The sequence below is a fragment of the Synechococcus sp. R5-13 genome (assembly GCF_047462015.1).
GTDB lineage: Bacteria > Cyanobacteriota > Cyanobacteriia > Thermostichales > Thermostichaceae > Thermostichus.
Genome location: NZ_JANSIL010000079.1, coordinates 1 through 42,728 on the forward strand (window position 1 = coordinate 1; position 42,728 = coordinate 42,728).

General features: G+C 59.6%; 39 protein-coding genes and 2 pseudogenes. 21 read left to right on the plus strand and 20 right to left on the minus strand.

What is annotated here, in order from left to right; all coding sequences use genetic code 11:
- From NW840_RS06465 to NW840_RS06475, 3 genes and pseudogenes are all read right to left on the minus strand, one after another.
- Positions 1-219, minus strand: a pseudogene (locus tag NW840_RS06465) ((2Fe-2S) ferredoxin domain-containing protein); the annotation flags it as partial.
- A complete protein-coding gene (locus NW840_RS06470) occupies positions 203-481 on the minus strand; it encodes an Asr1405/Asl0597 family protein (RefSeq protein ID WP_414343199.1) in 279 nt (92 codons plus the stop codon). The pseudogene NW840_RS06465 and the gene NW840_RS06470, both read right to left, overlap by 17 nt.
- A 123-nt stretch (positions 482-604) precedes the next feature.
- Positions 605-1,156 carry a Dps family protein gene (locus tag NW840_RS06475; RefSeq protein WP_414343201.1) on the minus strand — a complete coding sequence of 184 codons (552 nt, stop codon included), beginning with the start codon at positions 1,154-1,156 and terminating at the stop codon, positions 605-607.
- A gap of 422 nt (positions 1,157-1,578) precedes the next feature.
- Here NW840_RS06475 and NW840_RS06480 point away from each other — a divergent pair, with 422 nt between their 5' ends.
- Positions 1,579-2,706, plus strand: coding sequence for a YcjF family protein (locus NW840_RS06480; protein WP_414343203.1), 1,128 nt, complete (start codon positions 1,579-1,581; stop codon positions 2,704-2,706).
- Here NW840_RS06480 and NW840_RS06485 read toward each other — a convergent pair.
- Both NW840_RS06485 and hslO read right to left on the minus strand, forming a co-directional pair.
- Positions 2,698-3,702, minus strand: coding sequence for a glycosyltransferase family 2 protein (locus NW840_RS06485; protein WP_414343206.1), 1,005 nt, complete (start codon positions 3,700-3,702; stop codon positions 2,698-2,700). The two genes, NW840_RS06480 and NW840_RS06485, sit on opposite strands and share 9 nt — an antisense overlap.
- 47 nt (positions 3,703-3,749) lie before the next feature.
- Positions 3,750-4,640 carry an Hsp33 family molecular chaperone HslO gene (gene hslO / locus NW840_RS06490; protein ID WP_414328989.1) on the minus strand — a complete coding sequence of 297 codons (891 nt, stop codon included), beginning with the start codon at positions 4,638-4,640 and terminating at the stop codon, positions 3,750-3,752.
- A 342-nt stretch (positions 4,641-4,982) separates the two neighbouring features.
- Here hslO and NW840_RS06495 point away from each other — a divergent pair, with 342 nt between their 5' ends.
- From NW840_RS06495 to NW840_RS06510, 4 genes are all read left to right on the plus strand, one after another.
- Positions 4,983-5,468 carry an allophycocyanin gene (locus NW840_RS06495; protein WP_414331342.1) on the plus strand — a complete coding sequence of 162 codons (486 nt, stop codon included), beginning with the start codon at positions 4,983-4,985 and terminating at the stop codon, positions 5,466-5,468.
- Positions 5,469-5,531: 63 nt separating this feature from the next.
- Positions 5,532-6,017 carry an allophycocyanin subunit beta gene (gene apcB / locus NW840_RS06500; protein WP_011433054.1) on the plus strand — a complete coding sequence of 162 codons (486 nt, stop codon included), beginning with the start codon at positions 5,532-5,534 and terminating at the stop codon, positions 6,015-6,017.
- A 166-nt stretch (positions 6,018-6,183) separates the two neighbouring features.
- Complete coding sequence (locus NW840_RS06505) at positions 6,184-6,387, plus strand: phycobilisome linker polypeptide (protein ID WP_011433055.1); 204 nt, start codon at positions 6,184-6,186, stop codon at positions 6,385-6,387.
- A gap of 133 nt (positions 6,388-6,520) precedes the next feature.
- Complete coding sequence (locus NW840_RS06510) at positions 6,521-7,549, plus strand: ATP-binding cassette domain-containing protein (RefSeq protein WP_011433056.1); 1,029 nt, start codon at positions 6,521-6,523, stop codon at positions 7,547-7,549.
- A gap of 130 nt (positions 7,550-7,679) precedes the next feature.
- On the opposite strand, the gene NW840_RS06515 is transcribed toward NW840_RS06510, so the two are convergent.
- Positions 7,680-9,320, minus strand: a complete 1,641-nt coding sequence (locus NW840_RS06515; RefSeq protein ID WP_414343208.1) for a 2-isopropylmalate synthase — start codon at positions 9,318-9,320, stop codon at positions 7,680-7,682.
- A 59-nt stretch (positions 9,321-9,379) separates the two neighbouring features.
- Positions 9,380-10,300 carry an arylamine N-acetyltransferase family protein gene (locus NW840_RS06520; protein ID WP_414343211.1) on the minus strand — a complete coding sequence of 307 codons (921 nt, stop codon included), beginning with the start codon at positions 10,298-10,300 and terminating at the stop codon, positions 9,380-9,382.
- Positions 10,301-10,558: 258 nt separating this feature from the next.
- On the opposite strand from NW840_RS06520, the gene NW840_RS06525 reads away from it, so the two are divergent.
- From NW840_RS06525 to NW840_RS06535, 3 genes are all read left to right on the plus strand, one after another.
- Positions 10,559-10,840, plus strand: a complete 282-nt coding sequence (locus tag NW840_RS06525; protein WP_414343214.1) for a MoaD/ThiS family protein — start codon at positions 10,559-10,561, stop codon at positions 10,838-10,840.
- Between the two features lie 59 nt (positions 10,841-10,899).
- Positions 10,900-13,038 carry a polyribonucleotide nucleotidyltransferase gene (locus NW840_RS06530; protein ID WP_011433060.1) on the plus strand — a complete coding sequence of 713 codons (2,139 nt, stop codon included), beginning with the start codon at positions 10,900-10,902 and terminating at the stop codon, positions 13,036-13,038.
- Positions 13,039-13,144: 106 nt separating this feature from the next.
- Positions 13,145-15,328, plus strand: coding sequence for a CHASE2 domain-containing protein (locus tag NW840_RS06535; RefSeq protein ID WP_414343215.1), 2,184 nt, complete (start codon positions 13,145-13,147; stop codon positions 15,326-15,328).
- 340 nt (positions 15,329-15,668) lie between these two features.
- On the opposite strand, the gene NW840_RS06540 is transcribed toward NW840_RS06535, so the two are convergent.
- A complete protein-coding gene (locus NW840_RS06540; protein WP_414328818.1) occupies positions 15,669-15,890 on the minus strand; it encodes a high light inducible protein in 222 nt (73 codons plus the stop codon).
- Between the two features lie 199 nt (positions 15,891-16,089).
- Between NW840_RS06540 and NW840_RS06545 the strand changes: the two genes are divergently transcribed.
- The gene (locus NW840_RS06545) at positions 16,090-16,572 is read left to right on the plus strand and encodes a pyridoxamine 5'-phosphate oxidase family protein (RefSeq protein ID WP_414343216.1); all 483 of its coding nucleotides are present in this window, start codon (positions 16,090-16,092) and stop codon (positions 16,570-16,572) included.
- A 67-nt stretch (positions 16,573-16,639) separates the two neighbouring features.
- Here NW840_RS06545 and NW840_RS06550 read toward each other — a convergent pair whose 3' ends face one another.
- Positions 16,640-17,578: an alpha/beta fold hydrolase gene (locus NW840_RS06550; RefSeq protein WP_414328821.1), complete on the minus strand. Its 939-nt coding sequence runs from the start codon at positions 17,576-17,578 to the stop codon at positions 16,640-16,642.
- Positions 17,579-17,846: 268 nt separating this feature from the next.
- On the opposite strand from NW840_RS06550, the gene NW840_RS06555 reads away from it, so the two are divergent.
- The 3 genes from NW840_RS06555 (at position 17,847) to NW840_RS06565 (ending at position 24,248) form a co-directional block, all read left to right on the plus strand.
- Positions 17,847-20,168: a spermidine synthase gene (locus tag NW840_RS06555; RefSeq protein ID WP_414343218.1), complete on the plus strand. Its 2,322-nt coding sequence runs from the start codon at positions 17,847-17,849 to the stop codon at positions 20,166-20,168.
- Positions 20,169-20,313: 145 nt separating this feature from the next.
- Positions 20,314-20,931, plus strand: coding sequence for an NADPH-dependent FMN reductase (locus NW840_RS06560; protein ID WP_414329765.1), 618 nt, complete (start codon positions 20,314-20,316; stop codon positions 20,929-20,931).
- Between the two features lie 356 nt (positions 20,932-21,287).
- A complete protein-coding gene (locus NW840_RS06565; RefSeq protein ID WP_414343219.1) occupies positions 21,288-24,248 on the plus strand; it encodes a GAF domain-containing protein in 2,961 nt (986 codons plus the stop codon).
- A 32-nt stretch (positions 24,249-24,280) separates the two neighbouring features.
- Here NW840_RS06565 and NW840_RS06570 read toward each other — a convergent pair whose 3' ends face one another.
- The 4 genes from NW840_RS06570 to NW840_RS06585 all read right to left on the minus strand — a co-directional run bounded on the left by NW840_RS06570 (position 24,281) and on the right by NW840_RS06585 (position 28,838).
- Positions 24,281-25,273, minus strand: coding sequence for an energy-coupling factor transporter transmembrane component T family protein (locus tag NW840_RS06570; protein WP_414343221.1), 993 nt, complete (start codon positions 25,271-25,273; stop codon positions 24,281-24,283).
- 115 nt (positions 25,274-25,388) lie between these two features.
- Positions 25,389-27,467: an SH3 domain-containing protein gene (locus tag NW840_RS06575; protein ID WP_414343222.1), complete on the minus strand. Its 2,079-nt coding sequence runs from the start codon at positions 27,465-27,467 to the stop codon at positions 25,389-25,391.
- A gap of 128 nt (positions 27,468-27,595) precedes the next feature.
- The gene (locus tag NW840_RS06580) at positions 27,596-28,090 is read right to left on the minus strand and encodes a DUF427 domain-containing protein (RefSeq protein ID WP_011433071.1); all 495 of its coding nucleotides are present in this window, start codon (positions 28,088-28,090) and stop codon (positions 27,596-27,598) included.
- 19 nt (positions 28,091-28,109) lie between these two features.
- Complete coding sequence (locus NW840_RS06585; protein ID WP_414343223.1) at positions 28,110-28,838, minus strand: Crp/Fnr family transcriptional regulator; 729 nt, start codon at positions 28,836-28,838, stop codon at positions 28,110-28,112.
- Between the two features lie 254 nt (positions 28,839-29,092).
- Between NW840_RS06585 and NW840_RS06590 the strand changes: the two genes are divergently transcribed.
- The 6 genes from NW840_RS06590 (at position 29,093) to NW840_RS06615 (ending at position 33,380) form a co-directional block, all read left to right on the plus strand.
- The gene (locus NW840_RS06590; protein ID WP_414343224.1) at positions 29,093-29,755 is read left to right on the plus strand and encodes a sigma-70 family RNA polymerase sigma factor; all 663 of its coding nucleotides are present in this window, start codon (positions 29,093-29,095) and stop codon (positions 29,753-29,755) included.
- Between the two features lie 2 nt (positions 29,756-29,757).
- The gene (locus tag NW840_RS06595) at positions 29,758-30,342 is read left to right on the plus strand and encodes an anti-sigma factor family protein (protein WP_414343226.1); all 585 of its coding nucleotides are present in this window, start codon (positions 29,758-29,760) and stop codon (positions 30,340-30,342) included.
- A gap of 35 nt (positions 30,343-30,377) precedes the next feature.
- A complete protein-coding gene (locus tag NW840_RS06600; protein ID WP_414343227.1) occupies positions 30,378-31,010 on the plus strand; it encodes a hypothetical protein in 633 nt (210 codons plus the stop codon).
- Positions 31,011-31,073: 63 nt separating this feature from the next.
- Positions 31,074-31,388 carry a DUF3181 family protein gene (locus NW840_RS06605; protein WP_011433076.1) on the plus strand — a complete coding sequence of 105 codons (315 nt, stop codon included), beginning with the start codon at positions 31,074-31,076 and terminating at the stop codon, positions 31,386-31,388.
- 45 nt (positions 31,389-31,433) lie between these two features.
- Entirely contained in the window at positions 31,434-32,507 is a 1,074-nt protein-coding gene (locus tag NW840_RS06610; RefSeq protein ID WP_414343229.1) for an S-layer homology domain-containing protein, read from the plus strand.
- A 303-nt stretch (positions 32,508-32,810) separates the two neighbouring features.
- Positions 32,811-33,380 carry a photosystem I assembly protein Ycf4 gene (locus NW840_RS06615; protein WP_011433078.1) on the plus strand — a complete coding sequence of 190 codons (570 nt, stop codon included), beginning with the start codon at positions 32,811-32,813 and terminating at the stop codon, positions 33,378-33,380.
- A 338-nt stretch (positions 33,381-33,718) separates the two neighbouring features.
- Here the strand turns inward: NW840_RS06615 and NW840_RS06620 are convergent, their stop codons facing one another.
- The 5 genes from NW840_RS06620 to NW840_RS06640 form a co-directional block, all read right to left on the minus strand.
- Entirely contained in the window at positions 33,719-35,302 is a 1,584-nt protein-coding gene (locus NW840_RS06620) for an NAD(P)H-quinone oxidoreductase subunit N (protein ID WP_414343238.1), read from the minus strand.
- 123 nt (positions 35,303-35,425) lie between these two features.
- Complete coding sequence (gene gvpJ / locus NW840_RS06625) at positions 35,426-36,700, minus strand: gas vesicle protein GvpJ (protein WP_414343231.1); 1,275 nt, start codon at positions 36,698-36,700, stop codon at positions 35,426-35,428.
- A gap of 110 nt (positions 36,701-36,810) precedes the next feature.
- Positions 36,811-37,290, minus strand: coding sequence for a peptidylprolyl isomerase (locus NW840_RS06630; RefSeq protein ID WP_414343240.1), 480 nt, complete (start codon positions 37,288-37,290; stop codon positions 36,811-36,813).
- 221 nt (positions 37,291-37,511) lie between these two features.
- Positions 37,512-37,988, minus strand: a complete 477-nt coding sequence (locus NW840_RS06635) for a phosphate-starvation-inducible PsiE family protein (RefSeq protein ID WP_414343232.1) — start codon at positions 37,986-37,988, stop codon at positions 37,512-37,514.
- Between the two features lie 50 nt (positions 37,989-38,038).
- Complete coding sequence (locus NW840_RS06640) at positions 38,039-38,224, minus strand: DUF2256 domain-containing protein (RefSeq protein ID WP_041437321.1); 186 nt, start codon at positions 38,222-38,224, stop codon at positions 38,039-38,041.
- A 415-nt stretch (positions 38,225-38,639) separates the two neighbouring features.
- Between NW840_RS06640 and NW840_RS06645 the strand changes: the two are divergent.
- Positions 38,640-39,089, plus strand: a pseudogene (locus NW840_RS06645) (RNA polymerase sigma factor RpoD/SigA); the annotation flags it as partial.
- A gap of 70 nt (positions 39,090-39,159) precedes the next feature.
- On the plus strand, positions 39,160-39,447 hold the full coding sequence (locus NW840_RS06650; protein ID WP_414343233.1) for a sigma-70 family RNA polymerase sigma factor: 288 nt from the start codon (positions 39,160-39,162) through the stop codon (positions 39,445-39,447).
- 121 nt (positions 39,448-39,568) lie between these two features.
- On the opposite strand, the gene NW840_RS06655 is transcribed toward NW840_RS06650, so the two are convergent.
- Together NW840_RS06655 and NW840_RS06660 are read right to left on the minus strand one after the other, a co-directional pair.
- Positions 39,569-41,203 carry a CTP synthase gene (locus tag NW840_RS06655; RefSeq protein WP_414343234.1) on the minus strand — a complete coding sequence of 545 codons (1,635 nt, stop codon included), beginning with the start codon at positions 41,201-41,203 and terminating at the stop codon, positions 39,569-39,571.
- Between the two features lie 60 nt (positions 41,204-41,263).
- Complete coding sequence (locus tag NW840_RS06660) at positions 41,264-41,791, minus strand: hypothetical protein (RefSeq protein ID WP_414343236.1); 528 nt, start codon at positions 41,789-41,791, stop codon at positions 41,264-41,266.
- A 231-nt stretch (positions 41,792-42,022) separates the two neighbouring features.
- Between NW840_RS06660 and NW840_RS06665 the strand changes: the two genes are divergently transcribed.
- Positions 42,023-42,625 (plus strand): aldo/keto reductase, encoded by a 603-nt coding sequence (locus tag NW840_RS06665; protein ID WP_414329186.1) that lies wholly within the window; start codon positions 42,023-42,025, stop codon positions 42,623-42,625.
- Positions 42,626-42,728 lie beyond the last annotated feature (103 nt).

The following is a 42,728-nucleotide window of genomic DNA, read 5'->3' on the forward strand; positions in this document are numbered from 1 at the left end:
GTGCAGATCCACTTCTCGCTCCCCCGAGATCTGCACCGCATCGCCAGGTTTGAGGGTGCGGTAAAGGGCAGAACGCAGGGGCTTGGGGATCTTGCCGGAAAAAACGTCCGCTCCGGCTTGCCAACGCAGGTACTTGAGCTTGCCGTCTTTATCGGGAAGAAATCCCAAAAACTGGCCCTCCGACTCAAACGGGATTCCTTGCTTAGGGAACTTGCTCATCTTGACCCCCAGCCTCCGTGTTGAGCTGCCAACAAACCTCTAGGCCATCCAATAACTCCTGTCGCCGCGCTGTGTGCTGACGGATCACACTGCGCACCTGTAGAACAGCCAATGGAGTACTCACCTCCACCCGCAGACGACCATCTCCTGTACAAATCGCCGGGATCCCCAATTCCACTAACCGCCGACCGATGCGCCAGCGCTCGCCCAGAGGAATATCCAAAAGATAACCGCGCTCAGAGTCCAGAAAGGCGGGGTTCATGGCCGGGATCAGCACCTCAGAGTAAAGAATAGTGAAGAGATGAAACAAATTCTCAATAGCCTTTCAAAAAAAAGCCAGAGGCCGGAAGCTAGGCAGGCTCAAGCCCACCTGTGGACCTTCTGGCTAGGCTCTGCCGTTCATCAAGCCGAACACCAGGCTGTCGTTGGCCAGGAAGTGATGGAGATGGAAAGCGCGATCCTCTGTCTTCAACAGGATTTGCTCGTAGAGGTAGCGGGTGGCCCGATCCCCAAGGCTCTCCGCCTGGGCTGCCTGCCGCCGCAGCAGATCGATGATGGCCTGCTCTGCCGCCAGGTCGTTCATTAACATTTGCCGCGCCCCAAAAGCTCCATCCGGCTCAGGGGTAAAGCAGCAAAGCTGGGCCAAGGTGGCAAAGCTGGCTACCGGCACACCTCCCAGCCCTTCTAGGCGTTCTCCCAGGTCGTGGACATGCTCCCTCGCCTGCTCGTAATGATCTTTGAAAAGCTGGTGCAGCGGATAAAACTCGGTGCCCTCCACCACGAAGTGATGCTTCTGGTACTGCAAGTACAGCCCCTGGAAGCTGGCCAGCAGGGCGTTCATCCCCTCGCAAACCGGCTGGGTTATCTCAGTGCCAAGCAAGACAGGATTGTCGCGCACGCTGTTGAAAGACTGGCGCAGGGTTGAAGTTTCGGACATAAAATTCTCCAGCACAAGTTAAGAGGAGCTGCGAATCCTAAACTGCCCGCCATAGCGGGCCTGGGATCCTTGGGTGTTTATCTCCAAATCTAGCATAGTGCAGAAAATGGCTCTTGTGAATAACTCTCAATAAGCCCGTTGTTGCAGATCCCTTTGGAGTGGGATCAGGGCGCAGACAGATTGGCTCTTGGCTAGGTCAGTCTCCGGTATCGGAAGAAACTTGGCAGTAGGATCCGCCCTGAACTACCTTTGTGGGGCTATCGGCCTTAGGGGAAGAAGCAAGAAGCATGTCTCAGAAAAGCCCATCCTTCTTAGAGAAACTGACTGACCTAACCCGCCAAATTGTTGACCGTGCCCGAGGCATCCCAGAAGCTTCTGAATCTCTCGAGAAGCCAGAAGCCTTTAAGTCTTTCTGGAATTCGGTGTCTCAGATACTACAGAAGGACCTCCTAGAGGCGCAGACAGAGTTGGGCCACTGCAACATCCTGGTCATTGGCAAAAGCGGGGTGGGCAAGAGCACCTTGGTCAATGCAGTGTTTAGAGATGAGCTGGCCCGTACCGGTGTTGGCAGCCCCGTCACCCGCCACATTCGTCAGTATTCCAAGCCAGGTTGCCCAATCACCATCTACGATACACCTGGCATGGAACTAGACGGTGAACAGAATCAGCAAGTTCGCCTGGAGGTTTCCCAGCTTATCGAGGAGCTGCGCTTTAAGGATCCTGAACATCACATCCATGTTGTTTGGTACTGCCTCCACCACGAACTGAAGCGGTTGGAGGAAGTTGAACGCAAATGGCTAAAGGAGTTGGAACTCAAAGACGTTCCCGTCATCTTGGTCTTAACCCAATGCTTGGAATATCCCAATCCTGAAGAGAGCGAGTTTTTCCGGTATTTGCAGCATCAAAATTTGCCTGTCCGCTACATTGTTCCCGTTTTGGCCCGCAACAAGGCGATTAACCGGCAAATTACCATTCCTGCCCACGGGCTGGAGCACCTAATTGGCTGCACGCTAGAGCTTTTGCCGGAAGTGGCTCGCCTTGCCTTTATCCGCCAGCAATTGCTGCGGGTGGATCTCAAAGCCGAGGCTGCCTTTAAGTACGTATCAGGCTATGTGGCCAGTGCAGCGTTTATCGGGGCAGTGCCCCTTCCCTTTGCAGATGCCCCTCTGTTGGTTACAGCCCAAGCAGGCATGATTGCCAATATCAGCTTTATTTTTGGCTTCGAGGCTTCCCCTTCTTTTTACTACTCTTTGATAGCCGCTTTGGCAGGCACTACAATTACAACAGCAATCGGGCGAACGATTGTGTCCAACTTGCTGAAGATGATTCCCGGCCCGGGGATTGTAGGCAGCGCTATCCAATCCACTACGGCAGCCACCCTCACTCTCTCTCTGGGCCTGGCCTATATCGAGCTGATGAAGGCCATCGCCCGCGCCAAAATCCAAGGGATCCAGCTATCTCCAGAAGAGATGAAAGATATCTTTATACGCGAGTACCAAAGTTATGTTGCCTCGGGATCCAAAACTCTGAAAGATGACTTTTCATCCTAGCTTTTGCGTAGGTACTGAATCTAGGGCAGGGGAAGGTCGTGGGGTCTCAAACCCAAAGGTGCCATCGACCAGGTAGAGGGGGCGGCCTTTCACTTCTTCAAAAACGCGGCCTAAATACTCGCCAATCACGCCCAAGCTGATCAGCTGGATCCCGCCCAAAAACAAGATCATCACCGCTAAAGAGGCATAGCCAGGTACATCGGAGCCAAAGAGCAAGGTGCGGATGATGAGAAAAAGGCCATACAAAAAGGCTGGAACCGAGATCGCCAACCCTATGTAGCTCCACACCCGCAACGGCCAAGAGCTAAAAGAGGTGATGCCTTCTATGGCTAGGTTCCACAGCCGCCAGTAGTTCCACTGGGTTTTGCCGCGAAAGCGGGGGGCGCGATCGTAAAAAATGGCCGTTTGCCGGTAGCCCACCCAGGCAAAGATCCCTTTCATAAAGCGGGTGCGCTCTCGCAGCTGTTTAACTGCCTCCACCACCTGCCGATCCAGCAGTCGAAAATCCCCCGTATTGCGCGGGATCCGCACCTGGCTGAGTTGATCAATCAACCAATAGAAGCCGTTGGCTGTAAAGCGTTTTAGCCAGCTCTCCCCGCGGCGGCTGCGGCGCACCGCATAAACCACCTGATAGCCCTGCCGCCACTGCTGCAGCATCTCCGGGATCAGCTCCGGCGGATCTTGCAAGTCGGCATCGATGGGAACAACAGCTCGACCAGAGGCGTGATCGAGGCCGGCAGTAAGGGCGATCTCCTTGCCAAAACACCGGGAAAGGTTCACCACTTTGATACGGGGATCCTGATGGTGAAAGGCGATCAGCTTTTCCAGTGTGTCGTCTTGGCTGCCATCGTTGACACAAATGATCTCGTAGGGAATCCCTAAAGGATCCAAGGTCTGCCGCAGACGCTCAAACAGGTGTTCCAGGTTGTCCGCCTCATTTTTGCAGGGGACAACAACCGATAATTCAACCAACTCAACCGGGGGCTCAGACAACATCGAGAGGTGTCAGAATCGGGATCCCGTAGTTGGCCATCATTGTGCCATCAGGGGGTGGCCGACATCTCCGCCACAATCGAGCGCAGCTCGTCTTCCGAGATGCGGTAGACCTCGTTGCAGAATTGGCAAACCGCTTCTGCCCCCTTGTCGGTGTGGATCATATCGAGCAACTCGTCCCGCCCCAGCATGCGCAGAGCCCCCTTCACCCGGTCGGAATTGCACTTGCAGTAGAAGCGGATGGTGCGCATTTCCGGCGCAATTTTCAGATCCAAGTCGCCCAGGCAGATTTGCAACAGCTCCCGCAAGCCGCCGCCACCAGCCAACATCGGGCTAAATTCTTCCACTTTGGCCAAACGGGCTTCCATCTCTGGGATCAGACTGGCCGGCGCCCCTGGCATCAGTTGCAACAACACCCCACCGGCGGCACGTACCCGCTGCGAGTCAAGGTTTACCCCCAGAAGGACTGCCGAGGGAATCTGCTCTGAGGAGGAGAGGTAGTAGGTGATATCGTCTCCCACCTCTCCCGAAACCAGCTCCACCGCGCTGGTGTAGGGCTGGCCGTACCCCAGATCCCGCAGCACATGGAGGTAGCCATAGCGCCCAACGGCTTGGCCCACATCCAACTTGCTCTCGGCAGTGAGAGGAAGCTCAATGGCGGGGTTGCTCACATACCCGCGTACCGTGCCATCCAAGCCGGCATCCACCCAGATGTTGCCCAAGGGGCCATTCCCTTTCAGTTGCAGGTTAATCCGCGCCTGGCGTCGCTTCAAGTTGGCCGCCAGCAACAGGGCTGCGCTCATGGCCCGCCCCAAGGCCACTGTCGCCACATAGGAGAGCTTGTGCCGCTCCCTTGCCTCTTGTACCGCCTGGGTGGCCACCAAGCCCACCACTCGGATTTTGCCTTCTGCCGCCGTGGCCCGGATGAGGTGATCCGGCAGAGATGAGGGCGTACCCTCAGAAATACCTTTCGCTCGCTTCAATCGTTCTGACCCAGAGGCATCCGTCATCGCAACCTCAACGCATGTCTTAAACCAAGCCTGCAGGGATCCCCTGGCGACTCAGCCTTCATTCTAAGTGAGTCTAAGTGAGATTGTAGCCCCTCTCTTGCCGGACTTTGGGGAGGGAACTGCCCTGTCGGGGCGGGAATGGGACTGTCCCTTTTCTGGGAGAGATTTTAAGAAGTGTGAAGATCTGAGATGGCAGACGGCAAGCATATCGGAAAATAACTTGCGGGTATGCTCGTCATACTCTTTAAAAAATCGACTTGAGGATGGATATCCATGAGTGTTGTTACGAAATCGATTGTGAACGCGGACGCGGAGGCCCGCTACCTCAGCCCGGGGGAACTGGATCGGATCAAGTCCTTTGTTGCCTCGGGTGAGAAGCGGTTGCGCATTGCTCAAGTCTTAACCGAGTCTCGTGAGCGCATCGTCAAACAAGCTGCCGACCAGCTCTTCCAGAAGCGCCCTGACATTGTCTCTCCGGGGGGCAATGCCTACGGGGAAGAGATGACGGCGACTTGCCTGCGGGATATGGACTACTACCTGCGCCTGATCACCTATGGTGTCATTGCCGGCGATGTCACCCCAATCGAAGAGATCGGCCTGGTGGGTGTTCGCGAGATGTACAACTCTTTGGGCACACCCATTCCGGCGGTGGCCGAGAGCATTCGTCAAATGAAGCAGGTGGCCATGGGTCTGCTCTCTCCTGACGATGCGGCTGAAGCCGGCTACTACTTCGACTTTGTGGTGGGGGCAATGAGCTAATCCCTCATTGTTTTTGCCGCACAACCCTTTGCTGTTCGTCGATTTGGATTTAGGAAGCTCATCATGCAAGACGCAATTACTGCTGTAATCAACAGCTACGATGTTCAAGGCAAGTATCTGGACAGCTCGGCCATGGAGAAGTTGAAAGCCTTCTTCGCCACGGGCGAGCTGCGGGTGCGGGCGGCTGCCACCATCGCGGCCAATGCCTCCACCATCGTCAAGGATGCTGCTGCCAAGGCGTTGCTGTACTCTGATCTCACCCGTCCTGGCGGCAACATGTACACCACCCGTCGCTATGCTGCCTGCATCCGCGACATGGACTACTACCTGCGCTACGCCACCTACGCCATGCTGGCCGGGGATCCCTCCATTCTGGACGAGCGGGTGCTGAACGGGCTCAAGGAGACCTACAATTCCCTGGGAGTGCCCATTGGGGCAACCATCCAGGCCATCCAAGCCATGAAAGAGGTAACTGCCGCTCTGGTGGGTGCTGAGGCCGGCAAGGAAATGGGGGTGTACTTCGATTACATCTGCTCTGGCCTGAGCTAACTCCCGGCGTCATTGCCTCAGGGGAGGTGCATTCTTCAACGAGCACGGCGGGCGATTTGCCACAGGGATCTGGTGTGCTAGCTGAAGTACGCGAGCTTTCTGGGGTGAGTCGCCTGTTTTGCTGGTCAAGATAGCCCATTTTGTTGTTGAGCGGGGATCCCATATCATGCGCATGTTCAAGATCACGGCCTGTGTGCCCAGCCAAACCCGAATTCGCACCCAGCGGGAGCTGCAAAATACCTACTTCACCAAGCTGGTGCCCTATGAGAACTGGTTTCGGGAACAGCAGCGCATCCAGAAATCGGGTGGCCGCATCCTGAAGGTGGAGCTGGCCACGGGTAAGCCTGGGATGGACGTAGGACTGCTGTAGTTCCCCTATTCGTTCGTTGCTTTCCCTCGGATACTGAGAAATAGCCCTCTGCAGATCCGGTATGCCCAGCTCTGGAAGCTCTGTTCTTGGGGTTGGAGTAGCGGATCTGGCCGTTTTGTAGGGGTGGGGGTAGATGTTGCCTGATGTGCCGACCCGGTTGGAGCCAATCATCGCTGCCCACAACCTGAGCAAGGTTTACCCGGTGGCCGTCAAGGATCCCGGAGTGGTTGGCACCCTGCGCCACTTTTTTCGCCGCACCTATCGCCACATCCCGGCAGTGCAGTCCGTGAGCTTTCAAGTTCAGCCGGGGGAGATGGTGGGATTTTTGGGGCCCAACGGGGCGGGCAAGACCACTACCCTCAAGATGTTGACTGGTTTGATCTATCCGTCCGGCGGCACGGTGCAAGTGGTGGGTCATGTGCCTTACCGCCGGGAGCCGGCGTTTTTGCGGCAGATCACCCTGGTGATGGGGCAGAAGCAGCAGCTCATCTGGGATCTGCCGGCAATGGACTCTTTGCGCATCAACGCTGCCGTTTACGAGATCCCTGAGAAGGAGTTTCGGGAGCGGGTGGGGGAGCTGGCGGAGCTGCTCGACCTAGAAAGCAAGCTGAAGCAACCAGTGCGCAAGCTTTCCTTGGGGGAGCGGATGAAGGCGGAGCTGTTGGCGGCTCTGTTGCACCGCCCGCAGATCTTGTTTTTGGACGAGCCCACCTTGGGGTTGGATGTCAACGCCCAGGCCGGCGTGCGGCAATTTCTGCGGGATTACAACCGCCGCTATGGAGCAACGGTGCTGTTGACCAGCCATTACATGGCCGATATTACTGCGCTGTGCCAACGGGTGCTGGTCATCAACGCGGGGCAGCTCATGTACGATGGCGACCTCGAGGCATTGCTGGAGCGCTTTGCCCCCTACCGAGAGGTGAGGTTGAAATTGGCTCGCCCTTGCCCTGTTGCCCAACTGCAGCTCTATGGAGAGGTGCGCACGGACGGGGATCCGGGCAGCTGTGAGGCGCGGCTGTGGGTGCAGCGGGAGCAGCTCACCCAAACGGTGGCCAAGCTCTTGGCAGAGCTGGATGTGCTGGATCTAACGGTAACCGACCCGCCCATTGAGGAAGTGATCGGGCGGGTGTTTGCGGATGGGATCCCTTCGGCCAGCCCATAGGGTCATTTGCAACAGGGTTAGGTTGAGCGTGGGCTCCCTTCTTCCCCAAGAGGAGAGGGGCTGGGGGTGAGGGTCAGCAGCGAAGGATCCCAGCTTTGTTGGAAACGACTGGGATTCCCTAACCCTTCCCTCAGATCTTCTGGGCAGCAGCCTCGCGCTGGTCAGCCGTCGAGCGTGCCGCGTGCAGCGCAGAGTAGAGCTTGTTGAGGGCATTCATGTAGGCTTGGGCCGAAGCGACGATGATGTCGGTGTTGGCGGCATGGCCGGAAAAGATGCGGTCTTCGTGGCGCAGGCGGATGGTGACTTCCCCAATGGCGTCGATGCCGGCAGTAACCGATTGGACAGAAAACTCGATTAACTTGTTGGGGATATTGACAATGCGGTTGATGGCCTTGTACACCGCATCCACCGGGCCTGTGCCCACGGCAGCGTCCACCCGCTCTTCCCCTTCCGGGGTTACCAGGCGCACCGTGGCAGTGGGAGCCTCTCGATTGCCACACACCACTTGGACATGCTCCAGGCGGTAGAGTTCGGGCACCGGGCGAGTTTCGTCGTTAACAATCGCTTCCAGATCCAGGTCGGAGATTTCTTTTTTCTTGTCAGCCAGCTCTTTGAAGCGCAAGAAGGCCTTGTTCAGATCCTGCTCCGACAGCTCGAACCCCAGTTCTTTGAGGCGGGTGCGAAAGGCGTTGCGGCCCGAGTGCTTGCCCAACACCAAGGTGCTCGATTGCAGGCCGATGGTCTGGGCATCCATGATCTCATAGGTCTGGCGGTTCTTCAACATGCCGTCCTGGTGGATGCCAGATTCGTGGGCAAAGGCGTTGGAGCCGACGATAGCCTTGTTGGGCTGCACCAACATGCCAGTGAGGTTGGAGACGAGGCGCGAGGTGCGATAGATCTCCTGAGTTTTGATGTGGGTGAGGGGCTTCTCGGAGTCCACCGGCAGGCCGAAGTAGGGGTTGAAGTAGCTGCGCCGCACATGCAGGGCCATCACCAACTCTTCCAGGGCTGTGTTGCCGGCCCGCTCACCAATGCCGTTGACCGTCACTTCCACCTGACGGGCGCCCTGCTTAATCGCTTCCAAGAAGTTGGCCACCGAGACGCCCAGATCGTCGTGGCCGTGCACAGAAAGGATCGCTTGCTTGATGTTGGGCACGTTCTCGCGGATGCCCTTGATCAGTTGGCCGAACTCCTCCGGCATGACGTAGCCGACGGTATCGGGGATGTTGATGGTTTTGGCCCCCGCCCGAATGGCCGCCTCGATGACCTGGTATAGGAACTCTGGGTCAGAGCGGGTGGCATCCATCATGGAAAACTCCACATCCTCCACGAAGGACTTGGCGTAGGCCACCATCTCTTCGGCAATTTGCAGCACTTCGGCGCGGGTTTTGCGCAACTGATACTTCAAGTGAATGTCTGAGGTGGAGATGAAGGTGTGGATGCGGGGCTTGGCAGCAGGCTTCAGGGCGGCGGCGGCGGCCTCAATGTCCGGCTTTAGGGCACGGGCCAGGCTGCAAATCACAGGGCCATCGGGGGTTCCCACCTGCTCGGCCACCTTCTGCACGGCCTCAAAGTCACCAGGGCTGGCATAGGCAAATCCCGCTTCGATGATATCGACGCCCAGCCGGGCCAACTGCCGGGCAATGGCCAGCTTTTCTTCGGTGTTGAGGGTGGCGCCGGGGCACTGCTCCCCGTCTCGCAGGGTGGTGTCGAAAATGAGTACATGATCCAAAGCTTGGCCATCAAACGCAGCGACCGCGGCAGCATCCATAACGGTTACTGAGATAACGAAACATTGCCTTACTATTTTGACATTAACTGGCAGGGGTTCTAACCTGGCTCGGGGGAGATTGGGGTGGGCTCTGTTAAATTGCCATTTGGCTTGTTTTCCCTGCGTTCCTCGGCGGCAGAAGGAGATGGAGAAAGGTGGATCCCGAAGGCGCAGGCGAGCAGTTGTTCATACTCTTTCTCATCCCTGAGAGGGTGTTCCCAGCGGCCTTCTGGGGTGGTCTCGATCCACTTAAAAGAGCCATTGGCGCGGGCGGTGAGGGTGACCCGTCCGGTCGGAGTGGCCAGGGTGCAAAGGCGCAGCCGGGTAAACATCGATTCTGGCGAAGTTTGGTGAAAGTGGCACATGGGCTCGAACTCCTGCAGGGAGCGTGGGATCCGATCCAGAAGAAATAGAGTTTTCCAGGTGCGATCCGGCTGTTCCTGCTGAACGAGCCAATAACGGCAAGCAGTGGGATCCCCTGGCCAAGGGGTGAGGCGGTAGCGTCCTTCAGCCTGGGCTTGAATCCCGGGATCCCCCAGCCGCAACGGCTCGCGAAAGGCCTCCCCATACCCCACATCTGCCAGCCAGGCTTCATCGCCGATGTTCACCTGCACAGCCAAGTGGTCGCACTCAGGTCCAAAGCGGACATCGGACTCCGTCGGAGTAGCGCGAACGGCGCGGCTCACCTGTCCTGAGAGCAGGTGTACCGAAAACCCCATTCCCTGCAAGGCAGCGGCCAGCAGGCTGTTCAGCTCGAAGCAAAACCCACCCCGCCGCTCCCGGACAATCTTGTGAAACAGGGGATCCCGCTCCAGGCAAATGGCGCGACCCCGATGAATGTCCAGATTTTCAAACGGCACCCTCAGCAGGTGGGCTCGGTGGATCTGGCGGAGGGTTTGCAGGGTGGACTGGGTGGAGCCAACGTAGCCGATCCGATCCAAGTAGGCCCTGATTTGGGAGGGGGTCAGTGGCTCTAGCATCAGCACAGAAACCGGTTGGCTGCAAACTGCAAAGCAAGCTTTTGACCTACCCTAGCCTTGCCACGAATCCCCGGCCAGAGCCAGAAGAACAGTTCACTGGAATCTGAAAGACGGCATCTTTTCCCCGGAGCCGATTTTTCTGTGGCTGTAGGGATCCCTGATGAGTAGGAGATGGGCAGAGGATTCTGGTGGACGGCCAGGCCCAAGCTTGCCCAAGATGGTTTACAAGACCGTCCAAAGCAGGTGGGAGCGCTACCGATGGCTGCTGCCCAAAATTTGCCCTCCGATGAGCTTTTTCCCATCACGCTGAAGCTCTTTGCCGTCTATCAAGAAGTAATCGGACAAACCGAGATGTGCCTGCAGGTGAGCCCTGGTACCACCGTCGGGCAACTGTGCGATCAACTGATCCAGCGCTACCCCAGCTTGGCTCCTTGGCGCTCCCAAACGCGCTTCGGTCTCAACCTCAATTTTGTAGCTGCCGACACTCCCCTATCGGCGGGAGACGAAGTCGTTCTGATCCCTCCGGTCAGCGGGGGCTGAAAAGGAGCAAAAGGAGAATGCTACGATAGCGGCAAGAAAAAAAGAAGGCGAAGCGTTACATGGCAGAATACACTCGGTCGATTTCCTTTTATGGGCGGGAAATTGACATCAATATTGGGCTGATGGCCCCCCAGGCAGGGTGTGGGGTTTGGCTGACTTCGGGCGAAACCTCGATTTTGGTTACCGCCACACGGCAGCCAGGCCGGCCTGGCGTTGATTTTATGCCCTTGTTGGTCGATTACGAAGAGCGCCTCTACGCAGCGGGGCGGATCCCAGGGGGATATCTGCGGCGAGAAGGCCGGCCACCGGAACGGGCCACTTTGATCTCTCGCTTAATAGACCGACCCATTCGTCCGTTGTTCCCGGAATGGCTGCGGGATGATGTGCAGGTGGTGGCCACCACCCTCTCTGTAGATGATACGGTGCCGCCCGATGTGTTGTGTATTTTGGGAGCCTCGTTGGCCATTCACGGTGCTCGCATCCCCTTCAACGGCCCGGTGGCGGCGGTGCGGGTGGGCTTGGTCAAGGATGAATTTATCCTCAACCCCACCTATGCCGAAATTGAGGCGGGCGATCTGGATTTGGTGGTGGCCGGCTGTGCCGATGGCGTGATCATGGTGGAAGCCGGGGCCAACCAACTGCCGGAAAAGGATGTGGTGGAGGCCATCGAGTTTGGTTTTGAGGCCATCCAGGAGCTGCTCAAAGCCCAACAGCAAGTCCTGGCGGATCTCAACATCACCCCGGTAGAGCTGCCCCCTCCCCCCAAAAACGAGGAGCTGATTGCTTTTGTGGAAGAGCAGGCTCAGGAGGGCATTCGCTCCATCCTCAGGCAGTTTTTGGACAAGACCAGCCGGGAACAGCAACTGGAGGAGCTCAAGGCCAAGCTGGAGGCCCAAATCCAGGAACGGCCAGAGGGGGATCCCTTGCGGCTCTATCTTCTGGAAAACCCCAAGGAGTTGGACAACCAGTTCAAGGCTCTGCTCAAGAAGCTGATGCGCCAGCAGATCCTGCAAGAGGGGGTGCGGGTGGATGGGCGCAAGCTGGACGAGGTGCGACCGGTCTCTTGCCGGGTGGGTTTGATCCCAAGGGTGCACGGCAGTGCCCTGTTCAATCGCGGCCTCACCCAAGTCCTTTCCATTACCACCCTCGGCACCCCCGGCGATGCCCAGGAGCTGGACGACTTGCACCCGGTGGATGAGAAGCGCTACATGCACCACTACAATTTTCCGGGCTTTTCAGTGGGAGAAACGCGGCCTTCACGCTCCCCGGGGCGGCGGGAGATCGGTCATGGGGCGCTGGCGGAGCGGGCCTTGGTGCCGGTGCTGCCCAAGGAAGAGGAGTTTCCCTATGTGGTGAGGGTGGTCTCGGAAGTGCTCTCCTCCAACGGCTCCACCTCGATGGGATCCGTCTGTGGCTCCACTCTTTCCCTAATGGATGCTGGGGTGCCGATCAAAGCGCCGGTCAGCGGGGTGGCCATGGGCCTTATTAAGGAGGGGGATGAGGTGCGCATCCTCACCGACATCCAGGGGATCGAGGACTTTCTGGGGGACATGGACTTCAAGGTGGCCGGTACGCGGGCGGGGATCACCGCTCTGCAAATGGACATGAAAATCACCGGCATCACCGTTGACGTGGTGGAACAGGCCATCCGGCAAGCCAAGGCCGGACGCGAGTTCATCCTCGACAAGATGCTGGAGACGATTGCTGCGCCTCGACCCCAGTTGGCCAAAACGGCTCCTCGTCTGCTCACGTTCAAGGTGGATCCGGAGGACATCGGCAAGATCATCGGCCCCGGTGGCAAGACCGTGCGCGGCATCACCGAAGCGACAGGGGCCAAGGTGGACATCAGCGACGACGGCACAATCACCGTGTCTTCCTCGGTGGGCGGCCAGGCGGAGGCGGCGCGGGCGATGATCGAAAATCTGGTGCGGCGGGTGGAAGAGGGGCAGGTGTATTTGGGCAAGGTGACCCGCATCATCCCCATCGGCGCTTTTGTGGAGTTTTTGCCCGGCAAAGAGGGCATGATCCACATTTCGCAACTGGCGGAGTACCGCGTCGGCAGGGTGGAAGACGAGGTGGCTGTGGAAGATGAGGTGGTGGTCAAGGTGCGCAGCATCGATCACAAAGGCCGTATCAACCTCACTCGCCTCGGCATTAGCCCTGAGGAAGCAGCGCGGGTGCGCAACCATCACCACTGAGGCTGCGGTTTTCCCCCAGCAACGGGGGCCTCGGCAGCTGCCAGAATGGCAACTAGCTCCGCGTCTGCAGTGCCGTTCGCGTCGGGGTTGCGGAGCACTTTGCAGTATGCCGGATTCTATCCCCCACTTGCTCGCTGGCCAAAGCCCTACTTCTCCGGCTCGACCATCCCCCTCCCGGCGGCGGCTGGGCTGGGCGTTGGCTTGGGGCTTGGGTTGGGCTGCTCTGCTTAACCTTTCTGCTCAGCATCCTTTGTTGGTGCGGATGGAGAGCGACGCCCAGGAGTGGCTGTACGCTTGGCGTGGCCCTCAGCAGCCTTCTCCCGAGGTGGTGATCGTCGGCATTGATGGTCGTATAGGACTCGATCGCGACAGCGGTGCGGAGCACGTTCCCGCTAACGGGAACAGCGGACAGGGGGAAAGCAATGGCCGCACCAGTGGTGCAGAGCACCTTGGCCAAAAGGTTGACTTTCTTCTGGAACGGGCCAACTACGCCGGCCTGACCTTGCGTCTATTGGAAGAAGCCAAGGCCAGGGTGGTGGTGCTGAACCTGCCCAGCAGCTTTGTGGTGCCGCAAAACCTGGGCAACGAGAACTTAGATGCCCCTCTACGTCAGGTGGTACAGCGCTACCCAGATCGCTTGGTCTTGGCCACCCGCAGCAGCGAGAGCTTTGGCCGCTCCGAGATTAACATCTACAACCATTTCCTGCCCTTTTCTTCCCTGCGGCTGGAGTACTTGGTGCCGCCAGAACATGTGCAGGGGGTGGTGCAACATCGGGTAGACAGTGCCGGGATCCTGCGCCAGGCCCAGCTGCGGGGGCTCTACCTGCGCCGCGACAGCCAAGAGGAGCAGATGTTCGCCTCGGTCGAGGCTCTGGCTTTTGCCAAATACGACCCGGAGCGGGCCAGCCGCTGGTTTCGAGAACGGGGTTTGCAGCCGATTCAATTCAACCCCCTCGGCTCCCAGCACGGGATCCCCATTATCCCCATCGAACGGGTTTGCCCTCCAGCTGTTCTCCAGGCAGGATCCGGGTCTGTTGCCCCAATGATCAACCCCAGCCAAGCCTGCCGCGGCCAAGAAGGGATCCCTCCCCTCGATCCCGAAGTTGCCGACCAACTGCGGGACAAAATTGTCCTGGTGGGTTTTGTGGGCGGCTACCCCGAAACCTTCCCAGTGCGGACTGCGGATGGATCCCAGATTGCGGCGGTGGAGCTGCAGGCGCAAGTCCTCTCCAGCCTGCTCACCGGGGAGGTCTACCAATCCGTGCCGGGGGGGGTGGCGGTTGCGGTGGTCTTGCTGCTGGGAGTGGGAACGGGACTGCTTTTGGTGCTTTATCGTCCCCCCCTACGTTCGCGTCAGCGGTGCGGAGCACTTTTGAGCCCTTGGGGCTGGAAGCAACAGCAGTTTCTCCTGCGGCCTGTGGTGGGGCTTGCCGTTTACGAAGGGTGGGCTGTGGCCCAGTTTCTACTGGGGCGTTGGGTTTGGCCTCTCGTCTTGCCGGCCCTGGCCAGTGGGCTAACGGGGGTGAGCCTGCTGCTCACTTTGGTCATTGTGGAGAATCAAGAACGGCTCTTGGCCCAGCAACAGGAACTGGAGCGCCTGCGCCGAGCCGAACAGGAGGCCGCCATTGACCAGGCTCGCAAGCTGCTCTACCGAGTAGCCACCGACATTCACGATCGCGAGCTGCAGGAGCTGAAGGTGGTGATGGACAACTTGGAGAGCTTGCAATGGCAGCAGCAGCAAGGCAGGTCGCCCGACCCCGCCGTCTACGATCACCTGCTCGAACAACTGGAGAGGATCGGACGCGGGATCCGGAATCAGCTCAACGATGTGCGCACTCTAGCTGCCAAGCTGCGCATCTCCCCCAGCTTACGAGAAGGGCTGCATCGAGGCATCGAGATCTATCTGGATGAACTGATCCAATCGGGCAGCCTAACGCTATCTGTAGAGCGGCAACTGCAACCTCTGCAGGAGCCCAACACCGGCGAGTGGTTTGATCAGCGAGAAGACATCTTGCGCTTTTTGCGGGAGGCCATCGGCAATGTCATCGCCCATGTACAACCCCCCAAAGGCAATGCTTCCTTTGTCAGAGTGTCGCTGGCCCAAACGGAGCGCCACTGCTGCCTTTCCGTGGTCAACGATGGTATCGAGTACGCTCCCGGCCTCAGCGGCGGCTACGGCAGCAAGGCCATGAACACCATCGCCCGCTATCTACCCAAGGGATCCTGGCATCGCACCCGCACCCCAGAAGGCCATACCCATGTCGAGCTGCACTGGGAGATGCCGCTCTGAAAGACCTACACAGCACTGAACAGAACAGATTTTTGCTCAGCGCTGTTGCTTTCTTCCTGCTTCAGCAACCCTTGACTAGCGGTAGGTTTTAGACCTACCACCCCGCCAGAGGAGTCTCCACAGGCGTTAGTTCCCCCAGAGCTTGGGGTACATTTCAAACGGTAGCTGGGGTCTAGAAACATAAACCTAACCACCCGCTCTCTGCACACTCGCACAACTGCCTAGCGTTTGCACATCAGGTTGTAGAGAACTGTGCAGCAAAGTGAGGACTCCGTCCCACTATCGCGAACAGTCAATCGGCGATTAGAGACAGCCCTCTTCCTAGGAAGCATTCTTTGGCTTATCGGCCCAGGGATTGCAGCCAGCCGAGCAGGGTGGTACCGGACAGAGCTTCAAACAGGATCAGGGCAACAAAGCCGATCATTGCCAAACGCCCGTTCAAGCGCTCTGCATAGTCGGTGAAGCCCACGCGGGGGGTGCTGTCCACATACATTTCCGGCTCGATGGCGTAGTTGTTCAGCCGACCGCCTTCTTCGACGACGACGGAGCGATATCGGGTCATAGGGTTCTCCTCGTGCTTTCTTTCCCAGCGTAGCTCGCTTTGCATAGGATTGTAAAGTTTTATTTACAACGTTGTTGACGCCCAATGTTCCGAGCTGCCGGGCAGAGTTCAACCAGGCCAGGAACAGCCTGTAAGCAGGGTTGTGGCTCTTGTCCCAGTACAGGGGAGCTGATAATAGCAAGGGGACTGGAGGACAACCATGTCGGTGCTGGAACAGTTAAATATGCTGCTGGATGGCCAGCCGGTGGCCAGCTTGGCGGTGCTGGAGCAGGGATCCCCGGCGGTGTCGTTGGTGCCTTTTGTGGTGCAGCGGGATCCCTTGCGCTTTGCCATTGTCATCAGCGATCTTTCTGCCCACACCCAGGCTTTGCGGGCGGATCCCCGGGCCGCGCTACTCATCCACGAGCCGCCTACGCCAGGGGATCCCCGCAGTAACCACGCCCTGCCGCGGGTGATGGTGAGCGGAGAAGCCCAGTTTCTCAGCCGCGAGGAGGCGCAGGCGCAGGGGTTTGAAGCCCTCTACCGCGCCAAGTACGAGATTGCCGAGATGATCCTGGGCTTGGCGGATTTTCACTTCTGTCAGATCATCCCCAAAGCTGGCAGCTTCATCCAGGGGTTTGGCCAGGCATTCCGGCTGAGGGGCCCCAACCTGGATCAACTGGAGCACCTTGGTCGGGCGTAGATTATGAGAATTCCAAGGGCAGCCCGCGCCATCCTTGAGCCCAGGGAAGCTCTTGCTGCGCCGCTTCCTAGCTCCCCTCTTCTGGGGGGAGAGAATGGAGTCCTTTCTCAGGTTTTCGGGTGGGATCCCGGATCCAGTCCAACAGCAGCGGGTTGACCAGCTCGGGGGCTTCATCCTGGGGGCAATGGCCGACCCCCGGCAATGGGATGAACCCCACCACGCAAGGAAACTCTGCCAGGGCCCGCCCCAGAGCAATGGGTTCCCAGGGATCCGCTTCCCCCCACAAGATCAAGACGGGACAGGTGAGCTGAGGCAAGAGATCTTCAGCCAAAGGCCCCTGAGAATAGCGCACAAAGGCCAAAAAGACCTCTGCCGCCCCCGGCTCCAAAGCGGGTTTGAGCAAAAGCTGGATCAGCTCCTCGGTAACCGCTTCTTTGCGCCCGTAGGCTTGGAGGAGGATATTGCGAATGGCCCTAGCCTGGGCCACCTGAGCAAAGAAGAAACGACCAAAGGGAGGCCACCCCAGCAGGGATTGCAGCAAAGGGGTAAACTGGCGGCGCAGCCAGGAGATCTGCTTTCGTTTCCGCTCGTGCAATAGCCGCAGCGAGGGATCCAACATCGCTACCCCTAAAACCTGGGCTGGATCCAGAACCGCCGCCTGCAAAGCCACGATGCCCCCAATCGAGTTGCCCACCAGGTAGGCCGGCTGGCCCATCACCTCCCGCACAAAATCGGCCACCAGGGATCCCCAGGTCTCAAAGGTGTAGGGCAAAGGGGATCCCGGCAGGGGCTTGGCGGATCCCCCAAACCCCAACAAATCGACCGCATACACCTGACAGTGCTGCCCCAGCTCCGGCAAATTTTTCCGCCAATGGTCGCTGCTGGCCCCAAAGCCATGGATGAGCAACACGGCTGGGCCTGTGGATCCCGACTGTTGGTAGCGAATGGGCTGGTCACGCCAGAGCCAGCGATGCTCTGTGTTCGCGTTGGCGCTGCATGGCAACATGGGGGTGCAGTGTAGGTTTGAGTCAGCGTTGCGATCCTAACCGTTCGCGACAGCGGGACAAAGTCCTTGTGATCGGGGCAAATGAGAGTACTGGCGGAGGGTGGCCCCCTTCCACCCGTTGGCGCACTTGAATCGAGGAACAAGGATCGGCCTTCCTCTGAGTTGGGTGATCCCAAGGGGCACCACCAAGCGGCTACAACATCCCATCTCAAGCTTCCGGGAGAAAGTGGGGAATACTGGCAGTTGAGGGTTTTGCGGTGGGTCGGCTTTGGTTTGGCTAGTTGGCCTCAGCTTGTTTGGTAGCGCTTTTTGCCTCTTCTGGGGACAGTTGTTGGTGGGCAAGTTGCTGCTGCCGCTGTGGGGGGGATCCCCCCTGGTGTGGAATACCTGCCTGGCCTTTTTTCAGGCCACCCTGCTTTTGGGCTACCTGTGGGCAGACCGGCTGGGGCGCGGGCTCAATCCCAGGATGGGGGTGCTGATCCACGGGATCTTGCTGCTGGTCGGGCTGAGGCTTCTGCCCTTTCAGCTGGGGATCCCCGGCCAACCGGAAGGATGGTGGCCCCCTCTCGCTCTGTTGGCAAACTTGACTTTGGGAGCTGGGGTGCCGCTGTTTCTCCTGTCGGCGACGACGCCGTTGCTGCAACGGGGGTTGGCGGCAAGAGGGGTCGCGGGGCAACGGGAGGCTTTGGATCCCTATTTTCTCTATGTGGCCAGCAATGCCGGCAGCTTGGGCGGGCTGCTGGGGTACCCGCTGGTGTTGGAGCCCCGCCTGTCTTTGGCTGGGCAAACTCACCTGTGGACGGGATCCTACGCGCTGGTGGCAGCCCTGGTGCTGCTGAGCGGGGTGGGTCTGCTGCTCAGTTGCAACGGCGTTGCCGAGCCACAAGAACGCGGGGCGGATTCCCAGGGATCCGGCGCTGCTCTGGGGAATTGGGCTGTTTCCTGGCGAGAGCGTTGGCGCTGGGCGGGTCTGGCTTTTTTGCCGGCGGGCCTGTTGGTGGCGGTCACCACCTTGTTGACCACCGACGTGGCGGCAGTGCCCCTGTTGTGGGCCATTCCTCTGGGGATCTATCTGCTGACATTCATGCTGGCTTTCGGGGGGATCCACCCCAATAAGGGGGTTTTGGGAACGACAGCTCTTCTGGCCTGCGGGGCGGTGGGGACACAGGTCTTGGGCTGGGTGAGGCCGGGTTTTTTGCTTTTGCCGCTGCATCTGACCACCTTTGGGCTGGTGAGCTGGGGCTGCCACAGCCGGTTGGCTTGCCGTCGCCCGCCGGTGGAGCAGTTGACGCAGTTTTACCTGTGGCTGGCTTTGGGGGGGAGTTTGGGGGGAATGTTCTCTGCCCTCTTGGCACCGCAGGTGTTCGAGACGGTGCTGGAATATCCCCTGTTGCTGGGGATGTCGCTGGCCGTGCTGGGGGCGCAGGGGGGGCGGGTGGGCCTGTGGCTGGGGCTGGGGCTGCTCCTGCCTTTGCTGCTGTTGCACTTTCAACCGCAGGCGTTGCTGCAGGTGGGCGCTGGGGTGGGTTTGGCGTTGGGCTGGGCGGTGCTGGCGCTGTTGGTGTCAGGGGAGAGCCGTTCACAGCAGCAGAGCGGAGCCCCTGGCTGGCAGGCCAAGGTCGGTTGGGTGGGAGCAATGGCGGGGTTGGTTGTGCTGCTGGGGCAACCCTGGCTGCAGCCGGGACTGCAGGTGATCCACAGCGAGCGCAGCGCCTTCGGCCTCAACCGGATCGTGGAATACCAAACTGAGCAGGGATCCTTCCGCAGCCTTCTGCACGGCACCACTCTACACGGCAGCCAAAACTTGGATCCGGAAAAAGCGCTGGAGCCGCTGACCTATTTTTCTCGGTCTGGGCCGGTTGGGCAGGTGTTTGCGGCGTTCAGAGCCCAGACTGTGGATCCCACGCCCGCCATTGCGGTGTTGGGGCTGGGGATCGGCACGTTGGCCGCCTATGCCGAGCCAGGGGATGAGTGGACGTTTTTCGAGTTGGATCCCACCGTGGCCGATTGGGCGGGGCGCTATTTTTCCTATCTCCGGTGGGCCCAGATGCGGGCGCGGGTGCAGGTCATCCTCGGCGATGCCCGGCTCAGCCTCAAGGGGATCCCAGAGGGCAGCTATGACCTGATGGTGATGGATGCCTTCAGCTCTGACGCAGTGCCGGTGCATTTGCTCACGCAAGAGGCTTTGGCCCTCTACCTCAGCAAGCTCAAGCCCCACGGCTGGCTGCTCTTCAACATCACCAACCGCCACCTCGACCTGGCCCCGCTGTTGGCCGGCCTGGCCGGATCCCTGCAGCTTCACGCTTGGCACCAAGACCACCGGGATCTCTCCCCTGAGCAACGCCAGGCGGGGCTGGCCCCTTCCCACTGGGTGCTGTTATCGCCGCGCGACGCTTCGACGACCGCCTCAGCAGGGCGGAGCCCTTTGGCCCAAAACTCTGGAGTCCTGCAGGAACTAGATCCCTGGCAGCCCCTTTTGCCCCAGGCCGGGGATCCCGTCTGGCGGGATGACTTTTCCAACCTGCTGCAGGTGATCCGCTGGCCTTGGATCCCTTTGCTAAAGGGTATCCAGATCCCCAGTTCTGGATAGGAATCCGGCTGTTATCGCTATGCAACGCTTCGGCGAATGCATTAGGGTTGGGGAGCAGAAAAGTTAAAGAAATCTTTACAACTCGAAGTTGGTATGAGTTATGATTGTTTGCAACGTAACTGATGTCTGCTCGGGAGTCCGGCCCATGTCTCCTCTACAAGCCCTCACTGGCAATCCTCAAACCACCATGGCTGAAACCTCTGCGGCTCGTTTCGTGGCAATCGGGGGCAGCTTGCGGCCCAATTCCCTGACGTACCAGGCGCTGGAGGTGGCGCGGCGCGAGTTTGAGAAGTTGGGGATCCCGTTGCACATCCTCGATCTGCGGCAGATGAAGTTGCCCTTTGTGGATGGCTCGGAGTCCTATGCGGATTATCCCGATGTGGCAGTCCTACGAGCAACCATGAAGCGGGCGGATGGGATCATCCTAGCCAGCCCGGAGTACCACGGCGGCATCAGCGGCAGCCTGAAAAATGCACTGGATCTGTTGAGTTTTGAGCAACTGGAGGGTAAGGTCTTTGGGTTAATCAGCGTTTTGGGCGGCGAGAGCAACAGCAATACCCTGAACCAGATGCGCTTGATTGTGCGTTGGGTGCATGGCTGGGTGATCCCAGAGCAAATCGCCATCGGTCGGGCTTGGAACGCTTTTGACGAGCAAGGCAATCTCAAAGACGAGAAGCTAAAACAGCGCTTTCAACACTTTGTCCAGAGCTTGGTGACCCATACTCACAAGCTGCGCGGGATCCCAGTGGTGAAGCCCTCCTGAAATTACAGTCATTCCAAACTAGATTGAGACACTCTCCAAGCGTTCCGCGACCAACCCCAGGGAAGTTAGGAAGCCATGAAGGACGGCTGCAGACAGACTACACTGGGGCTGGGTGAGAGATGAAAACCAAATCTTTCACTGCGTCGAGGATGGGGCGAACGCCCGACGTCGAGAATCCCTGCCCCTTGGGGCGGAGAGTATGCCAAAGTTGTTCCAAACAGCAACAAGTCCGGGCTCTCTTCTTCTCACCTGTTGCCTCAGCGTTGCCCAGCAACAAATAAGGCTCAGATCCGACGGAGATCTGGCTGAGAGGGCATTGACTTGCAGAGGAACCCGCAGAATAGCTCCACACAGGTATGGTTCAGTCTGTTCCCCCTCATTCCGATAGAGCTGGGCCAATATCTCCCCTGGTGGCCCTGCAAGCAACCTTGCAGCAGATGCGGGAGCAGAGCGATGCCAACACCCTCGTTCAGCTCACGCTGGAGTATGTCAAGGCGGCGTTTGGGGCGCCGCTGATCTGGCTGGCCTTTTACGATTATCAAAATCACCAGTTGGTGGGCCAGGGGGGAGTGACCCTTCTTGAGGATCAAACCCTACTGCGAGCGGTGCATCCTCTACAGCCGGGGGAGATCCTGGAGCAGGTGGTGATCGAGCAGCGACCGATCAGCCTGCCCGACCTCTCTCAGGAACCGCGCATGGGCATTTGGCAGCGGGAGGCCAGGCGACTGGGCGGGATCCAGGGCTGTTTCATTTATCCCTTCTCGGCCTACGGCCCGCTGTCGCGAACGGCAGTAGGACGGCGGCGCTGCTTGGGGATTCTGATGCTGGGATCCCAAATGTGGGGGGTTACCACCCATGAGGACGAAAAGGCTCTCTTGGGAATTTTGCTGGGGCAGTTGGCAGCTTCTCTGCAAGAGTTGGAAAACGCTTGGCAACAGCAGACCGAAAAGCGCCTTGAGGATCCACTCCTGAGGTTGGGAACGGCGATGCGCCAGGCGGGATCCCTGCAGGAACGGGTCAGCTGGGTGAAGCAAGAGCTACAGTCTTTCCTGGGCGCCGTCCACATTCAGGTGTATTGGCACGAGCGCAGCCAGGGTCAGTTCGTTCCCCACGGGAGCGTCCCCAAAGCTGTTGGCAACAGCGGGGGGACGGAGTCCTCTCAGCCCCCTGTTCCCAAAGGGGCTAAAGTCGGAGCAGGGCCGACAGGAGAGGTCAGCCTTTCGCTGCGGGAATTGGGGGACATGTACTACACCCTCGCCGATGGCCAGGTGGTGGTGGGCGGCACAGGGACGACTCGCTCTGAGGTTCCCCCCAAGCTGATGCAGCAGTTGCGAGCCCAGGCTGTTTTGGCAGCCCCGATTTTGCTGGAGAAGGATCTGCTGGGGTTTATCTGGGTGCAATCCGATGTGCCCCGTACCTGGCAAGCCGCTGAGCGACAGTTGGTGGCCGCTGCCGCCAATGGGTTGGCCTTGGCTGCCCCCCTAGAAAATCTGGATCGCCGCATTCGCCAGTTGGCCGATGACCAAGAGTTTGTGCAACAGGTGGGCCGCTCGCTTTACAACCCGGCGGAGCTGCAACAGGCTCTCCAGCAAGCCGTTGTCGGCCTGGCCCAGCGCCTGAAAGTCGGTGCAGTGGCCGTGTTGACGGTGGATCCCGACAGCCCCATCCCCCGCCTCTTCTACGAGTACCGCAGGGAAGGCAAGCAGACTTTGCCACAGCAGCTCAGCCCTCTGAGCGACCAGGACTGGCAGGATCTCATGCGCAGCGAGGTGGTCGTGGCAGAAAACTACGACCAAGATCTGCGCCTGCTCTCTTGGCGGCAGGAACTGGCAGGGGTTCGTTCCTTGATGCTGACCCATACCGGGGCCAACACACCCGTGGAAGGGCTGCTCTTGGTGTTGCATCCCCAGCTACGGGCCTGGAGCCGGGAAGAGCGGCAACTGCTGCGGGGGATCGCCCAACAGGTGGGGGTGATCCTGCGGCAAATTCGGTCAGAACAACGCCGGCAACGACAAGAGCAATTGCTCAAGGGCCTGATCGCCACTTGTTCAACCTTGCCAAACTTGGCCACCTTGTCAGATCTGTACACCACTACCACTCGACAGACGGCCCAATTGCTGGGGATCCCTCTGGCGCTGGTGGTCAGTTGGCAGCCGGGGGAAAGCCGGGCTCAGCTCCAGGGGCCTTTTACTACCGCTGCCGGGACGGAGACCGGCTCCACCGAGATCGACCTGCAAGATCCCCTACTGGCCTACGCGCTGCAGTCGGCAGAACCTCTGCCGCTCACCCAGGAGCAGATCCCCCCTGCCAGCCGCACTTGGCTCAGTCGCGTCAGCGGTGCGGAGCACTTTGCTGCCGGCCTGGGATCCTGGCTGCTGGTGGCGCTGGGGGAGACAAACTCCTCGCAGGCGGGAGCTTTGGGAGTTTTGATCTTGGGGGCAGAAGCGGGCAAGGTTTGGGATCCCGACGAGCGGGCGGCTGTGATGCTGATCGCCCAGACCTGCGGCTGGACGCTGCGGCGCTTGCTCTGGATGCAAACTTTGCAAGAGCGGCAGGAGGTGCTCAGGGAGTTGAACTGGTACAAGCACCGCCGCCTGCTGGATATGCAGAATGCCCTTCTGGACAGCCTGCACCGCCTGGGTCAGGTGCCGGAGATCCCCGGAGACGAAGCCACCCGCTGGCAAAAAGTAGTGGAAATTGGCAGAGGGCTGCGGGATCTGACCGTCTCCACAAGGCCGTTGTTGCAGTCGGAAACTTGGCAGGTGCAGCCGCAGTCGCGGTCGGTGCCCTTGGCAACCTTGGTGCGCAAAAGCCTACGCCGAGTGGAGGGCCTGACCCAAAAACGCAAGCTGTGGCCGCGGGCCCATGGGGACATGAGCATTGCCGTCCAGGGGGATCCCGAACGACTGGAGATGGTGCTCTGGGAGGTGTTGACAGCCGCTATTTTGCGCAGCCCGGAAGGGGGGCGGCTGGATCTGTGGAGCCAAGCCAGCGTTCGCGACAGCGGTGCGGAGCCCTTTGGCTATGCAGAGCTGCTGGTGGTGGATCAGGGCAGCTTCGACCCTCACCTGATGGCCGCCCTTCAGTTGGGGCCAGAGCAGGTGATCTACGCAGATCCTCTGCTCAAGTCGCCTCTATCGGTGAGTCCTGGTTTGGAACTCAGCCTGTGCCAACGGGTGGTGCAGCGGATGGGGGGCCAGCTCTCCTTTTACCTCTCTTCCGATGGGCGTTGTGTCTCTCGGCTGCTCCTGCCGATGGGCAGCGACGAGCCCCATCGCGTTCGCGACAGCGGTGCGGAGCACTTTCCCCCCAGGTAGGAAAAGGCTTTGGCCCATCCTTGCCGGTCACCTCAGTGGGACAAGGTTCTGAGCAGCCAAAACAGGGGCAATAGGGCCAGTAAACCGCGATCCAGCCGCCGCAGTTGTAGGCGGTGCCAGCGCAGGGGATGGTCTGGGCCGGTCAGCCCACGGGCCTGCATTGCCATAGCCGTCTGTTCGGCACGCAGGAGCAAGTTTTCAAAAAAGCGCTCCACCAAGGCCAGCAGGGTTTGCATCCCGCCCCGGAAACTCAGGGATCCCCAGCGCACATCCCGAGTTCGCACCGCCCGCGCCAAGTTTTGCACCTCTTCCATCACCAAAGGCAGAAAGCGCAGCGCCAAGGTGAGGGTGAGAATTACTTCGGCAATCGGCCATCTCCAACGCTTGAGAGGCTGCAACCATTGGCCGATCCCCTCGGCAATTTCTTCGGGGGCCGTGGTCAACAGAAACAAATGGGTAGCGTAGAGCAACGTAAAAATGAGGGTGCCCAGCCGCAGCGCCACCGATAGAGAACGGCGGGAGACCTGAAAGGTTCGTCCCAATAGGGAAAACTGAACCAGGCGGTAGCGATAAGGAGTTTGCCAGGCACGGGTTTGCGCCCGCCAGGCACGGTCTGGGGATCCCTGTTCTACAGCCAAAAAGGAATCCCTCCCGCTGTCGCGAACAGAGCGCTCGGCACCGCTAACGGGAATCAGCCCATAGCCCACCACCTGCATATCCTGCCGTTGCGGTTGGGGAAAAACCCCCAATCCATCCGGCGCCAAGCTGGTGATCCCAAAGGTGAGCAGGCTCAGGGCCAGCACCAGGGAGAGTTGGCCCGACCAAACCCGGCGCGGCAGACGGGCCGCCACAGTTAGCAGCAGAAGAGCCACCACCACGGCCAAGCGCCAACCATTGCCGGCCAAAATGGGGCTGAGGAGAAAGCTGAGCAGCCAGGCCAGCTTAACCCGCGGATCCAGGCAATGTAGCCAGGTGCGAGGCTCTTCCAGATAAATCCCCAGCGGGGCATTGCGCAGAATATCCACAACAGTTGAGAAGGAAGCAGACTATACCCCTTAAAAGGGCGGGACCGAGAACTCCGTCCCCGTAGCGCGGTCGCAGCAGCGTTGCGGAGCAATAACAGCTGGCAGCAAGGGAGAGCTAGAGCCGTTCCACCAGACGGGTGGAGCCCGACTGGGCGGCGACCCATCCCCCGGGCGCGCCATCTCGCTCAATGCGCAGCCAGACGGGCACCTGTCCCTCCCCAGCCTGCACCTCCACCACCCGCAGCAGGGCTTGGCGTGGGGCTGTCCCGACAATGGCTCCCGTCAGGCTGGGTTGCTGGCGAATGTTGAGGCCATCGTTGGAGACCACCCGCACCTGTTGTACTCCTTGCCACTCCGCCAGAGGGCCGGTTAGCTCAGGCGGGGGAGTGAGTTCCGTCTGGCCGGGATTGTCGTTCGCGGAGGCGTCGCGTAGCGATATGTCAACCGGCGGCTGCTCAATTTGCACCTGGGGTTGCTCCAGCGGTGGTGCCGGCGGCGGCGTGAAGAGGCCCCGCAACATTTGCCAGATGACCAATAGGGAGAGGATGCCCACACCGACCACCCCGGCCATTCGCGCCAGCGGTGCGGAGCCCAAACGAACGCCAGCGGGAAAGGTAGGACGCTTACGGCCCCCCAAGCGGCTGCGGCGGTAACGCTCCACATCCTGCAAACCGATCGCGCCAGCGGACCTTAGGCCCTGGACTCCGTCCCCCTGAGGGGAACGGTCTTGGGCGCGTTCGCGACAGCGGTGCGGAGCACTAGAACTCTCATCCGCAAGAGCAGAGACGCCCGCCTTGGGGGTGCTCCGGTAGGAGGGCAAATCCGAGAGGCGCGGGGGTTCTGGCGGGGGCATCACTCCTCCCCGTTGCCAAGGGGTGGGGGGGCGCTGCAATTCTTGGGTTGGATTAGGGGGGCGCACGCCACCCACCACGGCAGGCAAATGAGGTGGGGGATGGGGGACTTGGGGAGAGAGCATCCCCGCCGGCGGATCCTCGCGGCGGGGCATTTCGTCCAGGTAAGCTTGTACTTGGGGGTTGTCGAAGTAGGCTTGCAACGTCACTTGGGCGGCTTCCAGACCGCGAAATTCCGGGAACACCTCCTCCTGAAACCATTTTTCTGTGAAGCGGCACAGACCCGGCAGATGGTCGGGAGAACCGGCGGAGTGTTCTTCGATAAACTGCAAGGCCTCTACTTCTTGGGTGGAGCGCAGATGGGCGAGCGCGTCTTCGGTCTGCCCCAGCAACAGACTACAGATGGCCTGCTCCAGATGCACATCCTGCCGCTGCGCCAGACGAGCCAGGTAGCTGCGAGCACGCCGCACCAGGGCCGGACGATTTTCCAGATAACCTGCCGCCAGCAACACCTGCACGGCCAGGTAGGCGGCTACCATCGAGGGACGCTCAGCCTCCCGCTCGAACAGCTCTTGCTGTTCTTTGAGGGTGAGGTGGCGACGTACCCGTTGGATAAAGCGCAGGAAATCTTCGGTGCTGAGGCCAGAGCCATCTTGCCCCATCCCCTCGATGCCGCCCCGTTCGTCCAGCATGGCTTTGAGGAGAGCCAGTCCCTGCTGTCGCTCCCCGTTCCCATCAGCGGTGTGTCTTCCAGCTTGGGCGGGAGCACTTTGGCTGAGGAGTTGCAAAATGCGATAGGGGCGCAGCTTGCCCAAATCGATGCGGATCTCCGCTTGCATCTGCGGAAAGGCCTGGCACTCCTCCAGCTCCGCCAAGCCCGCCTGTAAAGAACGCGCCGCCTCTTCGTAGGATCCCTGTTGCCAGGCTTCTCGACCCAGTTCCAGACGAGCGATGGCCCGCGCCAAAATGGCATCGGAACGAGCAGGGTGGCCCTGCTCCAACAGGTGTTGAGCCAAGTCCAACGCAGCCTGGTACTCTCCGGCTTCGCAATACAAGCACAGCACTCCCGGTAGGTGCGCCTCCTCCACCGTCAAGGTGGGATCCGTTGGCATGAGGTGTTCGTCGTAGTTTCGCCGTGCCTCGGGGTTCAGCAGCACAGAAGCCGCCTCTTGGATCATCTGGGCGCGAGCTTCCACGGCCTGTGGCGAGAACCCCGACAGCCAGGAGCGCTCGCCCGGCTTGAGATCGATTCGCTCCCGGTATGCCTGCTCAATCTGATGCCCATCTGCCCGTGCCGACAGCATCAAAACCCGATAATAGTCGAGGGGCACCCGCACCGTCATGGTTTTTGTCCGCGCTCTCCTGTTCGTGCCAGCGGGACGGAGTCCTTGGACAACTTACCCGCATCGACTTAACTGTAGTCCTTTTCGTGGGTAAAAGGGATCCCCCCTCGGGAATCGCTGCTCCGCCCCTACCAGTTCCAGCTACCCGGCTCTCCTTTGAAAGGGCCTACGACCTTTGAGGTGATCCAACCGCCGTAGAAATCTCCGGGTTGAGGCCGGACTCGTTCTCCACCTACCCGGCACTCCTGCACACGGCCTGGATAAAAGGCAAGGTAGTCGCGGATGGGCAAAAACGCCGGGCTGGGATCCGGATAGCTCCAGGCGGCATCTACGGCTGTTTGGGATCCGACCTGAACTGTCCAGTAGCAGGCAGCCCCTTTGAACTCACAGAAAGAGGTGCGAGAGCTGGGGCGGAGATACTGCAGTCGAACGTCGGTGGGGGGAATGTAGTAGGTGGGCGGGTGGCTGGTTTCCAGGACGCGGTAGCAACGGCGGCTTTGGGCAATGAGCTCGCCATTGAAGAGAACTTCCACCAGTTCTGTGGTGGGCTCCAGACGAGGTGGGCGCGGATAGTCCCAGACAGATTCTTGTCCTGGATGGGGAGAAATCGGTTGGGGAGACATGGGTCAATATCTTCAATATCTAAAGCAGACGGGTGGCCTCCAGCAGTTTGGCGTACCGGATCAGCAGCAAAGACTGTTGCTCCGGCAGCGGCTGAATAACCCCCTGCTGCTGCAGACGGCTCAGTACCGCCAGGGCTGTCTCCCGGCTAACTTGGCTGATATCGGCCAAATCCTGGGGGGGAGGGTAGACAATGCGCATCCCCTGGGGGGTCTTCTCGCCAAAAGCTTCCGCCAGTTGCACCAGCGTATGCACCACTCGCAGCGGGGGGCTCTGCTGGTCAAGATCCGCCTGCAAGTTGGCCAGGCGCAGGCGACGGGAGAGGCTGCAGGCCAGCTGGTAACACAGTTGCGGCTCCCGCAACATCAGCGCTTTGAAGGTTGCCGCCGGGATCCCGGCCACCCGCAGCGGGGTTAGGGCCAGCACATCTCGCGAGCGGGGAGCTTCGTCCAGTACCGCCATTTCCCCCACCCAAGCGCCCGGCCCCAGCAAGGCAAGGGTTTTGGTGCTGTCTTGCGCCCGCAAAGCCCGCCGCACCTTAGCCCAACCGGCTAGGATCAGGTAAACCACGCTGCCCCAGGCCTCTTGCATAAAGAGCGCCTGTCCCGCCGGGATATCCCGCAGCTTGACCTGGGATCCCAACCATTGCAAGGACGTCGCCGAAAGTTCGGCCAACATTGGCACCGCCTTGAGCTCGGAGAGGACGGCAACAGGAGCATCGGAAGTCATGCCGGGTCGGGGTTTTACCATACCGCAAGCCCACTGTAGCCCAGTTACCAACTCAAGAGCTATCCTGCAATCCACCACCCCGCCATGTGCGCCAAGATCTAGTGAGGAGGTGGTCTTGCTGTGGAGTCTTGCCGGTATGGCCCTCAGAGCCTCTAGAGCTACCCTGCGGTTGAGGGTGGGGGGAACCCAAACTCTGCCATTTCGTCTGGGCAACAGAGGTTCTGTCTGGGAGGGGATCCCTCCGCTGTTGCTGTTGTTACAACCTATGGATGCCTATGGATGCTGCCCTCAGCGACATCAGTGGCCAGCGCTGGTCGGTCTTGGTGAAGAACGTGCCTGTGCGGCCCGAAAAGCTCGCTGATGTGGATCTGGTGCTGATCTGTCAGCAGGGATCCCAGCCCCATCGGGAGGCTTTTGCCGAGTTGATGCGTCGCCATCAGGCCCATGTGGACAAGGTGCTCTATCATCTTGCCCCGGACTGGCAGGACCGGCATGACTTGGCCCAGGAAGTTTGGATCCGGGCCTACCGCCACCTGAAACGCCTACAGGAGCCGGCAAAATTTCGCAGCTGGCTGGGGCGGATCGCCACCAACCTGTTTTACGACGAGCTGCGCAAGCGCAAACGACAGCAGCAGCCCCTTTCTCTGGATGCGCCGATTCAGATGCGGGATAGCGAGATGGAATGGGAGCTGCCCAGCGAGAGCCCCAGTCCCCATGAGCACCTCGCCACCTGCGAGTTCTACGAGCGATTGCACCAAGCCGTCCGCGACTTGCCGCAGGCCTTTCGCCAGACAATCCTGCTGCGGGAAATTCAGGGAATGGCTTATGAGGAAATTGCCGAGATCACAGGGGTGTCTTTGGGCACTGTTAAGTCTCGCATTGCGCGCGCCCGCGCCCGCCTACAATCCACCCTAAAACCCTACCTTAATGGTGAATGACCATGGTTCGCGGCAACCCCAACCCCGACCCCAGGGATCCCCAGCAAGAGCTGCCGGTGGTGGATGAGCGCTTTGAACAGTTGAGCGCCTACTTGGATGGGGAATTGTCGTCTCAAGAGGCGCGGCAGGTGGAAGATTGGCTGGCCAGCGATCCTCAGGCGCGGCAACTGTACAGCCAACTGGCAGCTCTGCAGGCCGGTTTGGCCAATCTCAAGGCCCCAACCTTGAACTCCACCCAGACGGAGCTGTTGATCAGCCGTGTGTTCGCCGAGCTGGATCGGCGGCCAATGCTCGACCTGGGCTGGCGGCGACGCAAGGGCACCCCTTGGGGACGAGTGGCAGCGGCTGTGGTGGCCTTGGCAGGGGCGGGCTGGGTGGGATGGCGTTGGTCTCATCCCCAGCCTTTGGTATCGCTGGAAGATCCGCCGGTGCGCGTGGCCATCGTGCCTGCCTCTGCTCGTGTTGCCCAACGCTATCTTTTCGAGCCGGGGCAAAAGCAAGATGCCTACTCGATTTTGTTTGAGACAATCCCCAACCGTGGATCTCGCCCCGCCAACGCGACCAGGGCCGAGGTGGGCTGGGAATGACCTGAGCAGGCTTGAGAAAGACTGAGGAGCGCAGGGTGGAAAAAGCAGTTCGCTGGGCTTGTGGGCTAGGAGTCTGCCTTTGGCTATGCAGTCTGGGATCCCTGTCGGCCCAGGCAGATCCCAGCGGTAGCCATCTGGCAGCGCCGTTCGCGCCGGCGGGACGGAGTCCGAAGCAGTTGCACTCCTCTCCCAGTGGACAGGAGCCTGCCCCCCAGCCCACAAACCTGCCTTCACCCGGATCCCGTCTCACCCCTCCGGTGGCTCGCCCTCAACCCCCCGCCCCCGATCAAACAGATCCATTGCTTTTTCCGGACTTCCCCCTTCTCAAGGAGTTGGATCCGCCCCCGCCAAGCTTGGCCGACCTGGGCATCCATTGGGATCGCTTGGCCCTGCTGCCGGATCCCGAGCTGGCAGAGGAAATGGATGTGGAGTTCAGCCGCCGTCTAGCCCGCCTAAACCGGCAAATTGCCAACCAACAAGAGCGCCTCTACCGCCTTTTGCAAACCTGGGACTCCGACGAGGCCGATATCCGCCAAATTCAGGCCCAACTGAGCCAGTTGCGGACAGAACGGGATCGCCTAGCTCTGGAACACCTGTTGATGCTGCGGCAGCTGCAAGAGAACTTCGCCCTACCTCTACCCGACCGCTCGGCTGCCAGCTCTCCCTGAGGATCCCTTGGGTTCAGGCTATGATTGAGCAAGGGCAGACGCAACCCCCAACGGAGCTGAGCGATGGCCAAAGTGCCCAGCAACCCAGACATTGAGCAATTGGCCGCTGCCATTGGCAAGGAAGTTTACATCGATGTGGCCCGCTGGCATCTTTACCTGCGCGATGCCCACCTGCATACCCTTTTGGCGGAGCGACTGGCACCCCAGGTGATGGCAGGCAAGGTGGATGAGGACGCCGTCACAGAGATCTTGCAAGGGATCCCGGTGAAAGTGGGGGGTGGGCGCAAAGAATTGCCCCTGGCCGATCTCCTGCCGATGCAAAGCCTGCTTAACCTGCTGGACGTGCTGGAGGAGTTCAGCCGCAAATGGGCCCAATAGAGACCAATAGAGAAAGGTAGAGCGGTGCATCATCAGTCTAAACCTATGCGGCCCGGCCTCTGGCTCAAGCTCGGCAGCCTTATTCCGCTGCTCTGGCTGTTGTCGGCCTGTCAGGGAACCGAGTGGGGAGAACAGCTAGAGCGCGCTGTACGCCCAGTGGGCCCGCCCACAGCCCAACCTGAGCTGCCGGCATCTCCCTCGCCTCAACCTTTGCCGGGATCCATCCCACCCTCTATCTCCGCTCCCCCTGCTCCCACCCCTTCCTCACCCCTGCCCAGCCCGGACAGCAGCCGCTTTGCAGACCTGGAGCCGGGATCTCTGGTGGCCCGTTCGGTGGGATACCTAGATCGGTTGGGAGTTTTTGCCGATATCTCCAGCAGCGAATTTCAGCCGCAGCGCAGCGTTCGTCGCGGAGAATTTGCCCGTTGGCTGGTGTTGGCCAACAACGCCATCCACGCCGATGAGCCCAGCCGGCAGATCCGCCTGGGATCCCCCTCGGAACGCCCCCTCTTTTTGGATGTGCCGGAAGAGGATCCCCATTTTCGCTACATTCAAGCCCTGGGAGCTGCCGGCATAATTGCCGGAGATGCCAATCGAGAGTTTCGCCCCAACAGCCTGCTGTCGCGGGCAGAGTTGATCCGCATGAAGGTGCCTCTGGACTTACCTCCCGGCCAGATCAAGGGATCCCGAGCAGAGCTGGAGGAGCGCTGGGGGTTCACCGATGCGGCGCAAATTCCTCCTGAAGCCATTCCTGCTCTGGTAGCCGATCGCAGCCTAGAGAATGCCTCCACCGTGCTGCGCACCTTTGGCCCCATCCGCACCTTCAACCCCTTCGAGCCGGTTAGCCGCGGGGAAGCCGCCATCGCCCTGTCGGCTTTTGGGGAACGAACGGCCCAAGACGCCCTACCCCAGCCGCCAGCCTTGCCAGACCCAACCCCTGAGCCTCAGCCTTCTCCCCCTGCCGCAGAACCGGAGCAGACGGCTTCTCCCGAGCCGGATCCCAACCCTGCCTCTCCCTCGAATGCCGTTGATGAGCCCTCTGCGCCGGCCCGCCCCCGTTCCTCGGAAGTTGCCCCAGGGGAGGGCAGGATCGTTACCCCACGCCAAACCCAACCCTGAGGTGAGAGGGATCCCATTGGCGTATGCTGTTGGGCTCTGTCAGCAGATAGAACGCCTCAGAACCCCAGCAGGGATCCCTGCTACGGCTCTTACAAGGAGCAAAAGGAGCCATAACAATAAAAACTATCCCTAACTCCCTTCGGGAGAGGGGCTGTACAGCGCAGAGGACTTCCGCCCCCATTCCCCAGGCGGCTCTAGCTCTTGCCAGTCCCCTGAGCGCCCCTCTGCTGGGGAAAACCCTTGCCGCCCATAGCCTATAGAATGGGGGAAGCCAGCCTTGGAAAACCTGCAGGGATCCCAACTGTGTCCGCCATTGTTCCTGAAATCCGTTCTGCCGATCTGCTGCGCTACACCGTGATTGGGTCGCGGCGGCCCAGCGTGTACTTTTGGGCGGTGGCGCTGACGGGGGGAGGGCTGGGCTTTACCTTGGCCGGCCTTTCCAGCTATCTCCACCGCAATTTGCTCCCCTTTTCCGATCCCGCCAGCCTGGTGTTTATTCCCCAGGGCATTGCCATGCTCTTTTACGGGGTGCTCGGATCCCTGGCGGGGCTATACCAGTGGCTGAGTTTGTATTGGAACTTGGGAGGCGGCTACAACGAGTTCGACCGGCGCACGCAAAAGATAACGCTGGTGCGCCAGGGCTTTCCGGGCAAAAACCGTGAAGTCCGCCTGGAGTATGACTTTGCCGATGTGCAAAGCTTACGGGTAGAGCTGAGAGAGGGGCTTAACCCCCGCCGAGCCATCTACTTGCGGGTGAAAGGACGTGGCGACATCCCCCTCACCGGCGTAGGCCAGCCACCTCCCCTGACGGAGATCGAAAACCAGGCAGCCGAGATTGCCCGCTTTCTCAACGTCAGCTTAGAGGGCATTTGATTCCCTGGGGCATCATGCGCTGTGATCGCACCCTGATGGCCGCGTGAGGGATGTGTGCCCTACTACGAATGGGTGACCAACTACATTGCTGTAATCGGTGGGCGCTAATGCGGAGGCCTTGAAGAGATCCCGGATCCCTTTGGGGTGGGGAGACCCTCTTCTGGATTAGAGTCCTTTCAAATTAGTTCAAATTAGATTGAGACTAGGTTGAGACGCTCCCCAGGTGTTTCGCGCTGCAGCCCTTCTTCCAGAGGGAGAAATGACCATATCTGCACAACTGAAGCGCGCGCTGCCGAGCGTCGCTTTTTAAAACCTCGGGATGGAGAGCATCTCAAAAACTAGCCTTCGCCAGCTTGAGGAGAGGAACCCAGGGATCCCTTGACTGCCACCTGAAGGCTCGCCGACTCCGGAATGAATGCCTGTGCAGTCGGGAACCCCAAGAACGGGCTTTGCTCCACTGCCTGGATGGAGAGGGTAAAGAGGGGATTGGAGAGGATCCCGGCAAAGATGGTAGCCACCAAAGTGAACACCAAGCCCACCCGCAGAGCCTGCATGCCTTCCGCCTGCCAGTTGGTCTCAGGGTAATTTTGCACTGAAACCGACATCTCTTGCGGCTCTTTCACCACGATGGTTTTCACCACCCGCACGTAGTAGTAGATGGAGATGACGCTGGTGACCAACCCCACCAACACTAGGGTATAGGCCCCTGCCTGCCAACCGGCCCAGAACAGGTACAACTTGCCGAAGAAGCCCGCCAGAGGGGGCAACCCACCCAACGAAAGCAGACAAATGCTCAAGCAAAGGGTGAGGAAGGGATCCTTTTGGTAGAGGCCGCTGTACTCGCTAATTTCATCGGTGCCGGTCTTCAGGCTGAACAGGGTGATGCACAAAAAGGCCCCCAAGTTCATGACCAAATAGACCATCAAGTAGAAGATCAAGCTGGCATAGCCGGCCTCAGTGCCCGCCACCAAGCCGATCAAAACAAAGCCCGCCTGTCCAATGGAAGAATAGGCCAGCAGCCGTTTGAGGCGGGTTTGGGCAATGGCCACCACATTCCCCAGCACCATGGTCAAAATGGCCAGCACCGAGAGCACCGCCCGCCACTCTTCCGTCATGGCCGGAAACACGGTGGCCAGAAAGCGCACCGCCAAGGCAAAGCCTGCTGCTTTGGATCCCACCGACAAAAAGGCCACCACCGGCGTTGGGGATCCCTCGTAGACATCAGGAGTCCACTGGTGAAAGGGCACTGCCGCCAACTTAAACCCGATACCACCAATGCAGAGGACCAAAGCGATGATCCCTGCCAAGCCGGCATCCCCCATAGAGGAGGCAATGGCTTCCAGCTTCGTTTGCCCACCCGAAAGGCCGTAGAGCAGCGACATGCCGTAGAGAAAAATGGCTGTGCTGCTGGCCCCGATCAAGAGATATTTCAGGGCTGCCTCCGAAGAACGGGGATCCCGCTTGGTATAGCCGGCCATCAGGTAGCTGGCGATGCCCAGGGTTTCCAGAGATACAAACACTAGGATCAAGTCCGTCGCCCCGGAGAGGAACATGCCCCCCAAGGTGGCCGTGAGCAGCAACACATAAAACTCGCCTGTGGGCGCTCCGGACTGAGAGATGTAGCGCTCCGCCATCATCACGGTCAGTACCGCCGTCCCCACCACCAGGCCACGGAAGAGAATGCTGATGGGATCCGCCGCAAAGCTGCCCAAGAAGCTCTCCAACTGGGGCTGCTGCCACTGCAACACCAAGGTCACCAAGGCCCCGATCAAGCCAAAGATGGAGAGGGCCGGAAGACTTTTGCGCGCCGCCGAACCACCGACCAAATCCACCACCAAGACGAGCAAGAGGGTGAGGGTAACCACCACTTCTGGCCAAATGGCACCGGCATACAGGTTTCCGGTTGGGGCAAAGACATCCATAGGGGAAGACATGAAGACAGATGAAGGGGATCCACAGCCAGCATACCGCGATTTCCGGTCTCTCTTTCCGCTTCCGGCATCTCTTCTCCCAATCGTCTCCATCAGCACTCTCAATCCACGGGCTCAGTAGAGCTTGGCGCTGGAGGTGAGCACCAACTTCAGGCGGGCGTGGATCAGATCCAAGTCCGCCAGCCCCAGGTCGATCTCCCCATCGATGACGATGCCGGTGTGGATCAGCCGATCCAACAGTTCCAGCACGGATCCCTCGCGGTGGGGTTGTCCGGGGTAGTAGTCCCCCTGGCGGGGCAGGAGGGTGCCCAGATCTCCGAGCTCCAGGTTCAAATCCGCTGGGTCGATCTCCAACAGGCTGCAGATTTGTCGAATTTGCTCCCGCAAGGCTTGTAGGCTGCTGCCGGCCCGCTCAATCTGCTCTGCAGAAAGGCGCTCGGCCTCCATTTGCCGCACCACCTGCGCCTCCATCAACTGCCGCAACAGCTCCACCAAGGTCAGCACCAGAGAGGCCAAACCGGCTTCCGGGCGTTTCCGGCCAGGGGTGGGCCGAGCCTGGCTCAAGTCTTCCGAGCTGGCGGGACTGATAGAAAAGCGCGGCGGGGGAGAAGGGGCAATCCAACGGTCAAAGGGCTGGCAAAGCTGTTCCAGGCTGAGCAAATGGAGACGGGGATCCCGCGCGACTTCTTCCCTTTCCTCCGGCAGGTTGTAGCCCCAGTCGGCCAAAAACAGGAGAACTTGCTCCAGCTCCGGCACCGTCTGCACCTGGCGCAGCGTTTGCAGGCGATCCTCCACAAACCACAGCTCCTCAGCCGGCAGTTGGGCGGCAGCCAGTAGCCGCTGTAAAGTGGTGGCCTTGGGGGCGCGCACTTCCTTGCCCAGAATGCGGTGGCGCGGCAGTTGGATCCCTTCTCGGCCCAAGAGCTGCTGGATAAACCGCCCCTCTTTGGTACTGAGAATGGCCAAGCGCGGCTCCCCTGCAGCCTGAACCTGGCGTAGCCAAGCCGCCACCCCCGGATAAAAGCGGTGTAGCCCCAGCCACCCCTGCAGATCCTCTTCAATCCAACGATCCCGCACGCCATCCAGCACTTGGGCCAAACCTAGCTCGGAGACCCCCACCTGCTGCAACAACCGCTGCCGCCAGCTGGGCCAGTCTTGGCGCAAGTCTTCCTCCCGGATCCCTTCCTGTAGCCCCCACAACAACAGAGGCATCTCCCAGCCGGTCTCGATCAGCGGGCGCAGACGGTCGAAGGCAGGACGCAGCGGCTCTAGCTGAGCAGGAGCCAAGCCCCACACCTGAGCACAAACGCGGCAGGAGGAAGCAAAATACTCCGCCCGCCCATCGCAGAGCACACCATCAAAATCCAGAACCAGAATGCGGGGGGACATTCGCCGGGGCCTAGCGAACTCCATACCTGAGTCCCCCTGAGGGCAAGTTGCAAAAATGGGGCCAGAGGCCAAGTTAATTTAACCAAACTGTTCCACCCGATTGGCCCAACCTAATTGGATTCGAAGATGCGAACCGACTTGATCTCCACCGGTTTCAGGGGGCGATCCTGAGGGTCAGTGGGCGCAGTTGCAATTTTATCCAAGACATCCTCTCCCTCGATCAATTGCCCAAAGATCGTGTAGTTGGGCGGCAGCGGATAGTCGGCGTGCATGATAAAAAACTGGCTGCCGTTGGTGTTGGGGCCAGCATTGGCCATAGCCAAAGTGCCGCGGCTGTAGGGACGTTGCACCGGCCCATCGGGAAAGCGGTAGCCCGGCCCACCCCGCCCTGTACCCGTGGGATCCCCACCTTGGATCATGAAGCCCCGAATCACGCGGTGAAAGATGACACCATCGTAGAAGTGGTCGTTGGCCAAAAAGACGAAATTGTTGACGGCGAGGGGAGCTTCTTGCGGGAACAGCTCCAGAACCATTGTGCCGGCGGTGGTCTCCATCGTGGCCGTGTAGGACTTGGCCGGGTCGATCACCATCGGGGGGGGATTGTTGTAGGTTTTCACGGGTTTGCCCAAGTGTTGTGCCAGGAGCAAATCGCGAGAAGAATGCAGGCGGGCCAAAACAGGGAGAGCACTCAACCCCACCCAAAGCACCACCATCAGCACAGCTAACTTCACCAGGCTGGCCAACTTAGATCGCGCACGCACAATTCTTGCAGGAAAGCTCCATCCCCATCGTACCAGGATTCTGTCCGAGCTTAATCTTCCCCGGACTTGGATGGAGACTTGGCTCGCCGCACCAGCCAATAACTTACCGAGAGGGCCAACGTCGCTGCCCCCAAGCCAATGAGCTCCAACCCCCCCAGCTTCTCGAAATCAAAAATGATGATCTTGCGGGCCACCGCAATCAAAGAGGTGACGATCACCAGCTCCACCTGCACCACCTGCTTTTGCAAGTAGGCGGTAATGTTCTCCAGAATTTCCAGCGCAATCAGAATATTTAAAAAGAAGCCGAAGATCTCGATTAAAGTGGTGGAGAAAAACCCAGTTGGCTCGGTCAACAAATCTGCCACCAAGAACCGGGCCAAGTCCACCACTGCTACTACGATTAGCCCGATCATCAAAATTGACAGTAGCTTCGAGATCAGGCTTTCCAGGCGGGTGATGGCCCGCAAAAAGGGATCCTCCTCTTCTGTCTCGTGGGGATTGTGCAACAGCCACTTGAGAAACCGCATCGCCAACTCCGACGGGCCCAAACCCCTGTGTTCTGGTCTCAACGACAACATTATCCGTCCCAACCGTCTTGCCGGGAAGCAGGCAGGGATCCCTTGGGGCGATGATTGCGACACCGCTCGGAACAGTATTTCACCTCCGACCAACAGTCGGCCCACTTTTTGCGCCAGGTGAAGGGTCGCTGACAGGTAAGACAAATTTTGCTGGGCAAATCCGACTTCTTCCGTTGGCGTGGCATGGTGTACTGCAAAACAAGGTCAACTCTGTAGTCAGCTTAACAATCTTATTGGATGCTGACCGTTACCATCACGGGGGTGCTTGGCCTGCGCCCCACCTTAGCAAAAGCTAAATTCTGAACCTTCTGAGAAGAGAAACCGAGTAGCCTCTTGAAATCCGATGAGATCTCTGCCCTAGGTCCGCAGGGAGCTGGGTTTGCTGAAGGGTCAACCGGTTCTGTCCTGTATCCAAGCAAAGTTTCCAACATCCGCTTGTGGATGTGAGTTTGTATGAAGTCTCAACCGAATGGGATGGATGTAGCTGTTCAGAACTCTCCTCCTCCACTGAAGCGGGTTGAGGTACGGCTCAGCAAACCCGGCAGCCGGGCAACTCAAGCCTCGCTGTCGGAGGACTCGGTGGGCATATTTTTGCGGGAAATGGCTCGCTACCCACTCCTCAGTGCCGAGCAGGAGGTGAAGTTGGGGCGGCTGATCGCAGAGGGGGGAGCCGCCGGGGAACGGGCGAAACGGGAATTGGTCAGGGCCAACCTGCGCTTGGTGGTCTCGATTGCCAAAAAGTATTTGAATCGCGGTGTGCCGTTTCTGGATTTGATTCAAGAAGGCACCATTGGCCTGATCCGGGCCGCAGAAAAATTTGAGTGCGAACGCGGCTACAAGTTTTCCACCTATGCCTACTGGTGGATTCGCCAAGGAATCACCCGCGCCGTTGCCAATCAAGGGCGTCTGGTGCGGATCCCGGTGCACATGGTAGAAAAGCTCAACCAGGTGAAGCGGATCCGGCGGGAGCTGACCGAGACCCTAAACCGTCGCCCCACCCAAGCGGAAATTGCCGAAGCTCTGGAGATTTCCCCCGACAAGCTGGACGCTCTCTTAACCCTCTTGGAAGCCGGTCGCCAAACCCTTTCGCTGCATACTCCGGTCGGCAAATACGGAGCTGATGCAGCTTATCGAGGCCGCCAACGGCCCCACTCCCGAATCCCAAATGGACTTGTACCTGCTGTCTGCCCAACTGGAAGAGATGCTGGAGCAGCTCAGCCCCCGAGAGCAAGAGATTCTCAAGCTCCGCTATGGGCTGAAAGATGGCCACCTGCACACTCTCTCCGAAATTGGTCAGCTTTTCGGCCTGTCTCGGGAGCGCGTCCGACAAATTCAAGCACGAGCCATGCGCAAACTGCGCCATCCACGCCGACAGGAAATTTTGGCAGATTGGATGACCTCGTTTTAGGCAGTAGGCCACGGCTGCTCCACAGGCGAAACCCAGGATTCCGCAGCAGTTTATGTTCAGCAAAGCTCTGCAGAACCAGGACCAGAGGCGTGCCCCCACTTTTGGACAAGGGATCTGTCAACTAGCCCATCTTCTGCAACTGCAGGGGGTGAGGCTGAGGGCGGCTGCGCAGGGCAGCTTCGATCAACCCCAAAAAGAGGGGGTGGGGGCGGTTGGGGCGGGAGCGAAACTCCGGATGGAACTGGGTGGCGATGAAAAAGGGGTGGCTGGGCAGCTCGATAATCTCCACCAAGCGGTTATCCGGCGAGACTCCGCTGATGATATAACCAGAGTCCAGAAAAAGGCTGCGGTAGGCATTGTTAAACTCATAGCGATGGCGGTGCCGCTCGTAGATGATGGCCTCACCGTAGAGCTTGGCCGCTAGGGTATTGGGCATGATGCGACAGGGATAGAGGCCCAGCCGCAGGGTTCCTCCCAGATCTTCCACATCTTTCTGCTCCGGCAAGAGGCTGATCACCGGGTGGGGGGTATCGGGGTCAAACTCGTAGCTGTTGGCCCGCTCCAGGTGGGCAATGTGACATCCCCAGTCGATCACCGCGCACTGCATGCCCAGACACAGCCCTAGGAAGGGAATGCCTTGCTCGCGCACGTAGCGGATGGTAGCCACCTTGCCCTCGATGCCGCGATTGCCAAACCCCCCCGGCACCACTACCCCATCCACACCAGCCAGTAGGGCTTCCGGCCCCCGCTCCTCGACTTCCTCAGAAGAGATCCAGCGCAGGGTGACACCGGCATTGAGGGCTAGCCCAGCATGGCGCAGGGCCTCGGCCACCGAAAGATAGGCATCCGTAAGGCGCACGTATTTGCCGACAATGGCAATCTCCACCTGCTCTTGGGGGTGGTGCAGCCGCTGCACCAGGAGCTCCCACTCCCGTAGATCTGGCTGCTGCGGATCCAAGTTGAGAATCTCCAGAACCCGCTGCGCCAACCCCTCCTGCTCCAGCACCAGAGGCACGTCGTAGATGCTGGGGGCATCCTGCGCCTGGATGACGCATTCTACCGGCACGTCACAAAACTCGGAGATCTTCTCTTTGATGCTGCGGGGCAGGGGCTGCTCGCAGCGGCACACCAACACATCTGGCTGGATGCCAATGGAGCGCAGCTCCTTGACCGAGTGCTGGGTGGGCTTGGTTTTCATCTCCCCTGCCGCTTTGATCAGGGGCACCAGGGTGACATGCACATAGGCGACATTGGCGCGGCCCACGTCCTTGCGAAATTGGCGGATGGCCTCCAAAAAGGGCAAAGACTCGATATCTCCCACCGTGCCCCCCACCTCCACCAGCACCACATCGGGGTTGGTCTCGCGGGCCACTCGCCGGATCCGCTCTTTGATCTCTTGGGTAACATGGGGGATCACCTGCACCGTGCTGCCCTGGTAATCGCCGCGCCGCTCTTTGTGGATCACGGCCTGGTAGATGGAGCCAGTGGTAACATTGTTGAGCTTGGACATGTTGGTGTCGGTGAAGCGCTCGTAGTGGCCCAAGTCCAGGTCGGTCTCGGCGCCGTCGTCGGTGACGAACACTTCTCCATGCTGGTAGGGACTCATGGTGCCGGGATCCACATTGATGTAGGGATCCAGCTTCAAAATCGACACCGTGTAGTTGCGGGATTTGAGCAGGCGACCCAAGCTAGCCGCCACAATGCCTTTGCCGATGCTGGAGACCACTCCACCGGTGACGAAGACAAACTTGGTCATACCCCGGATCCCTCGCCCTTTTCTGATTATGCCAAGGATGGCAGGGATCCCAGGCTGCCGTCAGCGGCGGGAGCGGATGGGGCCATTGTAGAGGATGGTGGTTTGAAAGGTGCGCCTGTCTACCCGCACCTGGGTTTCGATGCTGGGCTGGACGAAGCCGGGCTCTCCCCCCCGGAAGGTGAAGATCCAGGCGTCTTCAAACTCTTCAAACGGCGAGTCAATGGCTGCCCCGTGCATGGAAGCTTCGGCGCGATAGCGCTGCAGGCCCCCATTGGCGATCTCGGCAGCTTGGCGGGCCAGGTTTTTGGCGCGGTTGAGATCGCGGAAGTAGCGGCTGATCTCCTCAAAACTCCCCCTGGGCAGCGGTCGCTGGGGAGCAGGGGTTGCCGGCACAGGCCGGGGATCCGGCACAATGGGCAGGGTGGGAATGTCCGGGCTGGGGGGCAAGGGTTCGACGGGGATGGGAGTTCCAGAGGGGAAAAGAGGGGTGATCACCTGCGCTTGGGCAGCCCTTCCAGCCAGAAGGGATCCCCACAGGAGAGCCATACCGACGGAGCTGACAGTAGAGACAAGAAAAGTGGGCTTCATGGAGCCATTCCTCGCAAAAGTTCTGGGTTGAGAGACGCTGCAGCTCTTGAATGGGATCCTATCGATTCAGTTCCTTACAACATGCAGAGTCAAAAGCCTCTCCTCTCCTTCCAACCCCGGTCACAGGCTTGGGTCGTTCACGCAACCTCGGCTGCTGTCAGCAATGTCTGCTAGATTTTTGGAGAGGATCCCTGGCCACAGTGGGAGGATCGGGGTTCAGCAGGAGCAGCCATGGAGTTCGTCACCCTCGCAGATGCAGGGCTAAGGTTGAGCCGGGTGGGCCTGGGCACTTGGGCGATGGGCGGCGGCTGGTGGGGCCCTTCCGACCGCCAGGAATCTTACACCACGATTCGCAAAGCCATTGATTTGGGCATAACCACCTTCGACACCGCTCCCATCTACGGACTGGGTGTTTCGGAGGAAGTGCTGGGGCAAGCGATCAAAGACTCAGGTTGCCGCGATCGGGTGGTTCTCGCCACCAAAGCGGGACTGGAGTGGACAAACAACAAAGTGGTGCGCAACTCCAGCCTGCCTCGCTTGGCCCAAGAACTGGAGGATTCTCTGCGCCGCTTGCAAACAGATGTGATCGATCTCTACCAAATTCATTGGCCGGATCCCTTGGAACCGATCGAAGAAACGGCGGCGTTTCTGGGGCAGTTGCTGCAGCAGGGCAAGATCCGCGCCATTGGGGTCAGCAACTTTTCCCCCGAACAGATGGATCGGTTTCGCCGGGTGGCTCCTCTGCACACCGCCCAGCCCCCCTACAACCTGTTCGAGCGGCAGATTGAAGCAGAGGTCTTGCCCTACTGTCGAGAGCATGACTCTAGTCAATAATAAGCTCAACTATACTGAAAATAATGTATAATAAATGTATAATATGTTCAGTACGGATTACTACCAGTTGATCTTTCTGTTTACTTTCGAGTCTGCCAACATG

Excerpts from the sequence above, each read along its gene's own strand:
- NW840_RS06470 (WP_414343199.1), bottom strand. The coding sequence starts at position 481 with ATGAACCCCGCCTTTCTGGACTCTGAGCGCGGTTATCTTTTGGATATT.
- NW840_RS06475 (WP_414343201.1), bottom strand. The coding sequence starts at position 1,156 with ATGTCCGAAACTTCAACCCTGCGCCAGTCTTTCAACAGCGTGCGCGAC.
- NW840_RS06485 (WP_414343206.1), bottom strand. The coding sequence starts at position 3,702 with ATGTTGTCTGAGCCCCCGGTTGAGTTGGTTGAATTATCGGTTGTTGTC.
- NW840_RS06495 (WP_414331342.1), top strand. The coding sequence starts at position 4,983 with ATGAGTGTTGTTACGAAATCGATTGTGAACGCGGACGCGGAGGCCCGC.
- apcB (WP_011433054.1), top strand. The coding sequence starts at position 5,532 with ATGCAAGACGCAATTACTGCTGTAATCAACAGCTACGATGTTCAAGGC.
- NW840_RS06505 (WP_011433055.1), top strand. The coding sequence starts at position 6,184 with ATGCGCATGTTCAAGATCACGGCCTGTGTGCCCAGCCAAACCCGAATT.
- NW840_RS06510 (WP_011433056.1), top strand. The coding sequence starts at position 6,521 with ATGTTGCCTGATGTGCCGACCCGGTTGGAGCCAATCATCGCTGCCCAC.
- NW840_RS06515 (WP_414343208.1), bottom strand. The coding sequence starts at position 9,320 with ATGGATGCTGCCGCGGTCGCTGCGTTTGATGGCCAAGCTTTGGATCAT.
- NW840_RS06520 (WP_414343211.1), bottom strand. The coding sequence starts at position 10,300 with ATGCTAGAGCCACTGACCCCCTCCCAAATCAGGGCCTACTTGGATCGG.
- NW840_RS06525 (WP_414343214.1), top strand. The coding sequence starts at position 10,559 with ATGGCTGCTGCCCAAAATTTGCCCTCCGATGAGCTTTTTCCCATCACG.
- NW840_RS06530 (WP_011433060.1), top strand. The coding sequence starts at position 10,900 with ATGGCAGAATACACTCGGTCGATTTCCTTTTATGGGCGGGAAATTGAC.
- NW840_RS06535 (WP_414343215.1), top strand. The coding sequence starts at position 13,145 with ATGCCGGATTCTATCCCCCACTTGCTCGCTGGCCAAAGCCCTACTTCT.
- NW840_RS06540 (WP_414328818.1), bottom strand. The coding sequence starts at position 15,890 with ATGACCCGATATCGCTCCGTCGTCGTCGAAGAAGGCGGTCGGCTGAAC.
- NW840_RS06545 (WP_414343216.1), top strand. The coding sequence starts at position 16,090 with ATGTCGGTGCTGGAACAGTTAAATATGCTGCTGGATGGCCAGCCGGTG.
- NW840_RS06550 (WP_414328821.1), bottom strand. The coding sequence starts at position 17,578 with ATGTTGCCATGCAGCGCCAACGCGAACACAGAGCATCGCTGGCTCTGG.
- NW840_RS06560 (WP_414329765.1), top strand. The coding sequence starts at position 20,314 with ATGTCTCCTCTACAAGCCCTCACTGGCAATCCTCAAACCACCATGGCT.
- NW840_RS06565 (WP_414343219.1), top strand. The coding sequence starts at position 21,288 with ATGGTTCAGTCTGTTCCCCCTCATTCCGATAGAGCTGGGCCAATATCT.
- NW840_RS06575 (WP_414343222.1), bottom strand. The coding sequence starts at position 27,467 with ATGACGGTGCGGGTGCCCCTCGACTATTATCGGGTTTTGATGCTGTCG.
- NW840_RS06580 (WP_011433071.1), bottom strand. The coding sequence starts at position 28,090 with ATGTCTCCCCAACCGATTTCTCCCCATCCAGGACAAGAATCTGTCTGG.
- NW840_RS06585 (WP_414343223.1), bottom strand. The coding sequence starts at position 28,838 with ATGGTAAAACCCCGACCCGGCATGACTTCCGATGCTCCTGTTGCCGTC.
- NW840_RS06590 (WP_414343224.1), top strand. The coding sequence starts at position 29,093 with ATGGATGCTGCCCTCAGCGACATCAGTGGCCAGCGCTGGTCGGTCTTG.
- NW840_RS06595 (WP_414343226.1), top strand. The coding sequence starts at position 29,758 with ATGGTTCGCGGCAACCCCAACCCCGACCCCAGGGATCCCCAGCAAGAG.
- NW840_RS06605 (WP_011433076.1), top strand. The coding sequence starts at position 31,074 with ATGGCCAAAGTGCCCAGCAACCCAGACATTGAGCAATTGGCCGCTGCC.
- NW840_RS06610 (WP_414343229.1), top strand. The coding sequence starts at position 31,434 with ATGCGGCCCGGCCTCTGGCTCAAGCTCGGCAGCCTTATTCCGCTGCTC.
- NW840_RS06620 (WP_414343238.1), bottom strand. The coding sequence starts at position 35,302 with ATGGATGTCTTTGCCCCAACCGGAAACCTGTATGCCGGTGCCATTTGG.
- gvpJ (WP_414343231.1), bottom strand. The coding sequence starts at position 36,700 with ATGTCCCCCCGCATTCTGGTTCTGGATTTTGATGGTGTGCTCTGCGAT.
- NW840_RS06630 (WP_414343240.1), bottom strand. The coding sequence starts at position 37,290 with ATGGTGATCGACCCGGCCAAGTCCTACACGGCCACGATGGAGACCACC.
- NW840_RS06635 (WP_414343232.1), bottom strand. The coding sequence starts at position 37,988 with ATGCGGTTTCTCAAGTGGCTGTTGCACAATCCCCACGAGACAGAAGAG.
- NW840_RS06640 (WP_041437321.1), bottom strand. The coding sequence starts at position 38,224 with ATGCCACGCCAACGGAAGAAGTCGGATTTGCCCAGCAAAATTTGTCTT.
- NW840_RS06650 (WP_414343233.1), top strand. The coding sequence starts at position 39,160 with ATGCAGCTTATCGAGGCCGCCAACGGCCCCACTCCCGAATCCCAAATG.
- NW840_RS06655 (WP_414343234.1), bottom strand. The coding sequence starts at position 41,203 with ATGACCAAGTTTGTCTTCGTCACCGGTGGAGTGGTCTCCAGCATCGGC.
- NW840_RS06660 (WP_414343236.1), bottom strand. The coding sequence starts at position 41,791 with ATGAAGCCCACTTTTCTTGTCTCTACTGTCAGCTCCGTCGGTATGGCT.
- NW840_RS06665 (WP_414329186.1), top strand. The coding sequence starts at position 42,023 with ATGGAGTTCGTCACCCTCGCAGATGCAGGGCTAAGGTTGAGCCGGGTG.